Annotated in this window: 51 protein-coding genes and 2 pseudogenes; 23 read left to right on the top strand and 30 right to left on the bottom strand. The window is 73.9% G+C overall.

Annotation, left to right across the window (positions count from 1 at the left end):
• Window positions 1-331: 331 nt before the first annotated feature.
• Complete coding sequence (gene aspS / locus ABD52_RS12735; RefSeq protein WP_047891932.1) at window positions 332-1,618, bottom strand: aspartate--tRNA(Asn) ligase; 1,287 nt, start codon at window positions 1,616-1,618, stop codon at window positions 332-334.
• A 412-nt stretch (window positions 1,619-2,030) separates the two neighbouring features.
• On the opposite strand from aspS, the gene lipA reads away from it, so the two are divergent.
• Together lipA and ABD52_RS12725 are read left to right on the top strand one after the other, a co-directional pair.
• Window positions 2,031-3,020, top strand: coding sequence for a lipoyl synthase (gene lipA / locus ABD52_RS12730; protein WP_013287743.1), 990 nt, complete (start codon window positions 2,031-2,033; stop codon window positions 3,018-3,020).
• A gap of 48 nt (window positions 3,021-3,068) precedes the next feature.
• A pseudogene (locus tag ABD52_RS12725) lies at window positions 3,069-4,234 on the top strand (DUF423 domain-containing protein); the annotation flags it as partial.
• A gap of 279 nt (window positions 4,235-4,513) precedes the next feature.
• Here ABD52_RS12725 and ABD52_RS12720 read toward each other — a convergent pair.
• Window positions 4,514-5,770 (bottom strand): hypothetical protein, encoded by a 1,257-nt coding sequence (locus tag ABD52_RS12720; protein ID WP_047891931.1) that lies wholly within the window; start codon window positions 5,768-5,770, stop codon window positions 4,514-4,516.
• Between the two features lie 90 nt (window positions 5,771-5,860).
• Here ABD52_RS12720 and ABD52_RS12715 point away from each other — a divergent pair, with 90 nt between their 5' ends.
• Both ABD52_RS12715 and ABD52_RS12710 read left to right on the top strand, forming a co-directional pair.
• On the top strand, window positions 5,861-6,334 hold the full coding sequence (locus ABD52_RS12715; protein WP_013286172.1) for a molybdenum cofactor biosysynthesis protein: 474 nt from the start codon (window positions 5,861-5,863) through the stop codon (window positions 6,332-6,334).
• Window positions 6,335-6,482: 148 nt separating this feature from the next.
• Entirely contained in the window at window positions 6,483-7,046 is a 564-nt protein-coding gene (locus ABD52_RS12710) for a sigma-70 family RNA polymerase sigma factor (RefSeq protein ID WP_013286173.1), read from the top strand.
• 117 nt (window positions 7,047-7,163) lie between these two features.
• Here the strand turns inward: ABD52_RS12710 and ABD52_RS12705 are convergent, their stop codons facing one another.
• On the bottom strand, window positions 7,164-7,898 hold the full coding sequence (locus ABD52_RS12705) for a zf-HC2 domain-containing protein (protein ID WP_047891930.1): 735 nt from the start codon (window positions 7,896-7,898) through the stop codon (window positions 7,164-7,166).
• Between the two features lie 137 nt (window positions 7,899-8,035).
• Between ABD52_RS12705 and ABD52_RS12700 the strand changes: the two genes are divergently transcribed.
• From ABD52_RS12700 to ABD52_RS12685, 4 genes are all read left to right on the top strand, one after another.
• Window positions 8,036-9,238 carry a D-arabinono-1,4-lactone oxidase gene (locus ABD52_RS12700; protein ID WP_047891929.1) on the top strand — a complete coding sequence of 401 codons (1,203 nt, stop codon included), beginning with the start codon at window positions 8,036-8,038 and terminating at the stop codon, window positions 9,236-9,238.
• Window positions 9,235-9,612: a sensory rhodopsin transducer gene (locus ABD52_RS12695; RefSeq protein ID WP_013286176.1), complete on the top strand. Its 378-nt coding sequence runs from the start codon at window positions 9,235-9,237 to the stop codon at window positions 9,610-9,612. The genes ABD52_RS12700 and ABD52_RS12695 overlap by 4 nt, the downstream gene beginning before the upstream one ends.
• A 33-nt stretch (window positions 9,613-9,645) precedes the next feature.
• Entirely contained in the window at window positions 9,646-10,746 is a 1,101-nt protein-coding gene (locus ABD52_RS12690) for an FUSC family protein (protein WP_047891928.1), read from the top strand.
• A 207-nt stretch (window positions 10,747-10,953) separates the two neighbouring features.
• Window positions 10,954-12,081, top strand: coding sequence for a CaiB/BaiF CoA-transferase family protein (locus tag ABD52_RS12685; protein ID WP_047891927.1), 1,128 nt, complete (start codon window positions 10,954-10,956; stop codon window positions 12,079-12,081).
• 15 nt (window positions 12,082-12,096) lie between these two features.
• Here the strand turns inward: ABD52_RS12685 and ABD52_RS12680 are convergent, their stop codons facing one another.
• Together ABD52_RS12680 and ABD52_RS12675 are read right to left on the bottom strand one after the other, a co-directional pair.
• Window positions 12,097-12,513 carry an ASCH domain-containing protein gene (locus tag ABD52_RS12680; protein WP_047891926.1) on the bottom strand — a complete coding sequence of 139 codons (417 nt, stop codon included), beginning with the start codon at window positions 12,511-12,513 and terminating at the stop codon, window positions 12,097-12,099.
• A 17-nt stretch (window positions 12,514-12,530) separates the two neighbouring features.
• Entirely contained in the window at window positions 12,531-13,550 is a 1,020-nt protein-coding gene (locus ABD52_RS12675; protein WP_047891925.1) for an aldo/keto reductase, read from the bottom strand.
• 149 nt (window positions 13,551-13,699) lie between these two features.
• Between ABD52_RS12675 and ABD52_RS12670 the strand changes: the two genes are divergently transcribed.
• A complete protein-coding gene (locus tag ABD52_RS12670; RefSeq protein ID WP_047891924.1) occupies window positions 13,700-14,275 on the top strand; it encodes a TetR/AcrR family transcriptional regulator in 576 nt (191 codons plus the stop codon).
• Between the two features lie 8 nt (window positions 14,276-14,283).
• Here ABD52_RS12670 and ABD52_RS12665 read toward each other — a convergent pair whose 3' ends face one another.
• Entirely contained in the window at window positions 14,284-15,162 is an 879-nt protein-coding gene (locus ABD52_RS12665) for a S9 family peptidase (protein WP_047891923.1), read from the bottom strand.
• Between the two features lie 108 nt (window positions 15,163-15,270).
• Between ABD52_RS12665 and ABD52_RS12660 the strand changes: the two genes are divergently transcribed.
• Window positions 15,271-15,807, top strand: a complete 537-nt coding sequence (locus ABD52_RS12660) for a GNAT family N-acetyltransferase (RefSeq protein WP_047891922.1) — start codon at window positions 15,271-15,273, stop codon at window positions 15,805-15,807.
• A 1-nt stretch (window position 15,808) separates the two neighbouring features.
• Here ABD52_RS12660 and ABD52_RS12655 read toward each other — a convergent pair whose 3' ends face one another.
• Window positions 15,809-16,219, bottom strand: a complete 411-nt coding sequence (locus ABD52_RS12655) for an MmcQ/YjbR family DNA-binding protein (protein WP_030272444.1) — start codon at window positions 16,217-16,219, stop codon at window positions 15,809-15,811.
• Between the two features lie 163 nt (window positions 16,220-16,382).
• On the opposite strand from ABD52_RS12655, the gene ABD52_RS12650 reads away from it, so the two are divergent.
• The 4 genes from ABD52_RS12650 to ABD52_RS12635 all read left to right on the top strand — a co-directional run bounded on the left by ABD52_RS12650 (window position 16,383) and on the right by ABD52_RS12635 (window position 20,339).
• Window positions 16,383-17,498 (top strand): sialidase family protein, encoded by a 1,116-nt coding sequence (locus ABD52_RS12650; RefSeq protein WP_013286185.1) that lies wholly within the window; start codon window positions 16,383-16,385, stop codon window positions 17,496-17,498.
• Complete coding sequence (locus ABD52_RS12645; RefSeq protein ID WP_013286186.1) at window positions 17,495-17,791, top strand: MoaD/ThiS family protein; 297 nt, start codon at window positions 17,495-17,497, stop codon at window positions 17,789-17,791. Before ABD52_RS12650 ends, ABD52_RS12645 begins: the two co-directional genes overlap by 4 nt.
• A 102-nt stretch (window positions 17,792-17,893) precedes the next feature.
• A complete protein-coding gene (locus ABD52_RS12640; RefSeq protein ID WP_047891921.1) occupies window positions 17,894-19,807 on the top strand; it encodes a beta-propeller domain-containing protein in 1,914 nt (637 codons plus the stop codon).
• Between the two features lie 106 nt (window positions 19,808-19,913).
• Window positions 19,914-20,339 (top strand): hypothetical protein, encoded by a 426-nt coding sequence (locus ABD52_RS12635; protein WP_013286188.1) that lies wholly within the window; start codon window positions 19,914-19,916, stop codon window positions 20,337-20,339.
• Between the two features lie 45 nt (window positions 20,340-20,384).
• On the opposite strand, the gene ABD52_RS12630 is transcribed toward ABD52_RS12635, so the two are convergent.
• The 9 genes from ABD52_RS12630 to ABD52_RS12590 form a co-directional block, all read right to left on the bottom strand.
• A complete protein-coding gene (locus tag ABD52_RS12630) occupies window positions 20,385-20,999 on the bottom strand; it encodes a hypothetical protein (protein WP_047891920.1) in 615 nt (204 codons plus the stop codon).
• Window positions 20,996-22,345: a hypothetical protein gene (locus ABD52_RS12625; protein WP_047891919.1), complete on the bottom strand. Its 1,350-nt coding sequence runs from the start codon at window positions 22,343-22,345 to the stop codon at window positions 20,996-20,998. Before ABD52_RS12625 ends, ABD52_RS12630 begins: the two co-directional genes overlap by 4 nt.
• Window positions 22,345-23,139, bottom strand: a complete 795-nt coding sequence (locus tag ABD52_RS12620) for an ATP-binding cassette domain-containing protein (protein ID WP_047891918.1) — start codon at window positions 23,137-23,139, stop codon at window positions 22,345-22,347. Before ABD52_RS12620 ends, ABD52_RS12625 begins: the two co-directional genes overlap by 1 nt.
• Before the next feature lie 75 nt (window positions 23,140-23,214).
• Window positions 23,215-24,033 carry a hypothetical protein gene (locus ABD52_RS12615; RefSeq protein WP_047891917.1) on the bottom strand — a complete coding sequence of 273 codons (819 nt, stop codon included), beginning with the start codon at window positions 24,031-24,033 and terminating at the stop codon, window positions 23,215-23,217.
• Window positions 24,030-24,614 (bottom strand): RNA polymerase sigma factor, encoded by a 585-nt coding sequence (locus ABD52_RS12610; protein ID WP_152748237.1) that lies wholly within the window; start codon window positions 24,612-24,614, stop codon window positions 24,030-24,032. The genes ABD52_RS12615 and ABD52_RS12610 overlap by 4 nt, the downstream gene beginning before the upstream one ends.
• 64 nt (window positions 24,615-24,678) lie before the next feature.
• Entirely contained in the window at window positions 24,679-25,845 is a 1,167-nt protein-coding gene (locus ABD52_RS12605; protein WP_047891916.1) for an SGNH/GDSL hydrolase family protein, read from the bottom strand.
• Window positions 25,846-25,919: 74 nt separating this feature from the next.
• Entirely contained in the window at window positions 25,920-26,759 is an 840-nt protein-coding gene (locus ABD52_RS12600; RefSeq protein WP_047891915.1) for a sugar phosphate isomerase/epimerase, read from the bottom strand.
• Complete coding sequence (locus tag ABD52_RS12595; RefSeq protein ID WP_053065369.1) at window positions 26,756-27,919, bottom strand: dihydrodipicolinate synthase family protein; 1,164 nt, start codon at window positions 27,917-27,919, stop codon at window positions 26,756-26,758. Before ABD52_RS12595 ends, ABD52_RS12600 begins: the two co-directional genes overlap by 4 nt.
• Window positions 27,916-29,067, bottom strand: coding sequence for a Gfo/Idh/MocA family protein (locus tag ABD52_RS12590; RefSeq protein WP_013476892.1), 1,152 nt, complete (start codon window positions 29,065-29,067; stop codon window positions 27,916-27,918). The genes ABD52_RS12595 and ABD52_RS12590 overlap by 4 nt, the downstream gene beginning before the upstream one ends.
• 102 nt (window positions 29,068-29,169) lie before the next feature.
• Here ABD52_RS12590 and ABD52_RS12585 point away from each other — a divergent pair, with 102 nt between their 5' ends.
• Both ABD52_RS12585 and ABD52_RS12580 read left to right on the top strand, forming a co-directional pair.
• Window positions 29,170-30,189, top strand: coding sequence for a LacI family DNA-binding transcriptional regulator (locus ABD52_RS12585; RefSeq protein ID WP_047891914.1), 1,020 nt, complete (start codon window positions 29,170-29,172; stop codon window positions 30,187-30,189).
• A gap of 39 nt (window positions 30,190-30,228) precedes the next feature.
• A complete protein-coding gene (locus tag ABD52_RS12580; protein ID WP_047891913.1) occupies window positions 30,229-30,738 on the top strand; it encodes a pyridoxamine 5'-phosphate oxidase family protein in 510 nt (169 codons plus the stop codon).
• A 20-nt stretch (window positions 30,739-30,758) separates the two neighbouring features.
• Here the strand turns inward: ABD52_RS12580 and ABD52_RS12575 are convergent, their stop codons facing one another.
• Together ABD52_RS12575 and ABD52_RS12570 are read right to left on the bottom strand one after the other, a co-directional pair.
• A complete protein-coding gene (locus ABD52_RS12575; RefSeq protein WP_047891912.1) occupies window positions 30,759-31,379 on the bottom strand; it encodes a bifunctional 2-polyprenyl-6-hydroxyphenol methylase/3-demethylubiquinol 3-O-methyltransferase UbiG in 621 nt (206 codons plus the stop codon).
• A gap of 74 nt (window positions 31,380-31,453) precedes the next feature.
• On the bottom strand, window positions 31,454-32,395 hold the full coding sequence (locus ABD52_RS12570) for a sugar phosphate isomerase/epimerase (protein ID WP_047891911.1): 942 nt from the start codon (window positions 32,393-32,395) through the stop codon (window positions 31,454-31,456).
• A 147-nt stretch (window positions 32,396-32,542) separates the two neighbouring features.
• On the opposite strand from ABD52_RS12570, the gene ABD52_RS12565 reads away from it, so the two are divergent.
• The gene (locus ABD52_RS12565; RefSeq protein WP_047891910.1) at window positions 32,543-32,956 is read left to right on the top strand and encodes an NUDIX domain-containing protein; all 414 of its coding nucleotides are present in this window, start codon (window positions 32,543-32,545) and stop codon (window positions 32,954-32,956) included.
• On the opposite strand, the gene ABD52_RS12560 is transcribed toward ABD52_RS12565, so the two are convergent.
• Together ABD52_RS12560 and ABD52_RS12555 are read right to left on the bottom strand one after the other, a co-directional pair.
• On the bottom strand, window positions 32,953-33,843 hold the full coding sequence (locus tag ABD52_RS12560; RefSeq protein WP_047891909.1) for an arginase family protein: 891 nt from the start codon (window positions 33,841-33,843) through the stop codon (window positions 32,953-32,955). The two genes, ABD52_RS12565 and ABD52_RS12560, sit on opposite strands and share 4 nt — an antisense overlap.
• 38 nt (window positions 33,844-33,881) lie before the next feature.
• Window positions 33,882-34,613 carry a class I SAM-dependent methyltransferase gene (locus tag ABD52_RS12555; RefSeq protein WP_047891908.1) on the bottom strand — a complete coding sequence of 244 codons (732 nt, stop codon included), beginning with the start codon at window positions 34,611-34,613 and terminating at the stop codon, window positions 33,882-33,884.
• Window positions 34,614-34,693: 80 nt separating this feature from the next.
• Between ABD52_RS12555 and ABD52_RS12550 the strand changes: the two genes are divergently transcribed.
• Window positions 34,694-35,161: a hypothetical protein gene (locus ABD52_RS12550; protein ID WP_082171281.1), complete on the top strand. Its 468-nt coding sequence runs from the start codon at window positions 34,694-34,696 to the stop codon at window positions 35,159-35,161.
• A 35-nt stretch (window positions 35,162-35,196) separates the two neighbouring features.
• Here the strand turns inward: ABD52_RS12550 and ABD52_RS12545 are convergent, their stop codons facing one another.
• The gene (locus ABD52_RS12545; protein WP_047891907.1) at window positions 35,197-37,095 is read right to left on the bottom strand and encodes a DUF2075 domain-containing protein; all 1,899 of its coding nucleotides are present in this window, start codon (window positions 37,093-37,095) and stop codon (window positions 35,197-35,199) included.
• A 128-nt stretch (window positions 37,096-37,223) separates the two neighbouring features.
• Window positions 37,224-37,559 carry a nucleotide pyrophosphohydrolase gene (locus ABD52_RS12540; RefSeq protein ID WP_047891906.1) on the bottom strand — a complete coding sequence of 112 codons (336 nt, stop codon included), beginning with the start codon at window positions 37,557-37,559 and terminating at the stop codon, window positions 37,224-37,226.
• 268 nt (window positions 37,560-37,827) lie between these two features.
• Here ABD52_RS12540 and ABD52_RS39045 point away from each other — a divergent pair, with 268 nt between their 5' ends.
• The gene (locus tag ABD52_RS39045) at window positions 37,828-38,049 is read left to right on the top strand and encodes a hypothetical protein (protein WP_143766957.1); all 222 of its coding nucleotides are present in this window, start codon (window positions 37,828-37,830) and stop codon (window positions 38,047-38,049) included.
• Here the strand turns inward: ABD52_RS39045 and ABD52_RS12535 are convergent.
• Window positions 38,018-38,785, bottom strand: a complete 768-nt coding sequence (locus ABD52_RS12535; protein WP_047891905.1) for a DUF429 domain-containing protein — start codon at window positions 38,783-38,785, stop codon at window positions 38,018-38,020. The genes ABD52_RS39045 and ABD52_RS12535 overlap by 32 nt on opposite strands.
• Before the next feature lie 462 nt (window positions 38,786-39,247).
• Between ABD52_RS12535 and ABD52_RS40750 the strand changes: the two genes are divergently transcribed.
• On the top strand, window positions 39,248-40,012 hold the full coding sequence (locus ABD52_RS40750) for a hypothetical protein (protein WP_235437449.1): 765 nt from the start codon (window positions 39,248-39,250) through the stop codon (window positions 40,010-40,012).
• A gap of 31 nt (window positions 40,013-40,043) precedes the next feature.
• Here ABD52_RS40750 and ABD52_RS12525 read toward each other — a convergent pair whose 3' ends face one another.
• From ABD52_RS12525 to ABD52_RS12515, 3 genes are read right to left on the bottom strand one after another with little or no spacing between them, the layout of a single operon-like run.
• The gene (locus tag ABD52_RS12525) at window positions 40,044-40,703 is read right to left on the bottom strand and encodes a response regulator transcription factor (protein ID WP_047891904.1); all 660 of its coding nucleotides are present in this window, start codon (window positions 40,701-40,703) and stop codon (window positions 40,044-40,046) included.
• On the bottom strand, window positions 40,700-41,854 hold the full coding sequence (locus ABD52_RS12520; RefSeq protein ID WP_047891903.1) for a sensor histidine kinase: 1,155 nt from the start codon (window positions 41,852-41,854) through the stop codon (window positions 40,700-40,702). The genes ABD52_RS12525 and ABD52_RS12520 overlap by 4 nt, the downstream gene beginning before the upstream one ends.
• Window positions 41,854-42,690, bottom strand: coding sequence for a CPBP family intramembrane glutamic endopeptidase (locus tag ABD52_RS12515; RefSeq protein ID WP_047891902.1), 837 nt, complete (start codon window positions 42,688-42,690; stop codon window positions 41,854-41,856). Before ABD52_RS12515 ends, ABD52_RS12520 begins: the two co-directional genes overlap by 1 nt.
• A gap of 189 nt (window positions 42,691-42,879) precedes the next feature.
• Between ABD52_RS12515 and ABD52_RS12510 the strand changes: the two genes are divergently transcribed.
• A complete protein-coding gene (locus ABD52_RS12510) occupies window positions 42,880-43,674 on the top strand; it encodes a class I SAM-dependent methyltransferase (RefSeq protein WP_047891901.1) in 795 nt (264 codons plus the stop codon).
• Window positions 43,675-44,452: 778 nt separating this feature from the next.
• On the opposite strand, the gene ABD52_RS12500 is transcribed toward ABD52_RS12510, so the two are convergent.
• Both ABD52_RS12500 and ABD52_RS12495 read right to left on the bottom strand, forming a co-directional pair.
• Window positions 44,453-45,844, bottom strand: coding sequence for a pyridoxal-dependent decarboxylase (locus ABD52_RS12500; protein WP_047891899.1), 1,392 nt, complete (start codon window positions 45,842-45,844; stop codon window positions 44,453-44,455).
• Window positions 45,845-45,908: 64 nt separating this feature from the next.
• The gene (locus ABD52_RS12495) at window positions 45,909-47,852 is read right to left on the bottom strand and encodes a BTAD domain-containing putative transcriptional regulator (protein ID WP_047891898.1); all 1,944 of its coding nucleotides are present in this window, start codon (window positions 47,850-47,852) and stop codon (window positions 45,909-45,911) included.
• A gap of 98 nt (window positions 47,853-47,950) precedes the next feature.
• Here ABD52_RS12495 and ABD52_RS12490 point away from each other — a divergent pair, with 98 nt between their 5' ends.
• The gene (locus ABD52_RS12490; RefSeq protein WP_047891897.1) at window positions 47,951-48,829 is read left to right on the top strand and encodes an alpha/beta fold hydrolase; all 879 of its coding nucleotides are present in this window, start codon (window positions 47,951-47,953) and stop codon (window positions 48,827-48,829) included.
• Window positions 48,830-48,879: 50 nt separating this feature from the next.
• Here ABD52_RS12490 and ABD52_RS12485 read toward each other — a convergent pair whose 3' ends face one another.
• Window positions 48,880-49,842, bottom strand: a complete 963-nt coding sequence (locus ABD52_RS12485; RefSeq protein ID WP_235437448.1) for an ABC transporter permease subunit — start codon at window positions 49,840-49,842, stop codon at window positions 48,880-48,882.
• A gap of 5 nt (window positions 49,843-49,847) precedes the next feature.
• Entirely contained in the window at window positions 49,848-50,681 is an 834-nt protein-coding gene (locus ABD52_RS12480) for an ABC transporter ATP-binding protein (protein WP_047891895.1), read from the bottom strand.
• 118 nt (window positions 50,682-50,799) lie between these two features.
• Here ABD52_RS12480 and ABD52_RS12475 point away from each other — a divergent pair.
• Window positions 50,800-51,106 (top strand): annotated as a pseudogene (locus ABD52_RS12475) (sensor histidine kinase); the annotation flags it as partial.

Genomic DNA, 51,106 nt, shown 5'->3' with positions numbered 1-51,106 from the left:
ACAAGGCTGCGCCCGCAGCATGTGGCCTCCCGCCGACTTTGCTCTGCAGCCGGATCCGCAACGGTCACTCCCGGTCGACCGCTGCGCCCGTGGCTGCAGAGCAAAGGGCGCAGACACCCTTCCCTCCCTCCCGAGGCCCGTCCGCCATAACCCCAGCTCAGCGCAATCCACCGGCGTCGAGGGCAACTCGACCACCCCGAAACAACCCTCACCGAGCGTGACCGCAAGGCCGAGCACCTCTCGTCACGCTCAGTGGCAGATCCGAGCCGATTCGGGAGGGCGGCTGCGGCGGCAAGACCGACGGTCCCGATGGCGAGCCCGCGCCCCGCCGTCAGGGCGTGATGCGGTGCAGGTCGCGCGGGAAGGCGGTCACCTCCCGGACGTTCGCCGCGCCGGTCAGCCGGGCGACGAACCGCTCCAGCCCGATCGCGAAACCGCCGTGCGGCGGCATGCCGTGCCGGAACGCGTCCACGTACCCGGCGTACGGCTCCACCGGCTCGCCCCGCGCCGCCAGGGCGGCCAGGTAGTCGGCGTGCCGGTGCAGCCGCTGCCCGCCGGTCACCAGCTCCACGCCCCGGAACAGCAGGTCGAAACCGTTGGAGTACGCGGGCCGGGCCGGGTCCGGATGGGTGTAGAAGGGGCGCTTCGCCATCGGGTACCCGGTGACGAAGAGGAAGTCGCTGCCGTGCTCGCGGAGCGCCCACTCCCCCAGCGCCCGCTCGTGCGCCGGCGCAAGGTCGGGTTCGTCCGCCGGCGCTCCGGCGATCTTCAGCGCGTCGGTGAAGTGCACCGCCGGGATCTCGGCCGGCACCTCCGGCACCGTCACGCCGAGCGTCGCCAGCGCGCCACCGGCCCGCTCGCCGACCGTCGCCACCATCCCGGCCAGCGTCTCCCGCAGCACCGCCATCACGTCCCGGTGGTCGGCCACGAAGCCCAGCTCCACGTCGAGCGACGTGTACTGGGCCAGGTGGCGCACCGTGTCGTGCGGCTCGGCGCGGAACACCGGCCCCACCTCGTACACCCGCTCGAAGACGCCGACCATGAGCTGCTTGTAGAACTGCGGCGACTGCGCCAGGTAGGCCGGCCGCCCGAACCAGTCCAGCGCGAACACGTTAGCTCCGCTCTCGGTGGACGAGGCGACCACCTTCGGCGTGTGCACCTCGACGAAGCCCCGCCCGTCGAGCGTGGCCCGGAAGCCGGACACGGCCGCCGCCGAGATCCGCAGCGCGGCGGAGCGGACCGGGTGCCGCAGCGCGACCGGCGCGTGGTCGAGCTGAGTGGGCAGGGTGGCGGTGAGCACCGGCCGGTACAGGTCGAACGGGGGCGGGACGGCGGGCGGCCCGAGCGGACGTACCGTCGGCTCGACGACCTCGACCCCGGCGGGCGCGGTGGGGTTCGCGACCACCGTGCCGACGACCTCGACGACAGTCTCCTCGGTGAGCGCCTCGACCTGCTCCCGCACGGCGGGCGCGGCGACCACCACCTGGGCGAGCCCGGCGGCGTCCCGGACGATCAGGAAGGCCACCGACTTGAGCAGCCGGCGGCGGCGGACCCAGCCGGCGAGCCGCACTGTGGCGCCCACACGGGCGGGGAGTTCTGTGGACAGGATGCGTTGCACGACGACTACCTCCTTGACCAATCGCAACGCGATCCCCAGGGAGGTGTGGGCGAGCGGGAACCTCGCGGTGCCACCACACCTTCGCCCCCGCCAGGGCGGGAGCCTCGTTCGTCGCCTTTTCACCGGGGCCGGCCGGGCGGGCTCTACTGGGCGCGAAACGCCGTTCTTCCCGCAGCTCGGGAGGGTCTTCGCGGACCGGCGCCAGACCGCCTCACAGCAACCGGCGGCTCTCTCGACTGGCGGATCGGCCCGTTACTCGGCTCCGTCACAGCTCTGCCCGGCACGCTAGCACCGCACGCGCCGCGCTGTGACCGGGTTTTTTCGCCCCTGGTGTCCGGTGTCACAGCCATTCCGGCGTGACGGCCGTCGCCCTCGTTCATCGACCGGCACCGACCGGCGTACGCTCGGTTTTGTGACGATCGAGCAATCCGCGCCGACGACTGAGCAGCCAGCGCGCACCGCGACTGTCGCCCCGGAGGGGCGGCGGATGCTGCGGATCGAGGCGCGCAACGCCGAGACGCCGATCGAGCGCAAGCCGCCGTGGATCAAGGTCAAGGCCAAGATGGGCCCGGAGTACACCCAGTTGCGCGGGCTCGTCTCGCGCGAAGGGCTGCACACCGTGTGCCAGGAAGCCGGCTGCCCCAACATCTACGAGTGCTGGGAGGACCGGGAGGCCACCTTCCTCATCGGTGGTGACCAGTGCACCCGGCGCTGCGACTTCTGCCAGATCGACACCGGCAAGCCGGCCGAGTTCGACGCCGACGAGCCGCGGCGCGTCGCCGAGTCGGTCGCCGCGATGGGCCTGCGCTACGCGACCATCACCGGTGTCGCCCGCGACGACCTGCCCGACGGCGGGGCCTGGCTGTACGCCGAGACGGTCCGGCAGATCCACGCGCTGCAGTCCGGCTGCGGTGTCGAGCTGCTGATCCCCGACTTCAACGCGGTGCCCGAGCAGCTCGCCGAGGTCTTCGGCTCGCGGCCCGAGGTGCTGGCCCACAACGTGGAGACCGTGCCGCGCATCTTCAAGCGGATCCGCCCGGCGTTCCGCTACGAGCGTTCGCTGGACGTGATCCGCCAGGCGCGGGCCGACGGCCTGGTCACCAAGAGCAACCTGATCCTCGGCATGGGCGAGGAGCGCGCCGAGGTGTCCCAGGCGCTGCGCGACCTGCACGAGGCGGGCTGCGAACTGATCACCATCACGCAGTACCTGCGCCCCTCCCCCCGGCACCACCCGGTGACCCGCTGGGTCAAGCCGGAGGAGTTCGTCGAGCTGCGCGAGGAGGCCGAGGAGATCGGCTTCGCGGGCGTGATGAGTGGTCCCCTGGTCCGCTCGTCGTACCGCGCGGGCCGCCTCTACCAGCAGGCGCTCGACGCCCGCCGGGAGGTCACCGTCGCCGGCTGAGGCCGGCCGACCACCGCGTCACCCGCCGCCGGCCGCCTGCCGGATGCCATGATCACAGGCATGACCGCCGGGGTACGCGAGGAGCCACGCGAAGCCGTGCGCCCTCGTACACCCCGGCGGCTGCCGTTGCCGACGCTGCTCGCCCTGCTCGTCGGGTTCGCCGGTGTGGGCTACCGGCTGGCGCTGCTGTTCGCCGACGCGCCGCCCACCAACAGCGACGAGGCGACGATGGGGCTGGCCGCCCTGCACATCGCCCGCGGTGACGGCTTCCCGGTGTGGTTCTACGGCCAGGCGTACATGGGCACGCTGGAGGCGTACCTGGCCGCGCCGCTGGTCGCGCTGGCCGGGCCGTCGGTGCTCGTGCTGCGGGTGCCCACGCTGGCGCTGTACGCGTTGTTCCTGCTGCTGTCCTGGCGGCTGACCCGGCGGCTCGGCGGTGACCGCTGGTACGCGCTGCTCGTCGTCGCCGTGCTGGCGCTCGGCGCGGACCGGGTGGTGAAGAACCAGCTGATCGCCGGTGGCGGCTACCCGGAGCTGAACCCGGCCGGTGCCGCGCTGGCGCTGCTGACGGTCGGGCTCTGCGTGACCGGGGCGGGCGCGCGGCTGCCCCGCTGGGCGGCCTGGGGACTGGTCGCCGGGGTGCTGCTCTGGGTGGACCCGCTGATCCTGCCGTACGTGCTGACGCTCGGCGTGCTGCTCGTGGCCCGCCGGTGGCGGGAGCTGGCCGGCCGGGCCGGGGTGGTGCTGACCGGCGCGCTGCTGCTGGGCGCGGCGCCGATGCTCGTGGACAGCATCCGGCACGGCCGCAACCCGGTGACCGCGGTACTGGCGGCCGGTGGCACCGGCGCACCTGCCGACTGGGCGGACCGGCTGCACGGCGCGCTGGTCCTCGGGCCGCCGCTGGCGATGGGCTTCTGCTCCCCGGCCGGTGTGCCACCTGGCAGCTCTGGTGGGCCGTCGCGTTTCCGGTGCTGCTGGTCCTCGCCGCGTTCACCGCGTGGCACACGCTTCGCCGTACCTCGGGCGGGCAGGACTCTCCGGAGCGGGTGCAGGCCGGGGTGCGGCTGGCGCTGCTCGGCGGCGCGGCGGGTGTGCTCGGCGCGTACGCGGTGAGCAACGCGGCCGGGCAGACGCCGATCGAGAGCAGCCGCTACCTGTCGTGCCTGGCGGTCGCCGTGCCGGCCCTGCTCTGGCCACTGTGGCAGGCCGCCCGCCCGCTCGCTGCTCACCGGCTGACGGTGCGGCGCCAGCTCGCCGAGGTGGCGGCATCAGAGCCGGCCGAATGCCGCCAGCTCGGCGTAATGGTGTCGATCAAGCGGCCACCACGGGTGTCGATCAAGCGGCCGCTACGGGTGCGATCAAGCAGTCGCCGGGGCAACCGCCCGGGCACAGCCGACCAGCAGCCCGGGCGCGGCCACCTCGTTCGCCGTCCTCGACCGGTACGCCGAGGGCGGCGGCACCTTCATCCCCGGCTGGCACTCGACTCCGCGGGGTCAGGAGAGGGCCGCGTCCACCTGGGCTGTCGCGCCGAGCCTTACGGCCAGGCCGAGCCGTCGGCCCACCTGGCCCACCAGGTCCAGCAGGGCCGCCTCGGATGAGGCGGTCGGGCTCGGGTCGCCGGTGGGACCGGGCTCTCCGGTCGGATCCGGGTCGCTCGTCGGGCTCGCGGTCGGCGCCGGAGTCACCTGGTCGGCGGGAGGGCTGGGCGGCTCGACGGGCGTCGACGGGCGGTCGCCGACCCGTGCCGGCGGCGACCCGGCGACGGGCGGTGCGGTGGTGAGGACCCGCGCCCCGGACTCTGCGGTCGCGTTCGGGAGGCGCTTCGGTGGCGGCGCGGGCCGGGTCGGCCGGACCACCGGCGACGACGGGTCGACCGGAGTCGCCACGGGCGGCACCCCGGGCGCGGGCGGTGCGGCCGTGGTGGCGGGCGCGGTCGCCTGTCCGTGCGCCGGATCGGTCTGCCCGGCTGTCGCCGTCCAGGTGCCGGCGGAGGTGACGCCCAGCAGCACGGCCGCCGCCGCGACGCCCGCCGCGGCCAGCCGCTGGGGGAGTGCCCGGTCGGCCGGGGCGTCCCACGGGCCGAGCGGCCGGGGAGGCCGGGGCCGGGCGGCCCGGTGGGCGGACCGCAGCGCCTCGACGTCCTCGACGACCGCCTGCCGTGTGCCGGTGGCACCGGCGTGGGCGAGGGTGAGGTAGAACCTGGTGTTCGCCGCGCCCGGGGCCGGTACGCGCAGGCCCGCCGGGGCGCCGCCGTCCGCGTCGTGCAGCAGGGTGACCGGACGGTCCGGGTGGTGCCCGAGGCCGCGCACGTCCCGCAGCGGCCAGTCCCGCCGGGCGTTCTGCCCGGCGAAGGCCACCCGCCGGTCGGTCACCACGGCGGTGCCGCTGTCCACCACGCGCAGTCCCGCCGGCAGCGGGCCGTCGGACGGGTCGAGACAACCGGCGAGCGTGCGGCCCGGCACCGGCAGCCCGGGCAGGTGCCGGGCCGTCGCCTCGACCAGGTCGACTGTGGGCAGGATGCGGTAGACGACCTCGCCGTCGTCCAGCGGCACCGGCAGCGCGGTGCCGGGCAGTGGGCAGCCGTGGAAGCCCGCCGCCTCCATCGACAGCCGGTCGAGGTGGTCGGCGCGGCGGCGCCAGGTCCGGGCCGCCGTCTCGTACGCCTGGCGCCCGCGCTCGTTCTCGCGCCGCGCCCAGGCCAGTCGCCGCTGCGGATGAGCCCCGATCGCTTCGGGTCGCCTCGCCGTCACACCTGGTACAACGCCCTGCGGAGGGCGCGGATACGTGAGCGCGGCTATCGTCCGGTTTGGCGGTGGTATGCCCCCGATTAGACTTCGCGCATGCCGCGGATCGTCCAGTTGCTGGCCTCACCCGTGCACCGGTACGTGGGCCGCCCGGCGGACGGACCCGCCCCCGCGCCACCGGGCGAGCTGGTGGACCGGGTGGAGCTACACGCCGGGCTCGGCATCGTCGGTGACCGCTACTTCGGCCGTCCCGCGCACCGTCAGGCGAGCGTCACGCTGATCGCGCGGGAGTCGCTGCCGCCCGGCGCGGACCTCACCCAGCTGCGGCGCAACGTGCTCACCGAGGGCATCCCGGTGGACGATCTGGTCGGGCGCGTGCTCACGCTCGACTCCGGCGACGGCCCGGTCCGGCTGCGGGTGCACCGGGCCGCCCCGCCCTGCGCCTGGCTCGACGTGGTGGTCGCCCCCGGCACGTGGAAGGCGATGCGCCGCCGCGGCGGCGTCCGGTGCTCGCCGCTCACCGACGGCGTCCTGCGGGTCGGGCCGGTCACCGTCTCCGTTGACGACTGACAGCGAGGGAACTTTCCTGACCCGCCGGCCGACCAACCGGGGGCGACCGGACTCCGGCGCCGGCAGGAGGGACGCCACTGATGAACCGAGCGGGGCGCGCATCCGTACCGTCCGGCATGAGCATGCCGGACCGGCGGGCCGGCCGCGGATGAGCCCGGACGACGACGAGCAGGTGACCGGGTGGGCACGACGCGCCGCCCGGGGTGACCAGCTGGCCGCTGCCGCGTTCGTCAGGGCCCTCCAGGCGCCGGTGTGGCGTTTCCTCGCCCACCTGGCCGGGCCCGCCGAGGCCGACGACCTGGCCCAGGAGACCTTCCTGCGCGCGCTGCGCAGCCTGCCCGGCTTCGCGGGCCGGTCGTCGGCGCGTACCTGGATCTTCACGATCGCCCGCCGGGTCGCGGTGGACCACGTGCGGGCGGCGACCGCCCGGCCCCGGGTCGCGGCGCTGCCGGACTGGCAGGCCGCCGCGGAGGCGGCCGGCGCGGTGACCGGCGGCGGGGAGGACGGGGTGGTGCTGCGCGGTCTCATCGCCACGTTGGCGCCGGACCGGCGGGAGGCGTTCGTGGCCACCCAGGTGCTCGGCCTGTCCTACGCCGAGGCGGCCGAGGTGTGCGGATGCCCGGTGGGCACCATCCGCTCCCGCGTGGCCCGCGCCCGGGAGGACCTGGTCGCCGCCTGGTCCGGCGACGCCCGCGACCGCCGGGCGCGCTGACACCACGACCGCCGAGACCACGACCGCCGAGGCCTGCGGGGCCCGCGACCGGCCGGGGCCCGACCGCGACCGAGGGCCGCAGGGACGCCGCGAGCCGGAGACCCGCGCCGCGGGCCGTCAGGCGGCGCGCCGGTCGCGGGCCTGTGCGGGGTACGGGCCGGGCGGCACCAGCCGCAGCGCCGGCGCGGCCGGTTCCTCGGTCGGCAGCGCCCACCGGGATCCGGCCGGCCGGCGCTGACCGGGCGGGGTGTCGCCGGGGCGCCGGCCGAGGCGGGACAGCACCAGCATCACGGCCCAGCCGACCAGCAGGAAACCGTGGCTGACCAGCCGGGTCATCGCCACCTGCCCGGTGATCAGGTCGTTCACCGACAGCAGCACGAGCGTGGCGACGAACGCGCTGAGCATCGGCAGCAGGCCGGACGGGGCGGACCGGCGCGCGGCCACGTAGAGGAACCCGGCGCCGACTGCGACGTTCCACGCCGCAGACTCGTGCCACAGGTGTTGGCCGGAGGTGTGTGCGTGGGTGACGACCGCCTCCCGGCCGATCTGGGCCAGGCCGAGTACGAGCTGCACCGCGCCGAGCAGCCCGAGCGCCCCGCGCAGCCCGAGCGTGATCCGGTGGCGGCGGCTGGGCCGGGGCGGGGGAGCGGCGGCCAGGACCGCGTCGACCAGGTCGGGCACCCGCGGGGCGAGCTGCGTACGGGCCCGCCGGGTCACCGACGCGGCCGAGTCGAACCAGCCGCGGCAGCCGGCGCAGCCGGTCAGGTGCGCCTCGGCCGCCTCGATCTCCGACTCGGACGCCTCACCGTCCAGCTGTGCCGACAGGATCTCCCGCCACTGCTCACACACCATGTAGGGATAGTCGTCGGGAGCGCCGCGCTGGTTCCCGGCGGGGTGCGGGTCACGCCGGGCCGCCCGGCGGCGGCGGTCACGGCGCGGCGGCGACTACCCCGGGCGGGCACGGGTAAGCCGGTCGGGGAGGGGCCGCTGTGACACGCGAATTCGTGAACTGGTCCGGCAGTCTCCGCTTCACGCCGGCGGACCGGGCCGAGCCGGCCGACGAGGCCGAGGTGTGCGACCTGGTGCGCCGTGCCCGGGCCACCGGCGCCACCATCCGTCCGGTCGGTTCGGGGCACTCGTCCAGCCCGCTGGTGCGTACCGACGGGATCCTGCTCGGCCTGGACCGGCTGTCCGGCGTGATCTCCGACGACGGGCGGCTCGCGACCGCGTGGGCCGGCACCAAGCTCCGGGCGCTCGGCGAGGGGCTCTACGACGCCGGGCTGGCCATGGACAACCTGGGTGACGTCGACTACCAGTCGATCGCCGGGGCGACCGCCACCGGCACCCACGGCACCGGCATCGGCTTCGGGAACCTGAGCACCCAGGTCACCGGCGTGCGCCTGGTCACCGGCACCGGCGACGTGCTGGACGTGGACGCGCGCCGCAACCCGGACCTGCTGCCCGCCGTCCGTCTCTCCCTCGGCGCGCTGGGCGTGGTCACCCGGATCACGCTCGACGTGCAGCCGACCTATCAGCTGCACCGCCGCTCCTGGTGCACGCACCTCGACTGGACCCTGGACCACCTCGCCGAACTCCAGCACACCAACCGCAACATGGACTTCTACTGGTACCCGCGCAGCGACCGGACGCAGATCCGGGTGATCAACCGCATCGACACGGACGCCGCGCCGGACCGGGCGGACGTCCGGTTGCCGGACGGCGAGCCCCGGCAGAGCCAGGTCGGGCCGACCCACCGCACCATTCCCCGGGAACGGGAGCTGCGCTTCGAGGAGATCGAGTACATGCTGCCGTCGGAGGCGTTCCCGGCGTGCTTCGCCGAGGTACGCCGCCGGGTGCGCGACCGGCACCGCCGGGTGGCCGCCTGGCGGGTGCTGGTGCGCACCATCGCCGCGGACGACATCTGGCTCAGCAACGCCTACGGCCGGCCCACCACCACGATCGCCTGCCTGCAGAACACCTCACTGCCGTACGAGGAGTACTTCCGGGACGTGGAGGCGGTGTTCCGGCACTACGACGGGCGCCCGCACTGGGGCAAGAAGCACTGGCTCGGCGCGCGGGAACTGCGTCCCCTCTTTCCCCGCTGGGACGACTTCCAGGCGGTGCGCCGCCGGCTCGACCCGGACGGGGTGTTCCTCACGCCGGACCTGGCCCGGCTGCTGGAGGAGCAGTGAGCGCGCCCGTCGGCGCCCGGGTCTGGGTGGTGCCCGGCGGGCACGTGCCGTTCCCCGCGCACGGCCCGGAACCGGCGTTCACCGCCTTCGACCAGCTCTGCGTCCTCAACGCCGGTGACCGGGACGCCGCTGTGGAACTGGACTTCTACTACCAGGACACCGAGCCGGTGGGGCCGTACCGGCTGCTGGTCGGCGCCCGCCGCATCCGGCACGTCCGGGTCAACGACCTGATCGATCCGGAGGCCGTGCGGCTGGACCGCCCGTACGGCTGCGTGCTGCGCTCCCCGGTTCCCGTGGTGGTGCAGTTCCTGCGCCAGGACACCCGGCTGCCCGGTGTGGTGGCGCTGACCGGCACGATGGCGTACCCCGGATGAGATTCGAGCGGTCGGCCGCGGGTACCCCGGTACATGCGGGCTGTCGTCGACCGGGTGCGTGATGTGGGCCGGACCGGTCACCGGAGGCTGCGGACGTACTTCCTCGTGGCGGTCCAGGCCGGCCTGGCCGCCGCGCTGGCCTGGACGGTAGCCCGGGAGGTGCTCGGTAACCCGGACCCGACGTTCGCGCCGGCCGCGGCGGTGAGCGTCATCGCCGCCTCGCTCGGCAACCGCACCCGGCGGACCGTGGAGCTGGTGGCCGGTGTCGTGCTCGGCATCGTCCTCGGTGACCTGCTGGTGGGTCTCCTGGGCACCGGGCCGTGGCAGACCGGCGTGATCGTGTTCCTGGCGGTCACCGCGGCGGTGCTCGTCCGCGGCACCGGCGCGCTCGTCACCCAGGCCGGCGGCACGGCGGTCCTGGTCGCCACGCTGACCCCGGTGTCGCCCGACCTGGAGCTGCCCCGGACCGTCAACGCGCTCGTCGGCGGTGTGGTCGGCCTGCTCGTGGTGCTGGTGATCGCGCCGTTGAACCCGCTGCGCGCGGTCCGCCGCGTCGCCGACCCGGCGCTCGACAGGTTCGCGTGCCAGATGACCGCGTCGGCGGAGGCGCTGGCGCGGGCCGACGTGCGCGCGGCCGACGAGGTGCTGGTCCGGATGCGCGCCGCCGAGGCGGAGCTGGACCAGATCGACGAGATGGTCACCGCCGCCGACGAGGTGGTCCGGTTCTCCCCGGTGCGCTGGCGGCGACGGCGGGCCCTGGCCGCGTACCGGCACGGCGCCGAGCACCTGGACCGGGCGTTCCGCAACAGCCGCGGCATGGTCCGCCGGATCGGCACCACGTTGCGGGACCGGGAGCCGGTGCCGCCGCAGCTACCAGCCGCGCTCGAGCACTTCAGCGAGGCGATCCGGCTGCTGCACCGGGAGTTCCTGGCCGCCGAGGAGCCGGTCGCCGCCCGGGAGCGGGTGCTGCGCGCGGTGCGCGACGCGGGCGAGGCGTGCCGGCAGGACATCGGCTTCTCCGGCACCATCGTGGTCTCGCAGTTGCGGACCGTCGCCAACGACCTGCTGCGCGCCACGGGCGTGCCGCCGGACGAAGCCCGCCGGCTCGTCCGCCGGGCGGCCGCGGCCCGCTGAGGCGGCCGGTCACACCTCGGTCAGCCGGGACTTCTGCACCTTGCCCATCGCGTTGCGGGGCAGCGCGCCGACCAGCCGTACCTGCCCGGGGGCGTTTGTGCGCGGACAGGCGCCGCGCCACGAAGGGCCAGGAGGGCGTCCTCGGCCACCCCTGCCGGGCGTGCCGTCGGGTATGTGTCATCGTGGTCGGCGGCGAGGGAGGGTGGCATGTCGGGTCCGTTGCGCGGGGTGCTGGTCGCCGACTTCTCCCGGATCCTCGCCGGGCCGTACGCGACCATGCTCCTGGCCGACCTCGGCGCCGACGTGGTCAAGGTGGAGGCGCCCGGCGGTGACGACACCCGCGGCTGGCTGCCCCCGGTGCGCGACGACGTGGCCACCTACTACCTGGCGGTCAACCGCAACAAGCGCTCGCTGGTGCTCGACCTGACCGATCCTGGTGACCTGACGCTGGCCCACCGGTTGGCCGACCGGGCCGACGTGCTGATCCAGAACTTCCGTCCGGGCGCGCTGCGCCGCTTCGGCCTCGACCACGACGCGGTCACGGCCCGCAACGCCCGCCTGGTGTACGCCTCGATCAGCGGCTTCGGCGACGCCGGGGGTGCCGACCTGCCGGGGTACGACCTCATGGTGCAGGCCGCCGCCGGGCTGATGAGCCTCACCGGGGACGCGGACGGCCCGCCCTACAAGGCCGGGGTGGCGGTGTTCGACGTGATCGCCGGACTGCACGCGGCGGTCGGGATCCTGGCCGCGCTGCGGCACCGGGAGGAGACCGGTCGTGGGCAGCACGTCACCGTGGACCTGCTCTCCTCGGCGTTGTCCGGGCTGGTCAACCACACCAGCGCGTACGTCGCGGGTGCGGCGGCGCCGCACCGGATGGGCAACGCGCACCCGAGCATCGTGCCGTACGAGCCGCTGCCCACCGCCGACGGCGAGCTGGTGGTGATCGCCGGGAACGACGGCCAGTTCCGTACCCTCTGCGGGGTGCTAGGCGTGCCGGAGCTGGCCGGCGACGCGCGGTTCCGCGGCAACGCCGACCGGGTCGCGCACCGCGACGAGCTGCGGCCGCTGCTGGTGGCGGCGCTGTCCCGGCGCGGCAGCGCGGACTGGTTCGCCGAGCTGCGTGCCGCGGGCGTGCCGTGCAGCCCGATCAACTCGGTGGCCGAGGGGGTGGCGCTGGCTCAAGGGCTCGGCCTGGAGCCGGTGGTGACGGCCGGCGGGGTACCGGGGATCCGGAATCCGATCGGCCTGTCCGGGGCGCCACCTCGCTACGACCTGCCGCCGCCGGAGCTGGACGAGCACGGCGTCGAGCTGCGCGCCTGGCTCGCCGCGGAGTGACCAGCCCGGCCGCCGTCAGAGCGTCTCGACCAGCCGGAAGCGTTCCAGCACGGCCGGGGTGTCGTCGTCCACTGTGAACGCGGGGTCGCCGAGCCAGCCGCGGTAGTCGTCGCCGTGCCAGAACCGTTCGTGGCCGGCGCGCCAGGCGGCGACCGTCTCGAACCCCTCGCCCTCGTCCCGGGCGTGGTCGAGGTCGACGTCGCCGAGGCGGGCGACGCGGACCTCGACCAGCTCGATCACCGCCACCGGCCGGCCGTCGGAGTCGATCACCGCCGAGCGGGTGCCGACGGCCGGTAGCGGCTCACCGTCGATCTCGTAGTCCTGGAGCAGGCCGGTGGTGGTGGTCTTGCTCCCGTCGAGCACCGCGGCGACGAGCTGGTCGCGCAGCGGGCCGGGGAAGGCGAACTCGAAGGTGGGCAGCTCGGCGTCCATGCGCGGCAGCGTAGCGGTCAGCGGCGGCGCAGCGCCGGGTCGAGCAGGGCGGGCGGGGTGTCGTGCTTCTCCTGCGGGGCCAGGTCGACGCCGGGGGCGACGATCGCGTCGATCGCGTCCAGGACGTCGGCGTCCAGGACGGTGCCCGCGGCGGCGAGCTGGCTGTGCAGGTGTTCCGGCGTGCGCGGACCGATGATCGCGCTGGTCACGGCGGGGTGCGCGGTGACGAAGCCGAGTGCGAGCTGGATCAGCGTGAGTCCTGCTTCGTCGGCGACATCGGCCAGCCGTTCCACCGCGTCGAGCCGGGCCTGGTTGGCCGGGACCGTGGGGTCGAAGCGCTGCGGCATGAACGTGGACCGGTGGGTGGTGATCTCGCGGCCGGCCCGGATCGCCCCGGAGAGCCAGCCCGAGGCGAGCGGGCTCCAGACCAGGACGCCGAGCCCGTAGTGCTGTGTTACCGGCAGGACGTGTGCCTCGATGCCGCGTTGCAGGATCGAGTAGCTGGGCTGCTCGGTGACGTACCGGCCGAGGTGGTGCTCGCGGGCCGCCCACTGCGCCTCGACCAGCCGGTGGGCCGGGTAGGTGGAGGTGCCGAAGTACCGGATCTTGCCGGCCTGCCGCAGGTCGGTCAGCGCCGACAGCGTCTCCTCGTCGCTGGTGGCCGGATCCCAGCGGTGGATCTGGTAGAGGTCCACGTGGTCGACGCCGAGCCGGCGCAGGCTGTCCTCCAGGGCGGTGACCAGCCAGCGCCGGGAGCCGCCCCGGCGGTTGCGCTCCTCGCCCATGGGCAGGGCGGCCTTCGTCGCCAGCACCACGTCGTCGCGGCGGCCGGCGATCGCCCGGCCGACCATCTCCTCGGAGATCCCGTTGCCGTAGGCGTCGGCGGTGTCGATCAGGTTGATCCCGGCGTCGAGTGCGGCCCCGACGAGCGCGGTGGCCTCGTCCTGGGTGGTGCGCCCGATCGGGCCGAGGTTCATGGCGCCCAGCGCGAGCGTGCTGACCTGTACGCCGGTGCGGCCCAGGGTGCGGTACTGCATGGGGTGTCCCTCCGGTGGCCGCGACGGGCGCGGCCTGACTCGGTGATCTCTCGTCCCGCCTGGCATGATGGCCATGCGGAACATTGCTCCGGTAACGATACGGAACGCTGTTCCGTTTGACAACCGCAGTCCAGGAGAGGACGCCGAACGTGACCGACACCACCGGGCCGGGCCGACGCCGGGCCGACGCGCGGCGCAACCAGCGCTCGCTGCTCGACGCCGCCGCCGCGGTGTTCGTCGCCTCCGGCGTCGAGGCCCCGGTACGCGACATCGCCGCCGCCGCAGGCGTCGGCGTGGGTACGGTCTACCGGCACTTCCCGACCCGCGCCGACCTCGTGGTCGCGGTCTACCGGCACCAGGTCGAGGCGTGCGCCGAAGCCGGCCCGGTCTGCCTGGCGCAGGCACCCACCCCGTACGCCGCGCTGACCCGGTGGATCGACCAGTTCGTCGACCTGCTGGTCACCAAGCACGGGCTCGCCGCCGCGCTGCGCGCGGACAGCGGGCAGTTCGACGCGCTGCACGGCTACTTCGTCGACCGGCTGGTACCGGTCTGCGCCGAGCTGCTGGACGCCGCGGCCGAGGCCGGCGAGATCCGCCGGGACGTCGACGCGTACCAGCTGCTGCGCGGCGTCGGGAACCTCTGCATCGGCGCGGACAGCGATCCCCGCTACGACGCGCGCCGGCTGGTCGGCCTGCTGCTCGCCGGGCTGCGGTACCGGGACTGACCGCCTGGTCAGCCGGCGGGCGGTAGCCGCCGGTCGAGCCAGTCCAGCAGGACCCGTTCGTACTGCGGGCTGACGCTGTCGAGATCCTCGCCCTCGCCGAGCGTGGGGGCGTGGTCGCAGCCGGCCAGCCGGGCCACCGTCAGCTCGGCGTCGCGCGCCGCCCGCCGCCACACCGCGAGGCTGTCCTCGATCGGGATCCACGCGTCGGTCTCGCCGTAGCAGAGCAGCACCGGGCACGTCAGCCGCGCCAGCACCGGCGCCGGGTCGTAGTCCATGTCGGTCCAGGTGCCGGGCGTCGCGGGCAGTTCGTTCGGCAGGAACGCCAGCGGGAACCACCGGCGGCGGGCCGCCGCGTCGATCGCCGCCTGTGCCTCCGCGCGCGGCACGTCGCCGCGCTGGAATCTCTCGGCGACGCGGCGCAGCTCGGCCAGCTCGGCGAGGTCGGCCGGGCCGTAGCCGTTGCGGCGGAGCTGCTCGGCGGTGCCGTGGCGCATCTGGACCGCGGGGCTCACCGCGCTGCACCCGACCAGCACCAGGAAGTCGACCGGGTGCCGGACGGCGGTCAGGGCCGCCGCCCACGCGCCCTGGCTGAAACCCCACAGCCCGACCGGCGCCGAGCCGACGTGCCGGCGCAGCTCCGCCACGGCCGCCGACGCGTCCTCGGCCTGGTCGGCCAGCGGCACGTCGTGCCCGTCGATCCGAGGGCGGCGGTCGTAGCGCAGCACCGCGATCCCGGCCGGAGGCAGCAGCCGGGCCAGATGGGCGTAGAGGAAGTAGGAGTGCTGCTCGGCGTGCGAGCCGTGCAGCACCACCAGGCCGCCGCGTACCGGCCCGGCCGGCAGGTCGAGGACCGCCGGCAGGCCCGCCGTGCCGACTGTCGTCTCCATGCCGGGCAGTGAACCACGAACCGTCCCGCCCGGTGGTCCCGGCCGCCGTCCGGGACACCCGCGTGCGTACGCTGACCAGGTACGCCGCCGCGACCGTGGAGAACCGCCATGACCAGCCCCGCACCCCGTACCGTCCGGGTCGCCCGTCCCGAAGACGTGGCAGCCCTCGTCGACCTGATCGAGTCGGCGTACCGGGGTGAGCGCAGCCGGCAGGGCTGGACCCACGAGGCGGACCTGCTGGCCGGGCAGCGCACCGACCCGGCGATGGTGACCGCCGCGGTCACCGGCCCGGACGGCGTGGTGCTGGTCGCCGAGCAGGACGGCGACCTGGTGGCCTGCTGCCAGATGGAGCGCCGCGACGACCACGTCTACTTCGGGATGTTCGCTGTCGCGCCCGGCCGGCAGGGCGGCGGCGTGGGCCGGGATCTGCTGGCCGAGGCCGAGCGCTACGCGGCCGAGCAGTGGCACGCCGGTGAGATGCGGATGACCGTGATCGTCCAGCGCGACGACCTGATCGGCTGGTACGAGCGGCGCGGTTACGTCCGCACCGGCGAGCTGAGCCCGTTCCCGTACGGCGACGAGCGGTTCGGCGTGCCGCTGCGGGCGGACCTGGCGTTCGAGACGCTGCGCAAGAAGCTCGGCTGACTCAGCCCGGCCGGTCGACGAGCGCGACCAGTTTCTTCGGGGCCAGCACGCAGTAGCTCTCGGTGAGCAGTTCGGCGACCTCGGTCCAGTCCGTGTCCGCGTCCAGCCGCAGGCCGACCACGTCGGCGGCCCAGTCCGGCTTGAAGAAGTGCGGCCCGGCCGCGAGCAGCCCGGCGATCTCGTCGCCGGGGGAGCGGAACGTCATCACGCAGACCGGCTCGTCGGTCGCCGCGGCCCGTGCGTACGCCGCCTGGTGGCCCGGGTCGACGGTGAGCACGTGGGCGAACGTGCGGCCGCGGACGCGCCACCGGACGCCCACCCAGGCCGCCTCCTCGTAGGTCTCCGGCAGGCCGAGGCAGACCGGCCGCAGGCGGTCGAGGTGCTCGGGCGGGACGTCTCCGGGGCCGGTCATGCGCGCAGGCTAGCCGCACCCCCCGACATTCCGGCCGCACCGGCGTGGCGGCGCCGCCGCCCGCCCGACCGGGAAATGTCGTAGCCGGGGAGTACGACAGCGATGAGTTTCGGTGAGCCGCACGGTCATTGCGGGGAGAACCCCTCGGACGAGAGGACGAGACATGAGCGGCGTACGAGTACTGGTCGGAACGCGCAAGGGCGCGTTCATCCTGACCTCGGACGGCAAGCGCGACGACTGGACCGTCGACGGGCCGCACTTCGGCGGCTGGGAGATCTACCACCTGACAGGTTCGCCTGTCGAACCGGACCGGCTGTACGCGTCCCAGTCCGGCGGCTGGTTCGGGCAGCTGATCCAGCGCTCGGACGACGGCGGCCGGACCTGGACGACGGTCGGCAACGACTTCGCCTACAGCGGCGAGGTGGGGCAGCACCTCTGGTACGACGGCACTCCGCGGCCGTGGGAGTTCAAGCGGATCTGGCACCTGGAGCCCTCCCGCCACGACCCCGACACCGTGTACGCGGGCGGCGAGGACGCCGCCCTCTACCTGTCCACCGACGGCGGCCAGAAGTGGTCCGAGCTGACCGCCCTGCGACAGCACCCGACCGGCCCGTCCTGGCAGCCCGGCGCGGGCGGGATGTGCCTGCACACGATCCTGCTCGACCCGGCCGACCGGGACCGGATCTACGTCGCGATCTCGGCGGCGGGCGCGTTCCGCAGCGACGACGCCGGCGCGAGCTGGTTGCCGATCAACAAGGGGCTGCGCTCGGGCGAGATCCCGGACACCGACTCCGAGGTGGGGCACTGCGTGCACCGGCTCGCCCAGCATCCGTCCCGGCCGGACACGCTGTTCATGCAGAAGCACTGGGACGTCATGCGCACCGACGACGCCGGCGCGAACTGGCGGGAGGTCAGCGGCGACCTGCCGACGGACTTCGGCTTCCCGATCGCGGTGCACGCGCACGAGCCGGAGACGGTCTACGTGGTGCCGATCACCAGCGACTCGCTGCACTACCCGCCGGAGGGCAAGCTGCGCGTCTACCGCAGCCGCACCGGCGGTGAGCACTGGGAACCGCTGACCGAAGGGCTGCCGCAGTCGCACTGCTACGTCAACGTGCTGCGCGACGCGATGGCCGTCGACACGCTCGACCCGTGCGGCGTCTACTTCGGCACCACGGGCGGTCAGGTCTACCACTCGGCCGACGGCGGCGACACGTGGGCGCCGATCGTGCGGGACCTGCCGGGCGTGCTCTCGGTCGAGGTCCAGGTGCTGCCGTGATCCGGGTGGTGCTGCCGGCGCACCTGAAGAACCTGGCGCACGTCACCGGCGAGGTCCGCGTCGAGGTGGCCGGGCCGCCCACTCAGCGGGAGGTGCTCGACGCGCTGGAGACCGCGTACCCGATGCTGCTCGGCACGATCCGCGACCGGCACAGCGGGAAGCGCCGGCCGTTCGTCCGCTTCTACGCCTGCGAGCTGGACCTCTCCAACGAGTCCCCGGACGACCCGTTGCCGGAGGAGGTGGTCGCCGGCAAGGAGCCGTTCATCGTGCTCGGCGCGATGGCGGGCGGTTGAGCGGCACGGCCGGTGGTCGAACGGCACGGCCGGGAACCGTGCTCGTCACCGCCACGTCTGACCGGCATGACCCGTCACGGATCCCGGACGTTTGGATGGACGATGGCCGCCGCGCTGGCTCTCGCCGGCTGCACCGCGTCACCGCCGGCCGCCGACCCGCCGCCCACCGGGCGGGTCGTACCGGCCGGCGGGCTGCGGCTGGTGGCTTTCGACGGCTGCGACGAGGCGCTGCGGCAGCTCCGCACGGCCGCGAAGGCGGCGGTCGGCCCGTGGGGTCTCGGCCCGGACGTACGCATGCAGTTCAGCGCGGAACGGGCGGCGGTCGGCGGCGCCGCCAAGGACGCGGCGTCGGCGTCCACGCCCGACTTCTCCGGCACCAACGTGCACGAGGCCGGCGTGGACGAACCGGACCTGGTCAAGACCGACGGGCGGCGGATCGTCACGGTCAGCCGGGGCGTGCTGTCGGTGGTCGATCCGGCGAGCCGCCGCGTGACCGGCCGGCTGGCGCTCGACCGCGATGCCGAGCGGTTCTCCGGCGACGAGGGGAGCCTGCTGCTGCACGGTGACCGGGCCCTCGTGCTGCTGCACGCCGGACGGACCGTCAAGGGCCCCGTACCGGACGGGCAGACGCGCCCGGGCACGACCCCGCAGGCCCGGCTCGTCCTGGTGGACCTCGCCGGACCGCCCCGGGTGGTGGGGGAGTACCGGATGGACGGTCTCCTGGTCGACGCCCGGCAGTCCGGCGGGACCGCCCGTGTGGTGATCCGGTCCGCGCCCCGGCTCGACTTCCCCTATGCCGCCGGTCGCCGGACCGACGCCCAGCGGATCGCCGCCAACCGGGCGGTCATCGACAAGGCCACGCTCGACGACTGGCTGCCCCGCTACGAGATCCGCGACAGCGTCCGGACCGTCGGCACGGGGCGGGTCGGCTGCGACCGGGTCAACCGTCCGGCCGGATTCTCCGGCGCGTCGATGGTGACGGTGCTCAGCTTCGACCTGGGCGCGGCTGCGCTCGGTGCCGGTGACCCGGTCACCGTGGTCGCCGACGGCGATACCGTCTACAGCAACGGCGCACGCCTCTACGTCGCCAACGACCACCGCTGGCGGATGTGGCGTGGCGGACCGTCCGGGGCACGTGACACCAGCACCGAGATCTACCAGTTCGACACCGCGGCGGGCACGCCACGCTTCGTCGCCGCCGGGTCCGTGCCCGGCTGGCTGATCAACCAGTACGCGCTGTCCGAGTGGGACGGTCACCTCCGGGTGGCGACCACGACGGGTGACACCTGGGGGCGGGGGACGTCCTCGCAGTCCGGCGTCTACGTGCTGCGCGCCGACGGTGCCACGCTGAAGCGGGTCGGCGCGGTGACCGGCCTGGGCAAGGGCGAGCGGATCTTCGCGGTGCGGTTCGTCGGCGGCACCGGGTACGTGGTCACGTTCCGGCAGACCGACCCGCTGTACGGCGTGGACCTGCGCGACCCGGCCGCGCCCCGGGTCACCGGCGAGTTGAAGATCAACGGGTACTCGGCGTACCTGCACCCGGCCGGCGACGGCCGCCTGATCGGGGTCGGGCAGGACGCGACGGACCGGGGACGGGTGACGGGCACCCAGGTGTCGCTGTTCGACGTGGCCGACCCGGCCCGTCCGGCGCGCATCGCCCAGCACCACGTCCCGGGCGGCTGGTCCGAGGCGGAGCACGACCCGCACGCGTTCCTGTACTGGGAGCCCGAGCGCCTGGTGGTGCTCCCGGTGCGGCAGCCGGGCGTGGTCACCGACCGCGCCGACGGCACCAGGCGCCCGCCGTCCGGCGGTGTGCTGGCGCTGCGCATCGGCGACAAGGGCTTCACAGTGGCCGGTGCCGTCGACCACCCGGGCGTCCTGGCCGACGGCGGCGAGTGGGCGCCGATCCGCCGTTCCCTGATGATCGACGGTGTGCTCTGGACGGTCTCCGACGCCGGTCTCAAGGCGACCGCCCTGTCCGGCATGACCACCCTGGGCTGGGTGCCGCTGCCCTGACAACGACGGAGGAGGAAACCCGCCGCCGGCGGACGGAACCGCCGGCCTGACGTCGACCCGGGGAAAACCCGTCGCGACGGCGGGCGCCGTCCCGGATGATCGGGCCGTGCGCATCCGGCTGCGGCGACTGTGGATCGACGGGCGCGCCTTCACCTGGCGGGCGGAGATCCGCGAGGTACGGGGCGACACGGACTGCCACCGCTGCATCCGGCTCCGGATCTGGGGCGGCGGGAAGACGGGCCAGGCGCTCCAGGCAGATCTGCTGTCGACCACCTGGGGGACGCGCTGGTCGCCCTGTGCCGTCGACGACGCCTACCCGACCTCGGCCGACGTACGCGCCGTCATCGAGTACGCCCTGCGGCACGGATGGCAGCCCGATCGGCGCGGCGGCACGTACCGGCTCGCCGAGCGGGAGCACGCGGCCCGGTTCCGGTTGCCCGGATTCCTGCTCACCGACCGGCTGCGTGGACCGGAGGGCGGTGACCCGACGCGGCGCGTCGTGTCGGCGTGGGCCGCCGCGGACAGCGACTGACCGGACCTCGCCGCGCGCGGTGGGCGCGCGACGAGGTCCGGCACGTCACTGTTCCAGCGCCGCCTCGGCGGCCGCGACCTGCGGTCCCACCCGCAGCGCGTACGCGACGACGCCGCCGAGGAGGAACGTCGTGGCGGTGACGGCGGCGATCCGGTTGCCCGGTTCCTGCGCCATCCACAGCGCGACCTGCCGCCACTCCGGTCCGCCCGGTGCGGCCAGGAAAGCCCCCAGCGCGGCCCAGGCGGTCGGCACCTGCCAGGCGGCCCGCGCGCCGGCGAGCGCGGCCCCGAGTCCGACCAGCCCGGTCAGCCCGGCCGTGTTGCGGGCCAGCACGGACAGCGGCCCGAAGTCGGCGCCGAGCATGCGGGCGGCGGCCAGCAGCCCGACCACCACCGCGCCGTACGCGAGCAGGTGCCCGGCCCGGCGCGGCGCCCAGGACCACGCGGCGGTCCGCTCCAGCGCCGGGTCGGTGCCGGCGAGCGTCGGCCCGAGCGGTGCCACCGCCATCGCGGTGGTGAGCACGGCGAGGCCGGCCGGCACCTCGGGGCGGTCGCTGAAGGCGGACCAGGAGGCGGTCATCACCGCGACGGCGACTGCCGATCCGGCCAGGGCGGCGGGTAGCCGGCGGGACCGCACGTACAACGGCAGCCAGCGGGTCACGGCGCGGCCCGGCCGGTGAGCGCCGGCATCAGGTCCGGCTCGCACCGCGCGGCCGCGTCCCGCAGCGCGGTGACCCGCCGCAACTGCTCCGGCTCGGGCAGCGCGCGCAGTTGCCGCACCCCGGCCCGGATCTCCTCCTGCTGCTCGTCGGCGTACCGGTATCCGGTCCAGGAGTCCCACAGCCGCACGGTGTCGGTGTCCAGCAGCCAGGCCGCGACGATCGCCGGGGCGATGTCGTCGCCGCTGCGCCCGCAACCGGACCACCGGGTGCCGCCGCCCATGGCGATGCGCTCGGCCACGTCCGCGGCCCGGCCGGTGTCCGGATCGACCTCCAGGTGGAACTGCACAGTGCCGGGTGTGGGCTCGGGCCGGTGCCACTGCTCGCTGTCGTTGCTGCCGATGGTGTCCAGCCGCAGTTCCACCGCGCGGGTCGGTGCGTTAGGCAGCTTCGCCAGCGCGTGCAGCCCTCGCCGGGCCTCGGTGGTGACCTCGGGCAGCAGGTGCGCGTTGACGGCGGTGACGCACACCTGCGGCGTGCCGTCGGCGCAGACGTAGCGGCGTGCTTCCGCATCGAGCTGCCAGATGCCGGCGGGGCCCGGTACGCCGATCAGCAGGAGACCCGCCACACCACCGGCGAGGCTCGCCGCCGCGCCGGCCCTGGTCAGCCAGGATTTTCCTGCCGCCAGCAGCAGGCCGGCCAGGACCAGCCCGGCGCCCAGCACGAGGCGGCTCAGCAGCAGCCGGTCGGACAGCGTCTCCCACGGGGTGTCCGGCGGCCAGGAGATCATGAGGGACGCGTTCGTCAGCCGGCTGCCCGTACCGCCGAGCATGGCCGTGCCCTCCTGCGCGACCAGACCGGCGGCGGCCAGCAGCGGCGGCAGCAGCGGTGAGGACCACAGCCGGCCGACCGCCACGCCGACCCAGGCCGCGCCCACCAGCACCAGCACGTCGATCAGGGGCCCGGCGAGTCCGCGTACGCCGAGGTGGGCGCCGCCGGAGGCGACCACCGCCGCGCTGGCGGCGAGCACGAGCAGGTGCGCGGCCGCGACGGCGACGCCGAGCGCTGCCATCGCTGGTAGCGCGCGCTGCCAGCGGGGCCGGCCGGTGCTGTTCATCAGTTCCTCGGCGCGGGTACGCCGGTCCCGGCGGCCCAGCACCGCGCCGCCGGCGAGCGCGAGCGGCATCAGGAAGAACACGTCGGAGGCGTGCACGTAGCCCAGCCGCAGCCACTGGCCCTGCCAGAAGCTGTACATGCTGGCGGTGCCGAGGGCGCCGACGGCCAGCAGCAGCACCGCCACGGCCGGCGCGTTGGAGCGGCGCAGTTCGATGCGTACCTGTCTGATCATCAGGCGCTCCGGTGCTGCTTGAGGAGGTACGAGTAGCCGCGCTCGGCGGCGCTGTCGCCGACGCCGCCGGTCTCGCCGTGGCGGATCAGGTCGGCGGGCAGGCCCTGGAACACGCGGGTGCCGTGGTCCATCAGGATGACGTCGGAGCAGGCCGCCACCACGTCCTCCACCAGGTGGGTGGAGACCAGCACGCAGGCGTCCGCGCCGAGTTCCCGGATCAGCTCACGGAACTCGACCCGCTGTTCCGGGTCCAGGCCGACTGTCGGTTCGTCGAGCAGCAGCAGGTCCGGTTCGTTCACGATGGCCTGGGCGATGCCGGCCCGGCGCAGCATGCCGCCGGACAGCGACCTGAGCTTGGCGTCGGCCCGGTCGGTGAGGCGTACCCGGTCGATGGCCCGCTGGGCCGCGCCCGGCACCGCCGAGGCGGGCATCTCCCGCAGCCAGGCCACGTACTCGACGTACTCCCGGACGGTGAACCGGGGGTAGTAGCCGAACTGCTGCGGCAGGTAGCCGAGCCGGCGGCGCACCGGCCGCAGCTCACGGGACGCGGTGGCGTCCGCGCCGAGCAGCCGCAGCACGCCGGCGTGCGGCTTGACCACAGTGGCGAGCGCACGCATCAGGGTGCTCTTGCCGGCGCCGTTCGGGCCGAGCAGCCCGTGCACGCCGGCGCCGAGCGTCAGGCCCAGGTTGTCGACTGCGAGGTGCCGCCCGGCCTTCACCGACAGCCCCACCGCCTCGATCCGCCAGGCGTGCCGGGTCGGCGCCACCTCGTCGGCGCTCACTGCGCGTACCAATGTCTTCTCCTTCTTCGGGCAGGGTCGGTCGCGGCGCCGGACGGGCGCCGTGTCGTGGTGGTGCGGTTTTCGGGGTCAGCGCCAGGCGGCGGGCCGCCGCAGGTGTTCGGCGCGCAGCGTGGTCAGGAGGGTGAGCACGGCGGCGGCCGCCGCCCAGGCGGGCATGGTGGCGGGCCGGAGCAGGGCCTCGGTCGCGGCGGCGGCGCGGGCCGCGTCGGCGTCGCCGGTGAACGACACGGCCGCGACCACGGTGAGCCAGCCACCGCCGAGGACGGCGGCGGCCAGCGGCACGCCGACGCGGCTGCCGAGCAGCAGCGTCGCGGCGGTGAACGTCAGGCAGGGCAGCAGCCACAGCGCGGGGTTGCGGCCGACCGCCAGCCCGGCCACCGCGAGCACCGGCGCGACCAGGAGCAGAACCGCGAGGGTACGGCGAAGCAGCAGTTCCAGCCCCGCGCGGGCGGTGCCGGCGACCACCTCCCAGTTCGGGTTGGCGCGGCGGGACCAGGCCACCGCGAGCCCTGCGAGCGGCGCCACAGGTGCCAGCAGCAGCACCGCCGAGGGCTGCTCCGGGTAGTTGCGGTCCAGCAGCACCGCGGCGAGGATCGCCGTGCACGTCATGGCCGCCCACGCCAGCAGCGACCAGTCGGTCCAGCGCAGCCACCACCGTCGCAGCGGGCGCCGGCGCACCGGCTGCGGCCCGGTGCGGGCCTGCTCCAGGATCGCCTCCCGGGCGTCGCCGAGCAGGGCGCGCAGTGGCGGGGCGGCCAGCTCGCCGAGCCGGTCGCGGCACTCGGCGCAACCCTCCAGGTGCACCTCGATCGTCCAGGTGGCGGCGTCGTCGGGGCTGCCCGCCGCGTACGCGGCCAGTGCCGGCGGGGGAACGTGAGCGGTCATGCCAGTGCCTCCCGTAGGGCGTTGCGGGCACGCCGCGCCCGGCTCTTCACGGTGCCCTCGGGCACCCCCAGCAGGACGGAGGTCTCCCGGACGGTCAGCCCGTCCAGGACCATGGCGGCGAGCACCGCCCGCAGTTCCGGTGCGAGGGCGTCCAGCGCGGCGCCCACCTCCGAGCCGAACGACCCGGCGAGCGCCTCGTCCTCGGCGGCCGGCGCGCTGCGGACCGGCAGCACGTCGGTCGGCACCTCCTGCACCCGGGCGCGGCGGCGCAGCGCGTCGACCAGGCGCCGGGCCGCGATGGTCCAGATCCAGCCGGCCGCCGAACCGCCCGGCGCGTCCGCGCCGCCTGCGGGACGGAGCCCGCTGAACGAGCCGGCGGCCCGCCACACGGTCAGGTACGTGTCCTGGAGGACCTCGGCGACGATGCCGTCGTCCGCGCACCGCCGCCGCAGCCGGATCGCGAGCCACGGCGACGTACGCCGGTACAGCTCGTCGAACGCGTCCAGGTCGGCGCGTGCGACCCGCCGCAGCAGCCGCTCCTCGTCCTGTCGACTTCCTCCCACGCTCAGTTGGTCGTTCACGGCACCTCCGACGGATCACGGCGCGGCGTGACCTGGGTCACACCGCGCCGTGAGGGGTCGTCAGTCATTCCGCTGCGGCGAACGGTCCCTTCGGCCCGAACGCCAGCGCGGCGAACCGCTCGCCGATGCGGCGGTCGGCGGCCGGGTCGGGGTGAAGCTCGTCGGGCAGCGGCAGGGCGGCGTAGTCGGCCTCGCCGTACAGCTCCAGCCCGTCGAGGTAGTGCAGGTTCGGGTCCGCGCCGGACCGGGACGCCACGATCCGGGCCAGCTCGGCGCGGATGACGCACAGCGTGAGCCGGCCGGTGGCCACCTCGGCCGGGTCGCCGGTGGCCCGGAACCGGACCTTCCCGTCGACGAACTCGACCGCGCCCGGGCCGGGCGTGTCCTCCTGGATCGGGCACAGGACCGACGACACGACCAGCAGCGGCGTGTGCGGATGTCCCTCCCGGATGGTGTCCAGGAAGCCGTGCACGGCGGGGCCGAACGCGCGCAGCCGCATCAGGTCGCTGTTCACCAGGTTGATGCCGATCTTGACGCTGATCACGTCGGCCGGGGTGTCGCGCATCGCGCGGGCGGTGAACGGGTCGAGCAGCGCGCTGCCGCTGAACCCCAGGTTGACCAGCTCCACGCCGGCGAGCGTGGCGGCCACGGCCGGCCAGGTGCCGATGGGGCTCTCCGCGTCCGAGCCGTGGCTGATCGAGCTGCCGTGGTGCAGCCACACCCGGCGGCCACCCGTGTCGGCCGGCTCGACCGGCGCGTCCGTGCGCAGCGCCACCAGCTCGGTGATCTCCCGGTGCGGCAGCCAGATCACCACCTCCTTGTCGGTGGCGGGCAGGTCGGTGAAGCACACCGTGCCGACCGGACCCGGCTCGACGCCGGACGTGCCGGCGGCCAGGTCGATCGTGAGCACCTTGCCGCCGTCGGCGGTGGCCTGACCGGCGAGACGGCCGTCGACGACCAGGTCGTAGCGGCCGTCGGGACGCGGCCCGGTGCCCCGGTAGACCATCTTCGTGGGCAGCACGTCCAGCTCCACGACTGTGGCGCGGGTACGGAACACCAGCCGTACGCCCGACGGCATCGCTTCGGCCATCGTCAGCTGCGGGTCGGTGTTCTGTGCCCGGGCCCACGCGGGCAGCCGGTGCGGCAACACCCCGTCCGCTGTCTGTTCCAGGTCGAGCGCGCCGCGCAGCAGGTCGGTGGTGATCGGGGTGGTGATGTGCGGGGATGGCATGATCCCGATCCTGCCCCCGGATCCCGGGGAGCGGCCACCTGATTTATCCGACAGACCGGACTCGTCACGCTGGGTCAGTCGGTGAGCACCCGCTCCACGTAGCGGGCGATCATGGTGGCGAGGACGAGGTCCGGGTCGGTGGCCCACACCTCGGCGTTGAAGATCTCCACCTCGATGTCACCGGTGTACCCGGCGGCCTCCACCGCGTGGCGCAGCGGCGGGAAGTCGATGTGCCCGTCGCCCATCATGCCGCGGCCCAGCAGCACGTCGGCCGGCAGCGGGGTGAGGAAGTCGCAGACCTGGAAGCTCGCGATCCGTGCCCCGGCGCGGGCGATCTGCCGCCACACGTCCGGATCCCACCAGACGTGGAACGTGTCCACCACGACGCCGACCTGCTCGGCCGGGAACGCCTCGGCCAGGTCGAGCGCCTGCCCGAGCGTGGACAGCACCGCCCGGTCGGCGCAGTACATCGGGTGCAGTGGCTCCAGCGCGAGGCGTACCCCCCGCTCGCGGGCGTACGGCGCAAGCTCGGCCAGCGCGTCGGCGACCCGCTGCCGGGCACCCGCCAGGTCGCGGGAGCCGGGTGGCAGGCCGCCGACGACCAGCACCAGGCAGGCGGCGTTCAGCGCGGCGGCCTCGTCGATCGCGCGCCGGTTGTCGGCGAGCGCCTCGACCCGGCCGGCGTCGTCGGCGGCGGTGAGGAACCCGCCCCGGCACAGCGACGACACCCGCAGCCCGGCATTCGCGACGAGCCGCGCGGCCGCCGGTACGCCGATCTCGGCCACCGGCTCGCGCCACAGCCCGATCGCCGGGATGCCGGCGCGTACGCAGCCGTCGACCGCCTCGGCCACCGACCAGCGCTGCGTGGTGCGCTGGTTGAGCGACAGCCGCGCCAGCCGGGCATCGGCGGTCATCCGGGCACGCCCGCGACGTCCAGGTACGCGCGCATCCGCCGCGCCGCCAGCTCCGGGTCGTGCAGCAGCCCGGCGGCGTCGGCCAGCCGGAACGCCTCGACCAGGTGCGGGACGCCGCGCCCGCCGTGCAGGCCGCCGACCATGGTGAAGCCCGGTTGCCGTCCGTTCAGCCAGGACAGGAACGCGATGCCGGTCTTGTAGTACGGCGTGGGCGGCGCGAACAGGTGCCGGGACAGCGGCACCGTAGGGTCGAGGATCGCCCGGAACCCGGCCGGATCGTCCGCGTCGAGCCGTCCCAGCGCGGCCGACGCGGCCGGGGCGATGGCCGCGAACGCCCCGAGCAGCGCGTGGCTGAACCGCTTACCGTCGCCCTCGATCAGCTCCGGGTAGTGGTAGTCGTCGCCGGTGTAGACCTTCACCGCGGGCGGTAGCAGCTCCCGCAGCCGCACCTCCCGGCCGGCGTCCAGCAGCGACACCTTCACCCCGTCGACCAGGTCGGCGTGGGCGTGCACCAGCGCGGCGAACGTGGCGGTGGCCTCGTCCAGGTCGGTCGATCCCCAGTAGCCGGACAGTGCCGGGTCGAACATGTCGCCGAGCCAGTGCAGCACCACCGGCGTACCGGCCTCCCGCAGCACCCGTTCGTAGACGCGCAGGTAGTCCTCCGGGCCGGTGGCGAGCGCGGCGAGGTGCCGGCTGGCCATCAGGGCCGGCGTGGCGCCGCACTCCTGGACCACGGCGACCTGCTCGGCGTACGCGGCGACGACCTCGTCGAGCGTGCCGGGCACGCCGGTGAGCTGGTCGGTGCCCGCCCCGGCGACGATCCGCCCGCCGCACGCGGCGGCCTCGGCGGCGCTGCGCCGGATCAGCTCGCGGGTGGCCGCCCAGTCCAGCCCCATCCCGCGCTGCGCGGTGTCCATCGCCTCGGCCACACCGAGGCCCCACGACCACAGGTCGCGCCGCACCGCGAGCGTCGCGTCCCAGTCCAGCCCCGCCGGGCGGCCGGGGGAGTTGTCGGCGTACGGGTCGGCGACGACGTGCGCAGCCGCGTACGCGATCCGGGTTGCCGGTGGCCCGGACGGCCGTCGCCACGCGGGGGGTTCCCGCAACGTCAGCCGCTCGGTGCCGCCGCCCGGTGCGGGAAGCGTGATGTGCGTGCTCACCGGGGGATCTCCTCGATCGTCACCCGCCGCCCCTCGCGGGCCGAGCGCAGCCCGGCCTCGGCCAGTTGCACGCCCCGGGCGCCGGCGAGGAAGTCCCACGGGAACGGCTCGCCGTCGACGACGTGGCGCAGGAAGGCCTCCCACTGCACCTTGAACGCGTTGTCGTGCTCGCCGTTGTCCGGCACCGTCTGCCACTGCGCGCGGAACGCCTCGGTGACCGGCAGGTCGGGGTTCCACACCGGCATCGGGGTGGCGCCCCGGTGCTGGATGCGGCAGTCGCGCAGCCCGGCCACGGCGCTGCCGTGCGTGCCGTCGACCTGGAACTCGACCAGTTCGTCCCGGTGCACGCGGACCGCCCAGGAGGAGTTGACCTGCGCGACGATGCCACCGGCCAGCTCGAAGATCCCGTACGCGGCGTCGTCGGCGGTGGCCCGGTAGCGGGTGCCGGTCTCGTCGACGCGCTCGGGGATGTGCGTGGCGGTGACAGCGGTGACGGCGGTGACCGGGGCGATGATCTGCTCCAGCACGTAGTGCCAGTGCGGGAACATGTCCAGCGTGATGCCGCCGCCGTCCTCGGCGCGGTAGTTCCAGCTCGGACGCTGCGCGGCCTGCCAGTCGCCCTCGAAGACCCAGTAGCCGAACTCGCCGCGCACGGACAGGATCCGGCCGAAGAAGCCGCCGTCCACGAGTCGCTTGAGTTTGCGCAGGCCGGGCAGGAACAGCTTGTCCTGCACGACGCCGTTGCGGACGCCCTTGGCGGCGGCGAGCCGGGCCAGCTCCAGCGAGGCGAGGAACCCCTCGGCGAGCGGCTTCTCGGTGTAGACGTGCTTGCCGGCCTCGATCGCCGCCCGGATCGCCTTCTCCCGCTGGGTGGTCACCTGCGCGTCGAAGTAGATCTGGTGGGCGTCGTCGGCGAGGGCCGCGTCCAGGTCGGTCGTGTACGCCGACAGGCCGTGCCGCCCGGCGATCTCGGCGAGCCGGTTCTCGTCGCGGCCCACGAGTGTCAGCTCGGGCCAGATCCGGCTGCCGTCGCGGGCCGGCACGCCGCCCTGTTCGCGGATGGCGAGCAGGGACCGGACGAGGTGCTGCCGGTAGCCCATCCGGCCGGTGACGCCGTTGAGGATGATGCCGACGGACGTGCGTTCCACTGTGCCTCCCGGCGGTGAATGCGCTTTCAGTAAGCGCTTTCAGGGTGCTACCGTAGCCACGCCGGAACACCGGGTCAAGACGTTCCGCAGGGAGACGCATCGATGTCGCACGTGACGCTGGAAGACGTGGCCAGGGCGGCCGACGTCTCACTGGCCACCGCCTCCCGGGCCCTCAACGGCAGGCGCGTCACCCCGCACCTGCACGACCGCGTCCTGGCCGCCGCCGCACGGCTCGCGTACACCCCGAACGCCCACGCCCGCGCGCTCGCCGGCGCGTCCCGCCGCAGCGTCGGCGTCGTCTGCCACGACGTCACCGACCCCTACTTCGCCGCCGTCGCCGGCGGCGTCATGCGCGTCGCCGCCGACAACGACCTGCTGGTCATGCTGGCCAGCACGTTCCGCGACCCGGAACGCGAGATCGCGTACGTGTCGATGCTGCGCGCCGAACGCGCCCCGGCGATCCTGCTCATCGGCTCCGGCTTCGAGGACCCCCGCTGGGAGCGGGCCATGGCCGCCGAGCTGGCGCCCTACCTCGACGGCGGTGGCCGGGTCGCGGTGGTCAGCCGGCACCGCACCCTGAAGGTCGACAGTGTCCTGCCGGAGAACCGGGCCGGCGCCGCCGAGCTCGCCCGCGCGCTGCTCGGCCTGGGGCACCGCCGCTTCGCGGTGCTCTCCGGCCCGCCCGAGCTGACCACAGTCGCCGACCGGCTCGCCGGGTTCCGCGACGAGCTGGCCGCCGCCGGTGTCACGCTCGACCCGGGCGCGGTGGCCGAGGCGGCGTTCACCCGCGACGGCGGCTACCGGGCGATGACCGAGCTGCTCGACCGCGGGCTCGACGCCACCTGCGTCTTCGCGTGCACCGACGTGATGGCCGTCGGCGCGTACGCGGCGTTGCGCGACCGCGGGCTGTCGGTGCCCGGCGACGTCTCGATCGCCGGTTTCGACGACATCCCTGTCGTGCGTGACCTCACCCCGCCGCTGACCACAGTGGCGCTGCCGCTGCACCGGCTCGGCGAGGAGGCGATGAAGCTGGCCCTGACCGAGAACGCCGGTCGCCGCCGCCGGATCGTGCGCCTGCCCGGCGAGGTCGTGATGCGGGCCAGCACCGCGCCGGTCGCCTGATCCCGGCCGGTAGGGTGCCGGCATGATCGAGGACACCCCGTGCCGCTGACGAACCCCTGGCTGACCGGTCCGACGCCGACGAGGAAGCTGGACCGGGACCGCCTGGAGGAACGGATCCTCAACCTGCTGTCGTCGCAGAACATGTGCGTGCTCGCCACCGTCGGGCCGGACGGGCCGCTTGCTACGCCGGTGCGCTACTACCCGCTCGACTTCACGCTGATGTTCACCGCCGCCCCACGCTCGCCGAAGATGCGCAACATCGCCGCCGATCCGCGGGTGTCGGTCGGCGTCTTCGCGCCGCTGGTCGGGCTGGCCAGCAGCCGTGGCGCGCAGGTGTTCGGCACCGCCCGGGTGCTCGGCCCCGAGCACCCCGACCGGGCCCGCCACTGGGCCGCGTTCCGCTGGGAGAACGAGCACGCGGAGCGGGGCCGGTCGCTGTCCGAGCCGCCCGAGGACCCGCTCGTCGTGATCGAGGCCGACCGGATCGTCTACACCGAACACTGGCTGCGCCGCGAGGGCTACTCGCCACGCCAGCAGTGGCGTCGCTGACGCCGTTCCACCCAGGCGCGCTACGGGCCGGCGGGGGAGCGGGTGGCGCGCAGCAGGTTGCCGGCCAGGCGCAGGTCCGCGCCGCCGACCCTCGCGAGCACGTCGATCGGCTCGGCCGTCACCTGCGTCCAGAGCGGGTCGGGGAAGGCCGCGCGCAGCGTGTCCACGTCCAGGCCCCAGCCCTCGCCCGCCTCCGGCGACACCGCCAGGACGAACACCGCACCACCGGGCGCGGTCAGGCGCGGCAGCAGCGCCAGGTAGTCGCGTACCGCAGCGCCCCGCCGGTCCAGCGAGTGCAGCAGGCCGGAGTCGAACACCGAGTCGTACGGCACCGGCGGCACCGGGATCCGGGTGGCGTCGCACACCTCGAAGCGCACCGGCAGGCCCGCCGCGGCGGCCTTGGCCCGGGCCTGGTCGATCGCCACCGGTGAGATGTCGACGCCTGTCACGTCGTGGCCGCGGCGGGCCAGCGCGAGCGCCAGCTCACCGGTGCCGCAGCCGACGTCGAGCACGCGCGGGCCGCGTACCCCGGTGTCGAGGACCGCGGCGAGCGCCGGCTGCGGGCCGCCGATCTCCCAGGGCGGGCGCTCGGCGTCGCGATAGAGGCGGTCGTAGTGGACGTCGTCCGGCTCGTCGGTCATCGCGTACCCCCTCGGTCGGCGCGGCCACCCCCGAGCGTGTCACGTCCGGCGGTGGTCAGTGCCCCCGCCGCGGGTCAGAACCGCAGCCGGCGCAGGTAGCGGTAGCCGACGGCAGCGGTCTGCTGCGGCGTCACGTCGGGGGTGTCGTTCTCCACGATGTACTCCATCACCTGGTGCCCCCGGAAGATCCGCGCGAAGTCGATCATCCCGGTGCCCAGGTCGGCCATGTCGCCGGTGGCCGGGTCACGGTCCTTGACGTGGTACTGCAACACCCGCTGCGGCGCCGAGCGGATCACGTCGAGCGTGAAGCCCTCCGGGTCGTCGACGCCCTCGCCGGAGTTGATGCCGCCGGTGACCGCCCAGTAGATGTCGATCTCCAGGTGCACCAGGCGCGGGTCGAGTTCCTCGGTCAGCACGTCCCACGGCCGCCTGCCGTTGCCGAAGTCGATGGTGAACTCGTGCGCGTGGTTGTGGTAGCCGTACCGCAGGCCCGCCTTGCGCGCGGCGGCGGCCTCGACGTTCATCTGCTCCGCCCAGCGCTTCCAGTCGTCCTCTCGGTCGGAGTTCAGGTACGGCACCACCATGAACCGCTGGCCCAGCGTCCGGGCGTTCGCGATCTTCTGTTCCAGCGCGGCGGCGTCGGCGGCGATGCCGTCGTGGCTGGAGCTGGCCTTGATGCCGATGCCGTCCAGGAAGCGGCGCAGCTCCCGGGCGGTACGGCCGAAGTAGCCGAGCGCCAGCTCGACCCGCGGGTAGCCGATGCGGGCCAGATGCGCCAGCGTCGCGTCGTAGCCGGGCGAGCCGTTGAGCGCGTCGCGGACCGTCCAGAGCTGGAGGCTGATCAGTTCCTTCGGCACCGGGCGCCGGCCGTGATGGTCCCCGCCGGCCTGGGCCGCGGTCGCGCCGAGCCCGGTGGCGAGGCCGATTCCGGCGAGCGCCGCCAGGGAGCCGCGCAGCAGGTCGCGCCGGTCCAGCGACTGCCGTAGCGCCGTCTGTCCGTCGAATCCGTAGCACATGGTCGTACTCCTTATCGCCTGTGCGCCGACGCTACAAAAGACATGTCGATATGTCTATGGCTTTCGGTGCTTCGAGTCTGACTTTCGATCGGCGTGGCGGAAAGTCGGGGACTGTGCGTCGCCGGTGCCGCGTGGCAGGCTCGAGGCGTGGCCGCATACGACGTCGCTCTCGTCCTGCTCGTCGACCCGTCCGGCGCGATCCTCATGCAGCACCGCGACGGCAACGCGCCGGTGTCTCCGTACCAGTGGAGCCTGCCCGGCGGCAGCATCGAGCCCGGCGAGACACCGGAGCAGGCCGCCCGGCGCGAGCTACGCGAGGAGACCGGGCTGACCGCCGGTGAGCTGCACCTGCTGTGGAGCGGCCCCCGCCCGCACGAGGACGGCTTTCCGCACACCGTCACCGTGTACGTCTTCCGCGGCGCCACCGACGCGCGCCAGGAGGACGTGGTGCTCGGCGAGGGACAGGCGATGGTCTTCGTGCCCCGCGACGAGGTGCTCGACCGCGACCTGGCGGTGAGCGCCGCGAAGGTGCTGCCGCTGCACCTCGCGGAAACCGCCTAGCGCCCGGTCAGCGCCCCGGCCAGCACGCCGGCGAACCGGGGGAGCAGCTCGTCGTCGGGCAGATGATCCGGGTTGATCTCGGTCACCGACAACCCGGCGAACCGCGGGCTCGCCACCAGCTCCGTCAGCGTCGCCGCCGCCTCGCCGAGGCTGAGCCCGAACGGCTCCGGCACGTCGGCCAGCGGCGCGTCCACGAAACTCAGCACGTCCACGTCGAAGTGCACCACGAACCGGTCGGCCGCGCCCTCGGCCACCGACCGGGCCCGGCGCGCCGCCGCCCGCGCGTCGGCATGCACCTCGTCAGCCGGCACGTACGCCAGCCCCAGCTCGGCCACCAGCTCGCGTTCGTGGTCACCGCGGGGCAGCGAGTCCCCGTACACCACCACCCGCTCCGGCGGCAGCAGCGGCACCTCCGGCCCGACGCCCGCCACCTCGGGCAGCGTTCCCGGCAGGCCGAGCATGTGCGCAAGCCCCATCGCGTCCAGGTTGCCGTTGGCGCGGGTCTCCGGCGTGTAGAGATCCGGCCCGCCGTCCACGTACACCAGCGCGGGCGACAGCCCGGCCCGCGCGCAACCCGCGACCAGGCCGACGGTCACCGTGCAGTCGCCGCCGAGCACCAGCGGCGCACGCCCCCGGCGCACCGCCGCCGCGACCCGGTCGGCCACCGCCGAGGCGACGGCGGCCACCGCGCCCGCGTTCTGACCCCTGGGGTACGCCGGATCCGGCCGCCACCGGAAGCCCGGCACGTCACCGGCGTCCTCGACGTCGGCGCCCAGCAGATCGAGCAGGCCGGCGGCGCGCAGGGCGGCGGGTGCGCGCTCGATGCCGGGGGTGTGGGCACCGGCGCTCGACGGCGCTCCGACGACCGTCCACTGGCGATGATCCATCGCCCCACCCTAACCTCGGGTGGGGCCTGACACCGGGATCAGCGCAGCACCAGCAGGTCCAGCGCGTCGATCACCGGGCCGCTGTCCGCCTGTGCTGCGTCGTGCAACCGCTGGACGCCGGCGGCGTACTCCGCGTCGGTGATCAGCTGAAGCGGCGTGTGCGCCTCCCGGCGCAGGCCGGCCGCCGCCTCCCGCAGCGACGGCGCGGTGACCTGCGGAACCTGCTCGACCGCCGCGGTGGCGAAGCCGGCGGCCGCGAAGGCGGCCTCGACGTCGGCGATACCCGGGTACGTGTCCAGCACGCGAACGGCCTCGGGGAAGTAGTCGAACAGCGTGATCGCCTCGTGCCGTCCGGCGAACGCGGACCGGATCAGCACCGGGGCACCGGGCCGCAGCACCCGGCGCAGCTCGCGTGCCGCCGCGGCCAGGTCGGGCACGTGGTGGATGACTGTGGACAGCCACGCGGCGTCGACGCTCCCGTCGGCCAGCGGGATGTGTCCGGCGTTGCCTGCGACCAGTGGCGCGAACGCGCAGCGGGCGCGCATCGCCGCCGACGGTTCGACGGCGACCACCTCGACGCCGGGGAACCAGCCGGTGAACGCGTGTGCCCAGCTACCGGTCCCGGCGCCCAGGTCGAGCAGTCGCATCCCCGGGCGCGGTACGAGGTGCCGGGCGACGGCGGTCCGCCAAGCCGTGAGACCGTCGTCGGTGAGGTGCCGGGTCGCGGCGAACGCCTCGGCGTCGGCGTCGTGGTACGCGATGCGGGCCATACACGACAGCCAACTCCCCGGCGGGCTGCCGAGGCAAGCACTGTGACGCGTTACCTGTGGACCTTGGGGAGGGGCAGAGAGTGCGGTATCGGATCCACTTCGACGCCGAGCTGCCGGCGGACGCCCTCCGCCTGTTCCTGCTGACGGAGTACGGCGTCGCGACGGAGGCCGTGTACGTCGGGCGGATCGAGGACCGGGCCGTCGACGATCCTCGGCCGGCGGCGATGCTCACCCCGCCCGACGGGGACGAGGGATTCGGCTGGATCCTCACCGGCGACACCGAGCTGGCCACCGTGACCGGTCTGCGCGAACATGACCTCGCGGTCACCATCGCCCGCGCGTTCGGCGTACGGGCGCTCGTCGACGACGGCGGCATCCACCCCGACCGGTGGGTGCTGGTCAACGCCGACGGCAGCAGCGGCCGGGTGCTGACCGACCCCGACGCCGCCGCCGACGGGGACCTGCGGATCGTGCACGCGCTCGAACCGATCAGTGGGGAGCCGCAGCTCGCCGTCGTACCGCCGCCGGACTGGGCCCGCGACTGCTGACCCGGCCGTGCCCCGAACCGGCAATTCCCTGGGAGCTATGAACCGCCGCTCGGCTCGTAGATCGTCTCGAGACCACGTTCCACGCGGATCAGCGAGTTGAGCCATGCCCGGGTCTCGGCGTCCGTCGAGTACAGGATCGTGCCGCGCATGCCTCGCGTCATCAGCACCTTGTAGGTGTTACGGATCAGGCGGTCGGCCTCCGCGTCACTGAGCGACTTGCGGCTGCGGAATGCGGGGTCCTTCGACTCCGCCCGCTGGGTCACCAGCCGGCCGTCGCGGGCGACCAGGTCGGGTCCGAGGATGACACCGGACCACTCGTACTCGAAGCCCTGTGCGGTGTAAACGCAACCGACCTGGCCGAAACCGTGCGGATCGGTGGCCCAGAACGCGCTGCCCGGCGCGTCGCCGACGCTGCGGTCGCTCTTCACGTTCCAGGGACGCGCCCAACCACCGATCCGTACGTCGGCGACCAGGGACTCGTCCGGCAGCGGGTCGCTCCACGGCCAGCAGTACCCGGCCGACATCCGCGCCGTCTCCCCGGCCGCCTGCTTCGCGGCCAGGAACGCCTCCATCTCCTCCGGCGAACTCGCCAGCCGCAGGTCGAAGCGTCCGTCTCCGGCCCACACCGACGGCTTGCCACCGTCGAGGCCGAGCAGGTCGACGACCCACTCCTCGTACGCCTCGCTGCCGCCGCACCGGAACTGATCGTGCAGAGACACGACCTCGATGTCCAGATTGAGCTGTTTCGCATACGTGGAGATGACGTCGACGTTCCCCAGCTCACCCGGCTTGACCACCTGGTGATCGTCGAGCAGGAAGACCGGTACCCGGGCCGCGGCGATGAGTTCGTCGATCTGCGGCCGGGCACGGTCCCGCTTCGCCTTCGGGGTGAACCGGTTGACCGACGTCTCCCTGATCCGGTGCGCCTCGTCGCAGATCAACACGTCGAGGCCGTTGCGCTCGGCGGTCATGAAGCTGTTGAAGTAACCGAACAGGTTCTTCAACCGGGTCGAGCCCTTGCCCGCGTATCGCCGCAGCGTCTGGGTGAACGACCGGGAACCCGTCGCGTGCATGACCGAGCGCTGCTGCCGGGCCAGTTCACCGAGCACCGACAACGCGATGACGCTCTTGCCGCTGCCCGGTCCACCGGCGACCACCACTACCGACTTGCGGTCGGCGCTGCGCGCACGCTCCACGGCGTGCAGCACCAGCTCGTACGCCAGGCGCTGCTCGTCGAGCAGGGTGAAGTGGGACCGGTCCTTCAGCTCGGCGGCCGCGTAGGAGAGCAGATGCTTGCTGGGGCGTACCGAACTGGTGAGGAAGCGGTCCGCGGCGGCCGCGCCGGAGCCGGGGGCCAGGTGGCTGCGCAGGTAGTCGAGGAACCGGCCGCGGCGCTGCTTGGTGAAGATCCGGCTCTGCTCCGTTGCTGGCCGGGCGAAGAGGTCGTCGATGTCGCGGTCGACGGCGTTGTGCAGGTAGGCGGCCCCGACGATCGGGTTGCGCGAATGGGCGAGCACCCCGAGGAAGTCCGCGAGGTACTCGCAGTAGTCCTCGACCTGCACGCCCGGATGCAGCCGAGGGGTGGCGGCGTGCTCGACCAGGACCAGGCTCTCTGATCCCTCGTACGACTCGACCCGGGACCACTGCTTCAACTCCACGACGACGTAGGAGTCCTCGGCCGTCTTCGGATGTGTTCCGGCGAGGACGACGTCGATCCGCTTGCTGGTGAGCGGGAGTTGGTACTCCACCAGCATCTCGACCTGCCCGAGACCCGCGTCGGCGAGATCCTGGGCGAGCACCGGCAGGCTCCGCTCCCAGGACCGCCGTTCGGAGGCGCTCACGTTGTGCCCGATGTGCTCCGCGATCCGGTCGGCGAGGGCGCCACCGGCCGCGTAGCGCAGCAGTCCGTCGGCGGAGGTGCGAAATGCTGACACGACTTGCCCCCGGGCAGCACGAAATGATCGTGCGCATGGGGGGCGTGTCCGGCGACGACCGGAAGCCCGTCGTTACGCGCTTGTACCGGGTGGACTGTAGCGGAGAGATCATTCTCCGGCACGCCCCGCTATCGCTTGGCCGCAGAACCTCTGACTTCTCCAGCCGGATAGCGGACGGACACCTCGGCCAACTTGGCGACTGCGGCCTCCGTCAGGTCGATGCCGAGGACGTCCGCCAGTCTCGTCAGGTAGATCATGACGTCGCCGATTTCCGCCCGCACACGTGCGTCCGCCTCGGGGTCGTCCATCACCGTGGCGGCCTGCTCCGGGGTCAGCCACTGGAACTCGGCGACCAGTTCCCCGACCTCGCCGGCGAGTGCCATCGCGAGGTTCTTCGGCGTGTGGAACCGCTGCCAGTCACGTTCCTCCGCGAACGCCCGCACCAGAGCCGTCAAATCGTCCATGTCGGCAGTCTGACACCGCGGGCCGGCCGGTCACGGGAGCCCAGCCCGGTGAGAAGGTTCGACACGTGAGTCTTGACCGGCGGGCGTCGGAGGCATCTCTCCTAACGAGAGGAACCGGGAGCAGAAGAGGGTGCGGTATCAGATTCACTTCGAGGGCAAGTTGCCGGCGGACGCTTCCGCCTTTTCCTTGAACGGGAGTACGGCATCGCACCTGACGCGGTTTACATCGGGCGGATCGATGACTGGGCCGCGGACGACCCCCCGCCCGGTGGCGATGCGTACCTCGCCTGATGCGGGCGAGAGGTTCGGCTGGATGCTGACCGGCGACACCGAACTCCTCGACGCCAACGGCCAGGACCAGCGGGACCTCGCCGTCACCCTCGCCCGGACCTTCGGGGTACGAGCACTCTTCGACGACACCGCACGTCCTGACCGGGTGGCATGTTCCGTAAAGACCGTCACGTCGTCCGCCTCGCACTTTGGTCGATGAGGCTGGCCAGCGGTTCATTCGGCACGGCGATCCAGCCCTCGACAGCAGCGGTGGCCAGGTCGGCTGGTCCGGGCCGGGTTGCCTGACCCACCGCCGCCGCCCGAGCGGTCAGAGCAGCCACCACCGCGTCAATAGCATGATCGGTGCTACGACACTCACGCTCAAACGCGCCGAGGTGCAGCCAGGGAGCGGCGGTGATCAGTTTGTCCACCAGCTCGCCGAGGGCGGTTCCGTTACGCGAGCCCTTGTACCCCCGGTAGGGGAGACCCCACTTTTTCAGCGACGCCGCTGGGTACACCTCGACGAGGGTGCCGGTGCCGGTGCGGTCAACCCGCTGGCCGTCCTCGGCGAGCCGCGCCTGCAGGGCGGCACATCGCATGGCCATGTGGGCGATCCTGTCTGCTGCCACAGTCAACGGAGGCCGGCCGATCAGTGTGTGGGTCACCTTGTCAGTGCGCCGCCAAACGAGGCTTCTGCGCCAGGCACGCCCGCTCAGATCGGCTGCGACGGCGAGCTCACCCCGATGGTGAGACACGAGGAAGTCGACGAACGGTACAGGCCAGCCCAGAGGGCAATCGATTCCGACCTTGTCCGCCGTCGAGACCGTGTGAAGAAGTTCCGTGTCATCGGCGCCGACGATCAGGTTTTCGAGCATCCCGCCTTTCGCTGTCCACCGGATCCAGGCCACCGCTGTACTCGAGTCCTCTGCTGCAAGGTCGATCCCGGCCGTCAACATTCGTCCTACCGTAGGGGTGCCGGAGAGTGAAGACATCATTCGCGACGCCACCTGGATGTCGGCCGTTCGATCGGCGCTGGCCGAGCCGCTACGTCCGGAGGTGAAACGCCGTAGGCCTGTGTCGGTTTGGAGGATTGGCGGCCGAATATCCGCTGACCAGGATTGCATTCGTGACGCTCTTCCTGACCTTCCCACCGTGGTTGCTGATTGGATGCCGTCAGCGGGGGAGATCGTCTGTACGCGAGGTGTGGGGAAGAAAGCCACAGCCGGCTCGTGGGCTTTCGGATCGACCCCGGGCGGTCGCATGATCGCCCACGGTTGGACGCCGGGGGACCGGCTCACGGCGGATGCCTTCCAGGCCGTCGTGCGCGCCGTCGACCGCGAGACGGACCGGTAGGAGCTCCAGCTGGCCGGCTCCGACAGTCGATGACTTGGACAGGATCTGTCGGAACGGAGTGAGGGGTGGTCGAATTGATCGGGAGGCGCTGGAACGCGGCATTCGAGGGGGAGCATCTCGTCCTTCGGCGGCGACGGTTCCTTCTCTGGTGGAAGCCGGACACCCGACGGATCCCGCTGCCCGCAGTCGTGGACATCCGACCACTGCCGGCAGCCGATCACGCGCGGCGGTATGCGCGGATCACGATTGCGGACCCGGCATCGCCGCGCGTGGGCGCCATCCTGCTGATCTGGTTCGCGCCTGATCAGTGGGTACACGCAGACGCGTTCATACGAGCGCGACGACCCGCGACCACCCGGCCGGCGCGTCCCGCTACGCCGCCGGGCGCACCCGCCGCGTTGCGTACCACCGTTCCTGCTCAGTCGAGGCGGCAGGCGTACCCGGTTCCGCCGCGGATCAAGGCGGGTGACGGTAAGCGGCCGATGTGGCTCTGGCTGGACGACGGGATGATCCACGCGTCCCTCGTGCCGACGGGAGACGTAACTCCGCGGCAACTGAGCGCTGCGGAGGTTGCCCAGCTGTTGCTCGTTGACCCGGCCAGGGCGCTGCCGGCGATCCGTTCGCTGACGGGCATCGACGACATCGAGCAGGCGTTGCTCAAGCTGCGGGAGTGGCTGGCGAGGGATCCGGTCGTGGTCACGCTGAGCGCTGCGGATCTGGCCGGGCGGCGTGTCAACGAGGCTCCGCCCAAGCGGGTCCGCAGCAATCCGGATGGCACCGTCCGGACTGTTTCCGGCGGTCTGCCGAGCCTGAACAAGCGCCGCCGATGACGCGGATCGGACACGGCCCGCGGATCCGTACTCAGGTCACCAGGCCGGTGCGGTACGCGTACACCACCGCCTGCACCCGATCCCGCAGGTCCAGCTTCGTCAGAATGCGCGACACGTACGTCTTCACCGTCTCCTGACTGATCACCAACCGCGCCGCGATCTCGCTGTTCGAGAGCCCGTCGGCGATCAGCCGCAGCACCTCCAGCTCGCGCGGCGTCAGCCCCACGTCCGCCGGCGTGCCCTCGGCGGGGCGGATGCGCGCGGCGTACCGGCCGACGAGCTGCCGCGTCACCTCGGGCGCGAGCAGCGCGGCGCCGGAGGCGACGGTGCGGATGCCGTGCAGCAGCTGCGCCGGTGGGGCGTCCTTGAGCAGGAACCCGCTCGCGCCGGCGCGCAGCGCCTCGTAGACGTACTCGTCGAGGTTGAACGTGGTTACCACCAGCACCTTGACCGGGTGGGCGACGCCGGCGCCGGCCAGCAGGCGGGTCGCCGCGATGCCGTCGAGCACCGGCATGCGTACGTCCATCACCACCACGTCGGGCCGCAGGCGCCCGGCGAGGTCGACAGCGGCGCGGCCGTCGCCGCACTCACCCACCGCGGCCATGTCCGGCTGCGCGTCGATGATGGTGGTGAATCCGGTACGGATCAGCGCCTGGTCGTCGCAGACGAGCACCCGGATCGGGGCGGTCACGACGCGCTCCCGGTGGGGATGCGCGCGCGGACCACGAAGCCGCCGCCGGCCCGGCGTCCGGCGTCGAATTCGCCGCCGAGCAGCGTGACGCGCTCGCGCAGCCCGGCGAGGCCGCGTCCGCTTCCGCCCGGACCCGCGGTGCGCGTGCCGGGACCGTCCGTGCTGATCTCCACAGTGATCTCCCTGTCGCCATGGTGTACGTGCACAGTGGTGGGGCGGCCGTGTGCGTGTTTGAGGGCGTTCGTCAGCGCCTCCTGGACCACCCGGTACGCGGCCACCTCCGCGCCGCCGGTCACCTCCGCCGGGCTGCCCTCCTGCGTGAACTCCACCGGCTGCCCGGCCTGGCGGGTCTGCTCCACCAGGGCGTGCAGCTCGCCGACGGGCGGGGTGCGTGCCTCCGTACCGTGGTCGGGGTTGAGCACGTCGAGCAGCACCCGCAGGTCGCCGATGGCGCGGCGGCCGGTGTCGGTGACGGCGGTCAGGGCGGCGTCGAGGCGGTCGGGCGCGGCGGTCAGGTAGCGGGCCGCCTCGGCCTGCACCACCATCGCCGTCACGTGGTGGGTCACCACGTCGTGCAGCTCCCCGGCGATGCGCGACCGTTCGGCGGCGCGGGCGGTCTCGGCGACGTGCCGGCGGCGCTCGGCCTCGGCGGCGCGGCTCTGCCGCAGCCATGACCCGGTGCCCCAGGCGAGCGCCAGCAGCAGGTAGAACGTGGCGAAGCCGACCACCCCTTCGGTCGACCCCTGCCGGTCGAGGGCGACGGCCAGTCCGACGTACGCGAGGGAGCCGACGAGCACCGTGGTACGGCGGCCTCGGTCCAGGTGGGTGCCAGCGCTCAGCAGTGCGACGGCGAGCGCGGCGCCCGCGAAGGTGTGGTACGCGCGTACCTGGTCGATGGCGAAGCCGAGTGACACGAGGGCGAGGGACAGCGCCGGACGGCTGCGGCGCAGCGCCAGCGGAAGGCACTCCAGCGCGATCACCACCACTGTGAGCGCGTCGAAGGGCCGCGCGGGCAGGTCGCCGAGCTGCGTACCGATGCCACGCAGCGGTGGGGTCACGGCCGCGAGCGCGATCACCAGGGCGAGCGGGAGATCCCGGACCGTGACGGGCCAGTGCCGCCACGAGTCCGGGAGCATCCGTCGGGTGATCATCAGGAGACCGTAACGCTCTCCGCCGGGGCCTCGACCGCACGGCGGCGGCGCCGCACGATGTGGCCGCGGCGGTGGGCCAGCCAGAGGAAGACCACAGTCAGCGCCGCCCCGGCCGCCACCGTGTAGAGGCTGCCCTCCGGCCCGAAGTCGCCGCCGCTGAGCAGCGTCGAACCCGACGTGCTGGCGTCCAGCAGACCCGCCGAGTCGCCGTTGCCGGAGACGACGACGCTGAAGACGCCGCCGGCGGCGAAGTTCCAGCCGAAGTGCAGGCCGATCGGCACCCACAGGTTGCGGGTCGCGGCGTAGCAGGCCGCCAGCATGAACCCCGCCTCGATGGCGATGGCTGTCGCGCCCCACAGGCTGGCGTCCGGGTTCAGCAGGTGCATCAGGCCGAACAGTACGCCGGTCAGCAGCAGCGAGAGCCACGTACCGAGCCGCTCCTCGACCAGGCGGAACAGCAGACCGCGGAACATCAGCTCCTCGGTCACCGCCGCGGCGGCCATGAACCCGAAGATGCCCACCGCGCCGGACACCGAGCCGAGACCGTGCACGTGGTAACCGCCCATGAGGGCGATGTTGACGATGACCGCCGCGAACATGGCGAACCCGATCAGCACCCCGCGGTTGAGCCTTGCGGCCGCGCCGTCCCGGGCCAGCTCGGTCACCTCGCGGCGTTCGGTGCGGCGCACCACCCACCCGTACACCAGAATCGCGGCCGCGGCGGTCGCGACGCCGAGGATCAGGCTGAGCCAGGCGTTGTCCTGTGCCGCGACGACCGCCCGGCTGCCGACGAGACTGACCGCGACGACGGCCAGGAACTGCTTCACCACACGCATGACGATTCCTTCGGGAGGTCCGCGGCCGGAGCGCCGCGGTTCACCTGGAACGCTATGGATTCGCAGACCGGGAATCGTCACCGTGCGGTGGACACTTGCGGGTAGCTCGCACGGGGGACAAGCGCTTCGGGGGCCTGCCCTCAGCAGAAATGCTGGCTCGGAGACGACTGGGGCGGGCAGGCTGCCGGCATGGCGACGGGCTTCGGCGGTGAGGTGGCGACCTACTACGCACGGCATCGGCGCGGCTATCCGCCCGACGTGCTCGACGCCCTGGCGGCAGCCTTCCAGCTCGGTGCCGACGACACGGTGGTCGACCTCGGCTGCGGCACCGGTCAGTTGAGCATTCCGCTCGCCGACCGGGTGGGCGCGGTCATCGGCATGGATCCCGAGCCGGACATGCTGGCGATCGCCCGGCGAACCGCAGTGGACCGGGGGACCGCCAACGCCACCTGGGTGCTCGGCGGTGACGGTGATGTGCCCGCGTTGGCCCGGCTGGTCGGCGAGCGAACGGTCGGCGCGCTGACCGTCGCCGTCGCCATTCACTTCATGGACCGCGACGCCCTGTTCGCGGCGGCCCGGCCGTTGTTGCGCCCCGGAGGTGGCATCGCCGTCGTCACCAACGGCGAACCGCTGTGGATGCAGGACACCGAATGGTCGGCCGCACTGCGCGGCTGCCTGGAACGGATGCTCGGCCACCCGGTGACCGGACGATGCCAGACCGACGAGGCCGGGCGTCGGCGCAACCGGGAGGCGCTCGTGCGTGCCGGTTACCGCTACGAGGAGACATCGGTGCGGTACGACGCGCCGCTCACCGTCGACGACATGGTCGGCGGCGTCTTCTCCGCCATGTCGGCCGAACGGTTGCCGTCCTCGCGGCAGCGGGCGACGTTCGCCGCCGACGTGCGCGACGCCCTCGACGGGAGGACCGAGGTGATCGAGAACGTGCGGGTCTGGATGCAGTGCGGCGTGCGTGACGAGGGCTAGCGCGGGCCGCCTGCTGTCGGCTGTTGCCCGATCCGGCGGGCCACGACGCGCATGTGAAGCCCTCCGGTGCGGTCAGGATCCTCGACGTCGTCGGCGCTGACACGCTCGATCGGTCAGCCCTGCAACCGCTGCGCCCAGTACACCTGCCCGTCCGGTCCCATGTAGACGAGCGCCAGCAGCAGGTCCGGCAACGTCACGGGCGCGGTGGCGATCGGGTGTACCCGCTCGTGTCTCTCCAGGTGGGGAAACCGGACGACGAACGTCAGGGGTGAGGCGGCGGCGTCGACGATCCCCAGGCGGCTGCCGACGCTGAGCCACTCGTGCTCGCTGACCCGGATGTCGCCCGCGCCGCGCAACCACGGGTAGCGGTCGGGGATCCTGTTCTCCACACCGGCGCTGCCCATGCCGACGCTCTCCTGCGGCGCGTTCACCGCGAACACCGACGGCTTGAGATCGGTGCGCTTGTCGATGAGGAACAGCGCGAAGTACCCGCCCTCAAGCGGTGCCGGTGGCTTCTGCCACGACACGCGGCCCAGCACCAGCTGGTCACCGTCGGACGTCACCGGCGCCTGGTACGCCGGCCCGAGTGCGGCCTGCGCCTCCTCGTAGCGGACGAACTCCAGGGACGAGCGGAGGTGCAGCGCTTCCGGCCCGTACGGCGGGTGCTGGTGCCACCAACGCCACCCNGTGCTGACGGTAATCCGCTCCATCGCCGACCAGACCAACCTGCTCGCACTCACCGCCACCATCGAAGCCGCCCGCCGCCACGTCACGGTGCTCAGTGAACCAGCTCGCCGCCGATCCCGTGAGCCAGCCGGGCGATCGCCGCCACCGACCGGTCGACGTCCGCCTCCGTGGTGGTCGCGTTCGACACCGAGATCCGCATCAGCCGGCGTCCCCGCCACGTCGTCCCGCCTGCCCAGCACGTCCCGTCGGTCTGCACCGCGGCCACCACCCGGTCGGTGCGCGCGTCGTCGCCGAACCCGACCAGCACCTGGTTGAGCACCACGTCGTTCACCACCTCGAACCCGGCCACGCTCAGCCCGTCGGCGAACCGCCGGGCCAGCGCACAACACCGCTCCACCAGCGCGGCGACGCCGTCGCGGCCCAGCTCCCGCAGGCCCGCCCAGACCGCGAACCCACGGGCGCGGCGCGAGGACTCCGCGGTCAGGTCCGCGCCCGCGGGCGCACCACCGGAACCCACGAGGTACGCGGCCGCGTACGACATGGCCGCCGCGTGCACGTCGGGCCGGGCGCAGAACGCGAACGCCGTGTCGTACGGCAGGTTCAGCCACTTGTGGCCGTCGCAGGCCCACGAGTCGGCCGTCTCCAGCCCGTCCACCAGGTGCCGGGTGGCGGGGCTGGCGGCCGCCCACAGCCCGAACGCGCCGTCCACGTGCGCCCACCCGCCGTGCCGATGGACGAGGTCGCAGGCGCGGCGCAGGTCGTCGCACGCACCGGTGTTCACGTTGCCCGCCTGAAGGCAGACGATCGTCGGTCCGGGACCGGCGTCGCGCAGCGCCGCGGCCAGCGCGTCCGGGTCGATCGCGCCCTGCGGGCCGGTGGACACCGGGTGCAGCGCGTCGGTGCCGAGGCCGAGCAGGCGCAGCGACCTGTCGATGGTGGCGTGCCGTTCGGCGCCCGCGAACACGCGGACCGCCGGCGCGCCGGGCAGGCCGCGTCGTTCCACGTCCCAGCCGGCGTCGGCGAGCACCTGGTGGCGGGCGGCGGCGAGCCCTGCGGTGTTGGCGGCCTGGCCGCCGGTGACGAAACCGGTCGACGCGGTCGCCGGGATGCCGAGCAACTCCTTGAGCCAGGTCCCGGCGGCCGTCTCGGCGGCCACCGCGGCGGGGGAGGTGACCGCGTTGAACGCGATCTGGTCCCATCCGGCGGCCAGCATGTCGGCGGCGGTCGCGGCCGGGGAGGCGCCGCCGACGACGAAGCCGAAGTAGCGCGGCCCGGCGGTGGCCACGAGTCCCGGTTCGGCGGCGGCCACCAGCTCCGCGAGGACCCGCTCGGGCGGCGTGGGCGCGTCCGGCAGCGGGCCGGCGAACGCCTCGTTCAGCACGGCCTGGTCCACGGGTACGCCGACCGGCCGCTCCGGCAGCGACAGCCGGTAGTCGGCCGCGTGGTCGGCGGCGCGCCGGAACAGGTGCCTCAGCTCGTCCATCGCCGCACCCTAGCCGAGGGCGCGTTCCATCCGAGCCGCCGTCATGAACGGTCCTGACCGCCGGTCATCCGAGTGCGGCGTCGAGCCGGTCCAGGTGCACGGCGACCGGCCCGACGGTGAGCAGGCCACTACCCGCCCCGGCCAGTTCGTCCACGGCCGGGGCGAGCGCGGACCGGGCCCGCAGCATCGCGTCCCGGTCGCCCAGCGCTACGGCGGCCCGCGCGGTCAGGCACCACAGCGCCTCCATGAGCAGGTCACGCGGCGGCGCCGGGGTGCGCCGCAACGCCCCCGTGGCCTCGTCCCGGCGGCCGTCGGCGAGCAGGAGCAGCGGGCGGGCCCAGGGCGCGTACGGGCCCCAGTCCGTGTCCGCCGAAAAGACGGCCGGCAGGTCGTGCCACACCCGCAGGCAGAGCAGCGCCAGCGGCGCCAGCCCGCGTTCCACGCCGGGCATGCCGCAGCCGGCCAGTCCGGTCGCCCACGACCGGTACGCCGCCTCCGCGTCCGGGTACGCGGCTCCGGTGGCGGCTGTCCGCATGGCCCGGTAGCCGCCGGTGAACACGCCGACGAGCGGGCTCTCGTGCCGGGCGGCGAGCCGGTCCGCCGCGTCGGCGTGCGCGTCGGCGGCGGTGAAGTCGGCGAGCGCGCCGCGCGCCTGCACCCGGATCAGGTGCCCGAGGATCTCGGCTGTGGCCAGGCCGTGCCGGGCGGCGAGCGCGACCAGTTCGGCGCCGATCGCGTCCCGCTCGGCGGCCAGCCCGGCCCGGTGGAACGTCTGCATGTACACGCCGTTGAGCGCCTGCGCCAGCAGCGCCGGGTCGGCCACCCGGCGGGCGATCGCCTCCGCCTCCCGCGCCGCCTGCGCCGGTCCGGGCGACGCCGTACCGCGGGACTCGATGGCGACGGTGGCCAGCAGCCGGGCGCGGGTCGCCTCGGGCGCGTCCGGGCCCAGCCCGGCGAGGGCCCGCTCCGCCGCCGCGACCACCCGGGCCGCCTGCGCCGGGTCGTCCGAGCGGGTCCAGATCGCCGGTACGTCGTACCCGCCGATCACCCGCGCGGTGAACTCCGGGTCGCCCAGGTGCTCGGCCGCGGTGATGGCCGCCTCACGCTGGTCCCGGGCGGCCTCCAGTCCGCCCGGCCCGGTGACGGCGAGGCTGCGCAGCATTCCGACAGTCGACTCCAGCCGGGCCCGCGCGCCGGGCACCACACTGCGCTCGTACGCGGCGGCGGTCTCCGCCCAGACCCGCGCCGGACCGGTCGGCTCGGGTTCGGCCTGGCGCAGCAGGTCGGTCTCCAACCGCCGCAGCCGCGGTCCCGGGTCGAGGCCGAGCTGGTCGCGCAGCAGTTCCCGGGCCCGGCGCAGGACGGCGAGCGGGTCGGCCTGCCGCCCGGCCCGGTAGAGCGCCGACGCCAGCAGCGCCCACCCCTCTTCCCGCCACGGGTACGCCGCGACGTGGGCGTCGAGATCGGGTACGGCGTCGGCGGCCCGGTCCAGCGCCAGCAGCGCCTCGGCCCGGCGCTCCACGGCCGTCAGCCGGATCTGGTCGAGCCGGGACCGTTCGGCGTGTGCCCACGGCTGGTCGAAGTCGGCGTACGCGGGTCCGCGCCACCAGCTCAGCGCCTCGTCGAGCCGGTCGAGCGCGGCCCGGGGCGGCGTGTCGGCCGCTGCGGTGACGGTGTCCTCGAACCGCCAGGCGTCGACGGTGTCCGGTTCGGCGCGCAGCGCGTACCCCGGTCCGTCGGTGACCAGCAGCCGGGCCGGCTCGCGTGGCGGACGGTGCGGTTCCAGGCGGCGGCGCAGCGCCGCGACGAACGTGCGGACGGCGCCCACCGCGCCGGCCGGCGGGTCGTCCCACAGGTCGTCGACGATCTGCCCGACCGGCACGGTCCGGCCCCGGGCGGCGACCAGCCGCGCCAGCACGGCCCGGTGCCGGGGCCCCTTGAGGTCGACCGGCGCACCGGCGTCGTCCCAGGCCGTCACCGGACCCAGCACACCGAAACCGACAGGCACCGACCCTCCTCGACCAGGGGTCACCGTATCGCGCTCATCGGTTGCTCATCCGGCGCCGCCACGCTGGACCGGTACGACGAGACGAAAGAGGGATCGAGATGAGCACCGCCATCGCGGGATTCGACTACCAGCGCGTTCCGGTCGCCGAGGGCGTGACGCTGAACGTGGCAGTGGGTGGCTCGGGCAGCCCGGTCGTGCTGCTGCACGGCTTCCCGCAGACCCACCTGATGTGGCGGCACGTCGCCGCCGACCTGGCAGGCGAGCACACGGTGATCTGCCCGGACCTGCGCGGCTACGGCGCCAGCGACAAGCCGGCCGCCGCCACCGAGGACACGTACAGCAAGCGGACCATGGCCGCCGACGTGGTGGCGGTGGCCCGCGCGCTCGGCCACGAGCGGTTCGCGCTCGCCGGGCACGACCGGGGCGCCCTGGTCGCGGTCCGGGCCGGCCTGGACCACCCGGACGCGGTCACCCACCTGGCGTCGCTTGATGTGCTGCCCACCCTCGACATGTGGGACGTGCTGCACGGCGCCTCAGCGGCGGTGGCGTTCCACCTCTACCTGATGGCGCAGCCGCCCGGCCTGCCCGAGACGATGATCGCGGGCAGCGCCGACGCGTTCTTCGGGCACTTCCTGGACGCCTGGGCCGGTGACCCGGCGGCCATGCCCGCCGACGTGCGCGCCGAGTACCTGCGGGCCTCCCGGGAGGCGGTCGACTCGATCGTCGCCGACTACCGGGCGTCGGCCGGGATCGACGTGGCGCACGACCGGGCGGACCGGGACGCCGGGCGGCGGCTGACCATGCCTACCACCGTCGTCCAGCAGGACTGGGGCGCCGCGCTGGGCTACGACGCGGCGGCGGTGTGGCGGGCGTGGGCCCCGGACCTGGAGCACCGCACCACCACGGCCGGGCACTTCATGGCCGAGGAGGCGCCGGGCGAGATCGCCGAGGCGCTGCGTGCGCTGCTGAAGCGCTAGGTACGGCGGTCCGGGCGCGCGTGGCGCCCGGACCGTCCGCCCCCGTCCGCTCAGCCGGCCCGTCTCCGGACGTGCCACAGGCCGAACGCCGCCAGCAGACCGGCCGCGCCGAGGTGCAGCGCCAGCTCGATCCACTGGAACGCCCAGAACCGGCGGTTCGGCTGGTACGCCAGGTCCACGTGCAGGTCGAGCGCGCCGAGACAGACCGCCGTGTCGCCGAACGCGCCGGTGGCGCCGGTACGCGGCGGATCGCGGAAACAGGTGCCGAACGCCTCGTCGGAGAGCTGCCGCCCGTCGGCGGTCCGCAGTGAGCTGATGTCGGTGACCCAGGCGCCCGGCACGTCCAGCCCGCCGACGACCGGGGAGCCGGTGATGCTGCCCAGGTTGCGGGCCCGGTTGACGGTGTCGGCGGTCATCGGCACGGTGACCCGCTCCGGCGGCAGGTAGTGCGGGCGCAGCAGGTTCGGCACCGCGAGCTGCACCACCACCACGGCCAGGAACACCACCGCCATCGCCGGCAGGGTGCGGCGCAGCAGCAGCCCGGCCACCACGCCGAGGACGAGGCCGAACACCGCGTACCCGACCGGCGCGACGCCGCGCGCGCCGAACAGCACGGTGCTGAACCTGTCGCCGGCGACCCGGTCGACGGGCGAGGCCGCCCAGGTCAGCAGCGCACCGAGCACACCGGCGACGAGCGCGGCGGCGGCCGAGAGCACCGCCAGCTTGACCGCCAGCCAGCGGCGGCGGGGCACGCTCTGGTTCCACACCAGCCGGTGCGTGCCCTGCTCCAGTTCCCGGGCGACGAGCGGCGCGCCCCAGAAGGCCCCGATCAGCGCGGGCACCAGCGCGAAGCCGCCGGCGAGGAACAGCATCGTCTGCGCGTACCGGTCGGGCAGCCGGGCCGGATCCGGTACGCCGCGGATGTCCGCGCCGAGGCGCAGCAGGTAGGCGCCGGCCAGCACCAGCAGGGCGGCGCCGACGAGCGCCGGGAGGCGGAACTGCCGCACCGTCATCCGGATCACCGGGTCACCGCCGGGCGGGTGGCGGCCCGGGACAGGTACGCCAGGACCAGTTCCTCCAGAGTGACCGGCGCGTCGTCGCGTACCGCCGGGCCCCGGACCACGACGCGGCCGGGCTCGGCCCAGACCACCTCGGCCCCGGCGGGCGCCGCGGCTGTCCGGTGGTGCGTGGCGAGCAGGTCCGGGACCGGACCGGCCACCTGCACCCGGGCGGCGCAGAGCACGACCAGGTGGTCGCAGACCTGCGCCACATCGCCGAGCAGGTGCGAGGAGAGCACCGCGCCCGCGCCGAGTTCCCGCACGAAACCGGCCAGCCCGTGCATGAACTCGCGGCGCGCAAGCGGGTCCAGCGCGGCGGCCGGCTCGTCGAGGATCAGCAGCTCGGGACGTTTCGCAGCGGCCAGCGCGAGGGCCAGTTGCGCGCGCTGGCCGCCGGAGAGCCGGCCCGCCTTCTGCGCAGGGTCCAGGCCGACCTCGTCGACGCGCCGCCGGGCCAGCGTCGAGTCCCAGGACGGGTTCAGCCAGGCGCCCATCCGCAGGTGCTCGGCGACGGTGAGGGAGGCGTAGACCGGCGTGTCCTGGGCGACGAAACCAACCCGGGCCAGGTGCGCGGCGTCGGCGGCCGGTGGCGAGCCGAGCACCGTCAACGTGCCCGAGGTCGGCGCGATCAGCCCGCAGGCCAGTTGCAGCAGCGTGGACTTTCCGGCGCCGTTGGGGCCGACCAGGCCGACCACGTGCCCGCGCGGAACGCTCAGGTCGCAGTCGGCAAGCGCGGTGCGGCGGCCGTACCGTTTGGTCAGCCGCTCGGCGTGCAGGGCGAGTGGTGGATGCATGCGACTCATCCTGGGCACGTCCGGACCGGCGGGCATCGGTCCGGAGCAGGGTCCGGCGCGCGGCGGACCCTACTTTCGGCCGGTTCGGCCCGGCCCGCGATCTCCTAGCGTGCTGGGCATGGCTACCGAACGGCTCACCCGGGTTGCGGCGACGGCGGGGCTCGCCGTGGTGCTGCTCGCCGCGATCGGCGTCCAGGCGGTGGCGGTCGCCGCGAGCTGGGGTCTGCGGTACTGGCTCCCCGGCGGCGCGGCCGCCGTCGTGGTCGGCGTGCTGGCTCTGGTACGCCATCGGCAGCGCGTCGTCACGGCCACTGCCGGACTCGCCGTCGCCGGGTCGGCAGTCGCCGCGGCCCGGCTGTTCGACCTGCCCACCGAGCCGGGACCGGCGCTGGCGCTGGCGTCGGCCGTCCTGGTCGGATCGGCGG

This window comes from Micromonospora sp. RV43 (assembly GCF_001029515.1).
GTDB classification, from domain to species: domain Bacteria; phylum Actinomycetota; class Actinomycetes; order Mycobacteriales; family Micromonosporaceae; genus Micromonospora; species Micromonospora aurantiaca.
The sequence above is the reverse complement of the archived record's forward strand: the minus strand, read 5'-3'. Positions and strand labels throughout refer to the sequence as shown.

Coding starts and splice junctions, on each gene's coding strand:
- ABD52_RS12715 (WP_013286172.1), top strand. CDS start 5,861: ATGCCGCGGATCGTCCAGTTGCTGGCCTCACCCGTGCACCGGTACGTG.
- ABD52_RS12710 (WP_013286173.1), top strand. CDS start 6,483: ATGAGCCCGGACGACGACGAGCAGGTGACCGGGTGGGCACGACGCGCC.
- ABD52_RS12705 (WP_047891930.1), bottom strand. CDS start 7,898: ATGGTGTGTGAGCAGTGGCGGGAGATCCTGTCGGCACAGCTGGACGGT.
- ABD52_RS12690 (WP_047891928.1), top strand. CDS start 9,646: ATGCGGGCTGTCGTCGACCGGGTGCGTGATGTGGGCCGGACCGGTCAC.
- ABD52_RS12685 (WP_047891927.1), top strand. CDS start 10,954: ATGTCGGGTCCGTTGCGCGGGGTGCTGGTCGCCGACTTCTCCCGGATC.
- ABD52_RS12680 (WP_047891926.1), bottom strand. CDS start 12,513: ATGGACGCCGAGCTGCCCACCTTCGAGTTCGCCTTCCCCGGCCCGCTG.
- ABD52_RS12675 (WP_047891925.1), bottom strand. CDS start 13,550: ATGCAGTACCGCACCCTGGGCCGCACCGGCGTACAGGTCAGCACGCTC.
- ABD52_RS12665 (WP_047891923.1), bottom strand. CDS start 15,162: ATGGAGACGACAGTCGGCACGGCGGGCCTGCCGGCGGTCCTCGACCTG.
- ABD52_RS12660 (WP_047891922.1), top strand. CDS start 15,271: ATGACCAGCCCCGCACCCCGTACCGTCCGGGTCGCCCGTCCCGAAGAC.
- ABD52_RS12655 (WP_030272444.1), bottom strand. CDS start 16,219: ATGACCGGCCCCGGAGACGTCCCGCCCGAGCACCTCGACCGCCTGCGG.
- ABD52_RS12650 (WP_013286185.1), top strand. CDS start 16,383: ATGAGCGGCGTACGAGTACTGGTCGGAACGCGCAAGGGCGCGTTCATC.
- ABD52_RS12640 (WP_047891921.1), top strand. CDS start 17,894: ATGGCCGCCGCGCTGGCTCTCGCCGGCTGCACCGCGTCACCGCCGGCC.
- ABD52_RS12625 (WP_047891919.1), bottom strand. CDS start 22,345: ATGATCAGACAGGTACGCATCGAACTGCGCCGCTCCAACGCGCCGGCC.
- ABD52_RS12615 (WP_047891917.1), bottom strand. CDS start 24,033: ATGACCGCTCACGTTCCCCCGCCGGCACTGGCCGCGTACGCGGCGGGC.
- ABD52_RS12605 (WP_047891916.1), bottom strand. CDS start 25,845: ATGCCATCCCCGCACATCACCACCCCGATCACCACCGACCTGCTGCGC.
- ABD52_RS12600 (WP_047891915.1), bottom strand. CDS start 26,759: ATGACCGCCGATGCCCGGCTGGCGCGGCTGTCGCTCAACCAGCGCACC.
- ABD52_RS12585 (WP_047891914.1), top strand. CDS start 29,170: ATGTCGCACGTGACGCTGGAAGACGTGGCCAGGGCGGCCGACGTCTCA.
- ABD52_RS12575 (WP_047891912.1), bottom strand. CDS start 31,379: ATGACCGACGAGCCGGACGACGTCCACTACGACCGCCTCTATCGCGAC.
- ABD52_RS12570 (WP_047891911.1), bottom strand. CDS start 32,395: ATGTGCTACGGATTCGACGGACAGACGGCGCTACGGCAGTCGCTGGAC.
- ABD52_RS12560 (WP_047891909.1), bottom strand. CDS start 33,843: ATGGATCATCGCCAGTGGACGGTCGTCGGAGCGCCGTCGAGCGCCGGT.
- ABD52_RS12555 (WP_047891908.1), bottom strand. CDS start 34,613: ATGGCCCGCATCGCGTACCACGACGCCGACGCCGAGGCGTTCGCCGCG.
- ABD52_RS12540 (WP_047891906.1), bottom strand. CDS start 37,559: ATGGACGATTTGACGGCTCTGGTGCGGGCGTTCGCGGAGGAACGTGAC.
- ABD52_RS12535 (WP_047891905.1), bottom strand. CDS start 38,785: ATGTTGACGGCCGGGATCGACCTTGCAGCAGAGGACTCGAGTACAGCG.
- ABD52_RS12520 (WP_047891903.1), bottom strand. CDS start 41,854: ATGATCACCCGACGGATGCTCCCGGACTCGTGGCGGCACTGGCCCGTC.
- ABD52_RS12515 (WP_047891902.1), bottom strand. CDS start 42,690: ATGCGTGTGGTGAAGCAGTTCCTGGCCGTCGTCGCGGTCAGTCTCGTC.
- ABD52_RS12510 (WP_047891901.1), top strand. CDS start 42,880: ATGGCGACGGGCTTCGGCGGTGAGGTGGCGACCTACTACGCACGGCAT.
- ABD52_RS12500 (WP_047891899.1), bottom strand. CDS start 45,844: ATGGACGAGCTGAGGCACCTGTTCCGGCGCGCCGCCGACCACGCGGCC.
- ABD52_RS12490 (WP_047891897.1), top strand. CDS start 47,951: ATGAGCACCGCCATCGCGGGATTCGACTACCAGCGCGTTCCGGTCGCC.
- ABD52_RS12485 (WP_235437448.1), bottom strand. CDS start 49,842: ATGACGGTGCGGCAGTTCCGCCTCCCGGCGCTCGTCGGCGCCGCCCTG.
- ABD52_RS12480 (WP_047891895.1), bottom strand. CDS start 50,681: ATGCATCCACCACTCGCCCTGCACGCCGAGCGGCTGACCAAACGGTAC.